The organism is Halogeometricum pallidum JCM 14848, from assembly GCF_000337095.1.
In the GTDB taxonomy this organism is placed as follows: domain Archaea; phylum Halobacteriota; class Halobacteria; order Halobacteriales; family Haloferacaceae; genus Halogeometricum; species Halogeometricum pallidum.
The window spans coordinates 114,833-161,724 of sequence record NZ_AOIV01000037.1 but is presented as its reverse complement, the minus strand read 5'-3'; the positions used below and the strand labels follow the sequence as shown (position 1 = coordinate 161,724).

General features: G+C 66.9%; 38 protein-coding genes and 1 pseudogene (1 of these 39 cut by a window edge). 22 read left to right on the top strand and 17 right to left on the bottom strand.

Annotated features, from left to right (window positions below; all coding sequences use genetic code 11):
• Positions 1-296, bottom strand: a pseudogene (locus C474_RS22400) (hypothetical protein); the annotation flags it as partial.
• A 183-nt stretch (positions 297-479) separates the two neighbouring features.
• Between C474_RS22400 and C474_RS15190 the strand changes: the two are divergent.
• The 3 genes from C474_RS15190 (at position 480) to C474_RS15180 (ending at position 4,238) form a co-directional block, all read left to right on the top strand.
• The gene (locus C474_RS15190; protein WP_008388356.1) at positions 480-1,676 is read left to right on the top strand and encodes an MFS transporter; all 1,197 of its coding nucleotides are present in this window, start codon (positions 480-482) and stop codon (positions 1,674-1,676) included.
• A 287-nt stretch (positions 1,677-1,963) separates the two neighbouring features.
• Positions 1,964-3,259 carry a tyrosine-type recombinase/integrase gene (locus C474_RS15185; RefSeq protein ID WP_008388355.1) on the top strand — a complete coding sequence of 432 codons (1,296 nt, stop codon included), beginning with the start codon at positions 1,964-1,966 and terminating at the stop codon, positions 3,257-3,259.
• A 112-nt stretch (positions 3,260-3,371) separates the two neighbouring features.
• Entirely contained in the window at positions 3,372-4,238 is an 867-nt protein-coding gene (locus tag C474_RS15180) for an NAD(P)-dependent oxidoreductase (protein WP_008388354.1), read from the top strand.
• Between the two features lie 63 nt (positions 4,239-4,301).
• Here C474_RS15180 and pdhA read toward each other — a convergent pair whose 3' ends face one another.
• The gene (gene pdhA / locus C474_RS15175; RefSeq protein ID WP_008388353.1) at positions 4,302-5,417 is read right to left on the bottom strand and encodes a pyruvate dehydrogenase (acetyl-transferring) E1 component subunit alpha; all 1,116 of its coding nucleotides are present in this window, start codon (positions 5,415-5,417) and stop codon (positions 4,302-4,304) included.
• Positions 5,418-5,665: 248 nt separating this feature from the next.
• On the opposite strand from pdhA, the gene C474_RS15170 reads away from it, so the two are divergent.
• The 4 genes from C474_RS15170 (at position 5,666) to C474_RS15155 (ending at position 11,377) form a co-directional block, all read left to right on the top strand.
• Entirely contained in the window at positions 5,666-7,390 is a 1,725-nt protein-coding gene (locus C474_RS15170; protein WP_008388352.1) for an ATP-dependent DNA ligase, read from the top strand.
• Between the two features lie 103 nt (positions 7,391-7,493).
• The gene (locus C474_RS15165) at positions 7,494-8,486 is read left to right on the top strand and encodes an MBL fold metallo-hydrolase RNA specificity domain-containing protein (protein WP_008388351.1); all 993 of its coding nucleotides are present in this window, start codon (positions 7,494-7,496) and stop codon (positions 8,484-8,486) included.
• Between the two features lie 89 nt (positions 8,487-8,575).
• Positions 8,576-10,195: a choice-of-anchor I family protein gene (locus C474_RS15160; RefSeq protein WP_008388350.1), complete on the top strand. Its 1,620-nt coding sequence runs from the start codon at positions 8,576-8,578 to the stop codon at positions 10,193-10,195.
• Positions 10,196-10,729: 534 nt separating this feature from the next.
• Positions 10,730-11,377 carry a bifunctional 4-hydroxy-2-oxoglutarate aldolase/2-dehydro-3-deoxy-phosphogluconate aldolase gene (locus tag C474_RS15155; protein WP_008388349.1) on the top strand — a complete coding sequence of 216 codons (648 nt, stop codon included), beginning with the start codon at positions 10,730-10,732 and terminating at the stop codon, positions 11,375-11,377.
• 27 nt (positions 11,378-11,404) lie between these two features.
• On the opposite strand, the gene C474_RS15150 is transcribed toward C474_RS15155, so the two are convergent.
• From C474_RS15150 to C474_RS15115, 8 genes are all read right to left on the bottom strand, one after another.
• On the bottom strand, positions 11,405-12,211 hold the full coding sequence (locus C474_RS15150) for an SDR family NAD(P)-dependent oxidoreductase (RefSeq protein WP_008388348.1): 807 nt from the start codon (positions 12,209-12,211) through the stop codon (positions 11,405-11,407).
• Positions 12,205-13,353 (bottom strand): galactonate dehydratase, encoded by a 1,149-nt coding sequence (dgoD, locus tag C474_RS15145; RefSeq protein WP_008388347.1) that lies wholly within the window; start codon positions 13,351-13,353, stop codon positions 12,205-12,207. The genes C474_RS15150 and dgoD overlap by 7 nt, the downstream gene beginning before the upstream one ends.
• Before the next feature lie 139 nt (positions 13,354-13,492).
• On the bottom strand, positions 13,493-14,356 hold the full coding sequence (locus C474_RS15140) for an SMP-30/gluconolactonase/LRE family protein (protein WP_008388346.1): 864 nt from the start codon (positions 14,354-14,356) through the stop codon (positions 13,493-13,495).
• A gap of 63 nt (positions 14,357-14,419) precedes the next feature.
• Positions 14,420-16,465, bottom strand: a complete 2,046-nt coding sequence (locus C474_RS15135; protein ID WP_008388345.1) for a beta-galactosidase — start codon at positions 16,463-16,465, stop codon at positions 14,420-14,422.
• A gap of 149 nt (positions 16,466-16,614) precedes the next feature.
• Positions 16,615-17,748: an ABC transporter ATP-binding protein gene (locus tag C474_RS15130; protein ID WP_008388344.1), complete on the bottom strand. Its 1,134-nt coding sequence runs from the start codon at positions 17,746-17,748 to the stop codon at positions 16,615-16,617.
• A gap of 10 nt (positions 17,749-17,758) precedes the next feature.
• Positions 17,759-18,595: a carbohydrate ABC transporter permease gene (locus C474_RS15125; RefSeq protein WP_008388342.1), complete on the bottom strand. Its 837-nt coding sequence runs from the start codon at positions 18,593-18,595 to the stop codon at positions 17,759-17,761.
• Positions 18,595-19,776, bottom strand: a complete 1,182-nt coding sequence (locus C474_RS15120; protein ID WP_008388340.1) for a carbohydrate ABC transporter permease — start codon at positions 19,774-19,776, stop codon at positions 18,595-18,597. Before C474_RS15120 ends, C474_RS15125 begins: the two co-directional genes overlap by 1 nt.
• Positions 19,777-19,854: 78 nt before the next feature.
• Positions 19,855-21,234, bottom strand: coding sequence for an ABC transporter substrate-binding protein (locus C474_RS15115; RefSeq protein ID WP_049917066.1), 1,380 nt, complete (start codon positions 21,232-21,234; stop codon positions 19,855-19,857).
• A gap of 228 nt (positions 21,235-21,462) precedes the next feature.
• On the opposite strand from C474_RS15115, the gene C474_RS15110 reads away from it, so the two are divergent.
• The 4 genes from C474_RS15110 to C474_RS15095 all read left to right on the top strand — a co-directional run bounded on the left by C474_RS15110 (position 21,463) and on the right by C474_RS15095 (position 28,435).
• A complete protein-coding gene (locus C474_RS15110; protein WP_049917065.1) occupies positions 21,463-24,630 on the top strand; it encodes a glycoside hydrolase family 2 TIM barrel-domain containing protein in 3,168 nt (1,055 codons plus the stop codon).
• A 148-nt stretch (positions 24,631-24,778) separates the two neighbouring features.
• The gene (locus tag C474_RS15105) at positions 24,779-25,543 is read left to right on the top strand and encodes an IclR family transcriptional regulator (RefSeq protein ID WP_008388335.1); all 765 of its coding nucleotides are present in this window, start codon (positions 24,779-24,781) and stop codon (positions 25,541-25,543) included.
• A 515-nt stretch (positions 25,544-26,058) separates the two neighbouring features.
• A complete protein-coding gene (locus tag C474_RS15100; protein ID WP_008388332.1) occupies positions 26,059-26,808 on the top strand; it encodes an IclR family transcriptional regulator in 750 nt (249 codons plus the stop codon).
• 316 nt (positions 26,809-27,124) lie between these two features.
• Positions 27,125-28,435, top strand: coding sequence for a hypothetical protein (locus tag C474_RS15095; protein WP_008388330.1), 1,311 nt, complete (start codon positions 27,125-27,127; stop codon positions 28,433-28,435).
• Positions 28,436-28,526: 91 nt separating this feature from the next.
• Here C474_RS15095 and C474_RS15090 read toward each other — a convergent pair whose 3' ends face one another.
• On the bottom strand, positions 28,527-29,276 hold the full coding sequence (locus tag C474_RS15090) for a pirin family protein (RefSeq protein ID WP_008388328.1): 750 nt from the start codon (positions 29,274-29,276) through the stop codon (positions 28,527-28,529).
• 220 nt (positions 29,277-29,496) lie between these two features.
• Between C474_RS15090 and C474_RS15085 the strand changes: the two genes are divergently transcribed.
• The 4 genes from C474_RS15085 to C474_RS15070 all read left to right on the top strand — a co-directional run bounded on the left by C474_RS15085 (position 29,497) and on the right by C474_RS15070 (position 32,992).
• Positions 29,497-29,910, top strand: a complete 414-nt coding sequence (locus C474_RS15085) for a Rieske (2Fe-2S) protein (RefSeq protein WP_008388327.1) — start codon at positions 29,497-29,499, stop codon at positions 29,908-29,910.
• Between the two features lie 50 nt (positions 29,911-29,960).
• The gene (locus C474_RS15080) at positions 29,961-30,620 is read left to right on the top strand and encodes a TetR/AcrR family transcriptional regulator (protein ID WP_008388326.1); all 660 of its coding nucleotides are present in this window, start codon (positions 29,961-29,963) and stop codon (positions 30,618-30,620) included.
• Between the two features lie 334 nt (positions 30,621-30,954).
• A complete protein-coding gene (locus C474_RS15075; protein ID WP_008388325.1) occupies positions 30,955-31,902 on the top strand; it encodes a VOC family protein in 948 nt (315 codons plus the stop codon).
• Positions 31,903-31,990: 88 nt separating this feature from the next.
• Entirely contained in the window at positions 31,991-32,992 is a 1,002-nt protein-coding gene (locus C474_RS15070; protein ID WP_008388324.1) for a TatD family hydrolase, read from the top strand.
• Positions 32,993-33,042: 50 nt separating this feature from the next.
• Here the strand turns inward: C474_RS15070 and C474_RS15065 are convergent, their stop codons facing one another.
• Both C474_RS15065 and C474_RS15060 read right to left on the bottom strand, forming a co-directional pair.
• A complete protein-coding gene (locus tag C474_RS15065) occupies positions 33,043-33,318 on the bottom strand; it encodes a PadR family transcriptional regulator (RefSeq protein ID WP_008388323.1) in 276 nt (91 codons plus the stop codon).
• 92 nt (positions 33,319-33,410) lie between these two features.
• A complete protein-coding gene (locus tag C474_RS15060) occupies positions 33,411-34,397 on the bottom strand; it encodes a LolA family protein (protein WP_008388322.1) in 987 nt (328 codons plus the stop codon).
• A 127-nt stretch (positions 34,398-34,524) separates the two neighbouring features.
• On the opposite strand from C474_RS15060, the gene C474_RS15055 reads away from it, so the two are divergent.
• The 3 genes from C474_RS15055 to C474_RS15045 all read left to right on the top strand — a co-directional run bounded on the left by C474_RS15055 (position 34,525) and on the right by C474_RS15045 (position 36,848).
• Entirely contained in the window at positions 34,525-34,851 is a 327-nt protein-coding gene (locus C474_RS15055) for a hypothetical protein (RefSeq protein ID WP_008388321.1), read from the top strand.
• 72 nt (positions 34,852-34,923) lie between these two features.
• Entirely contained in the window at positions 34,924-35,763 is an 840-nt protein-coding gene (locus C474_RS15050) for an aldo/keto reductase (protein WP_008388320.1), read from the top strand.
• 83 nt (positions 35,764-35,846) lie between these two features.
• The gene (locus C474_RS15045; protein ID WP_049917064.1) at positions 35,847-36,848 is read left to right on the top strand and encodes a zinc-binding dehydrogenase; all 1,002 of its coding nucleotides are present in this window, start codon (positions 35,847-35,849) and stop codon (positions 36,846-36,848) included.
• Positions 36,849-36,864: 16 nt separating this feature from the next.
• Here the strand turns inward: C474_RS15045 and C474_RS15040 are convergent, their stop codons facing one another.
• The gene (locus C474_RS15040) at positions 36,865-40,632 is read right to left on the bottom strand and encodes a glycoside hydrolase family 97 catalytic domain-containing protein (RefSeq protein ID WP_008388317.1); all 3,768 of its coding nucleotides are present in this window, start codon (positions 40,630-40,632) and stop codon (positions 36,865-36,867) included.
• Positions 40,633-40,789: 157 nt separating this feature from the next.
• Between C474_RS15040 and C474_RS15035 the strand changes: the two genes are divergently transcribed.
• From C474_RS15035 to C474_RS15025, 3 genes are read left to right on the top strand one after another with little or no spacing between them, the layout of a single operon-like run.
• Positions 40,790-41,581 (top strand): HpcH/HpaI aldolase family protein, encoded by a 792-nt coding sequence (locus tag C474_RS15035; RefSeq protein WP_008388315.1) that lies wholly within the window; start codon positions 40,790-40,792, stop codon positions 41,579-41,581.
• A 46-nt stretch (positions 41,582-41,627) separates the two neighbouring features.
• Entirely contained in the window at positions 41,628-42,155 is a 528-nt protein-coding gene (locus tag C474_RS15030) for a hypothetical protein (RefSeq protein ID WP_008388313.1), read from the top strand.
• 59 nt (positions 42,156-42,214) lie between these two features.
• Entirely contained in the window at positions 42,215-42,796 is a 582-nt protein-coding gene (locus tag C474_RS15025; protein WP_008388311.1) for a YIP1 family protein, read from the top strand.
• Between the two features lie 14 nt (positions 42,797-42,810).
• On the opposite strand, the gene C474_RS15020 is transcribed toward C474_RS15025, so the two are convergent.
• From C474_RS15020 to C474_RS15010, 3 genes are all read right to left on the bottom strand, one after another.
• A complete protein-coding gene (locus C474_RS15020; protein ID WP_008388309.1) occupies positions 42,811-43,539 on the bottom strand; it encodes an SDR family NAD(P)-dependent oxidoreductase in 729 nt (242 codons plus the stop codon).
• Between the two features lie 345 nt (positions 43,540-43,884).
• Positions 43,885-45,303, bottom strand: coding sequence for a flippase (locus C474_RS15015; protein ID WP_008388308.1), 1,419 nt, complete (start codon positions 45,301-45,303; stop codon positions 43,885-43,887).
• Between the two features lie 5 nt (positions 45,304-45,308).
• Positions 45,309-46,430, bottom strand: a complete 1,122-nt coding sequence (locus C474_RS15010) for a DegT/DnrJ/EryC1/StrS family aminotransferase (protein ID WP_008388306.1) — start codon at positions 46,428-46,430, stop codon at positions 45,309-45,311.
• Positions 46,431-46,887: 457 nt separating this feature from the next.
• Here C474_RS15010 and C474_RS15005 point away from each other — a divergent pair, with 457 nt between their 5' ends.
• Positions 46,888-46,892, top strand: the 5' portion of a protein-coding gene (locus C474_RS15005) for a glycoside hydrolase family 15 protein (protein WP_008388303.1). The gene runs 2,044 nt beyond the window's last position; only the first 5 of its 2,049 coding nucleotides appear in the window; its start codon is at positions 46,888-46,890; its stop codon lies off the right edge, out of view.

Genomic DNA, 46,892 nt, shown 5'->3' with positions numbered 1-46,892 from the left:
GCCATCAGAGATGTGTATAAGAGACAGTCGGAGAGGGGACCGTCGGCGTCTTCCTCCGCCGTGAACGCCGTGATGTAGGCGTTGTGCGGGTCCTCCTCCTCGACCGGCGCGCGAACGTCGCGCACGGCTATCGACTCCGCGGCGTCCGCCGGCGCGAGTTCGTCGAGTGCGGCGTACCCGTCTATCTCGTCGTTCACGCCGCGGGCGAACCGCTCCGCGTCCTCGTCCGAGAGGTCGAACCCCATCGACTCGCCGGCCTCTGCGACCCACGCCGCAGAGACTGACGAGAGAGGCATCCCCACTACGGACTCCCCCGGTCGGTCGGTGTGTCATCGAATCTCATCGTGCGTCCGCGAGTCACGGGGGAAGCCCGCATAACCGTTCGGGTGCGCGACGTGTTCGGCGGTCGCTCCCGCGTCGGCGACTGCGAGCGGATTCCGAGACGGTAAAGCGCTCGCTCGAAAAAGGGTCAACAGTCAATGGATCGGTTGTACTGGCGAACGGTTTCGCTCGTCTCCCTGTGGCAGGTCGCGGCGAGCATCTGTTATTACACGGTGTTCGCGGCGACGCCGTTCTTTCGCGACGTGTTCGGCTTATCGCGGTTTACGCTCGGATTCGTCGTGACGGCGCTCACACTCGGCTACGCGGTCTGGTTGCTACCGCTCGGTGCGCTGGTCGATCGATTCGGCGAGCGACGCACGCTCATCATCGGTCTCGTCGGTCTCTCCGCCGGGGCCGCAGCGGTCGCGGGCGCTCCGACGTACGCCCTCCTCCTCGCGGCGGCCTTTTTCCTCGGTTCGGCGTACGCGACGGCGATTCCGGGGACGAACAAAGCGGTTTACGACAACATCGCCGCAGGCCGCCAGAATCTCGCAATCGGAATCAAACAGGTTGGCGTTACAGCCGGTAGCGGAATCAGTTCGTTGCTGGTAACCGGCCTCGCGGGCGTCCTCTTCTGGCAGGCCGGATTTCTCGTTGCGGCCGGTGTCGGTCTCATCGTCGCCGTCATCTTCGCACTCTCGTATCGCGGTGCAGATAGCGGCGGACCGGCGGAGTATCCGGATTTTCGAGCTCTCTCCCGCAACCGTCCGTACCGCGTGTTACTCGCGTCGGGGTTCTTCCTCGGCGCAGCATTGTTCACGACAACGGGGTACACGATTCTCTATCTTCACGAGGCGATCGGTACGTCGATCGCTTTCGGCGGTATCGTGCTCGCGCTCGTACAACTGTTCGGCAGCGCGGGCCGCCTCGTCGGAGGGTGGTTGAGCGACAATCTGCCCGGCGAACCCCAGCGCAGAATCGGTTCGATCCTGATCGTGCAAGCCGTCGCCGGTGCTGCGCTGTTCGTCGCCGTTGCCGCGACCGATAGCATCCGGAGTGCCGTCGTCGCGTTTTCCGCGCTCGGGTTCTTCGTCCTCGGAAATACCGGCGTCTACTACTCCTACATGGCAACGCTGGTCACGTCCGACGAGATGGGCGGTGCGACCGCCGGCGGTCAACTCGCGCTCGTGGCCGGTTCGGTCGTCGCCCCGCCCGCCTTCGGCTACCTCGCAGACACGGTCGGCTACCGGGGTTCGTGGTGGCTGCTCGCCCTGGGCACCGTCACAGCGTCCGGACTGCTCGCCTACGGTATCCGACTCGAACCGCCGGTCGACGAGCCAGCGATGCGGGAGTGACCCCGACAGAGGCCCGGAGGTGAATCGGGATACGGTTCCCTGGTTACGAAACGAATCGTACCACCCAGAATTTCATATAGCGTCATAGAGTATACTCGTTGTCGCCGGTACAGGAGTGCAAATATTGGTGTTCACACAGACTGTAAGGGTCTGTGTGTCCCCAAAACTTATCTTAATTCTTATCAAACAGCGCTACCGACCGAATATGCTCGACTCAGAACTGGTGAGGGGGACGGCGGGCGTCGTACGAACCGCTCGCGACGAGGAGCGAAAATCGGGAGGCTCTCGTGGCTGAGACGGACGGTTCGGCCGAACGCGCCGCGGACGTCTCCTGGACGCTCCTCGACGTCGAGGAGTTGACCGAGGCGTACTGGACCGTCGTCGCGCCCGCGTTCGAGGCGGACGGGGGGGACCCGCGCGCGGAGAAACCGACGCATCGGTGGCTTCGAGAGCACGGCTTTCGGCCGCTCCTGTACGCGCTCAGGGAGTACCACGACCGGACGTTCGAGCAGTTCTGGCGCGACGATCTGGGTCTCGAACCGCCGGCCCAGGGGCCCAAGTGGGCGACCGGAGACGAGCGAACCGTCGACGCGCTGGAGTCGTTTCTGACGTCGCGGCGGGACCGGAAAGGGCTCGCAGACTCCTCGATCGACACCCTCCGGTACCGGCTGAACCGCTACGTCCGGGCGTACGGGGACGCGAACGGGACGGACGACCTGCTCAGCCCGGTGGCCCGCGACGGCGACGCGCCGGCGCACGAGGCCGTGGACGCCTGCTGGGCCGCGTTCGACCGCCTACACGACGAACTCGACGGCGGTCGAACGAAGCGGCGCATCCACCTCGCCGTCGAGAACTGGTACGCGCACCTGGTCCGGCGGAAGTGGGCGGCCGTGAACCCGGCGGACGGCCTCGACGAGGAGTTCGACTGGTCGACCGACTCGGGGGGCGACGCCGACGGCGACACGCCGTGTCTGACGCCGTCGCACGTCCGCTCGCTGTATCGAACCGCGGCCGATTCCGAGGGGCGACTCCTCGTGCTGGCGCTGTGCGCGTGGGGGCTCCGGCCGAACGAAGTCGCCGGCCTGTCCGCCGAGCAGTTCGTCCTCGACGTCGACGACGGGGACGTGCCGTTCATCGACTTCCGGGAGCGAAAGAACGGTCCCGGGGAGGTGTCGCTGCTGTACGGTCGGGAGGAACTCGAATCGCACCTCGCCGCCCGCGAACGAGAGGACGACTGGAACGGCTACCTGTTCCCGTCGCCGCACGCCTCGCGCGAGCACGTCTCCCGGTGGACCGTCTGGAAGCGGTTCGAGCGACTGAGCGACCGGGCCGGCCTCCCCGACGCCGTCGACGGCGTCTCCACCTCTCCGAAGTTGGGGCGGCGCTTCTGGTACGACGCGTACTCCTCCTCGCTCGACGTCGTCCTCGGGAGTTTAGACGAGATAGCCGCCGAACAGGGGAGTTCGAGCGCTGAGGTCGTCCTCCACAGCTACCTCTCGGACGCGCGCGCGAGGCAACTCCGCCGGGCGCACATGCGAGACCGGCTGGCGGCGGCGTTCGAGGGGGAAGCGTCGGAACCGTAACCGTGACCGACGGCGGCACCCCGTGACGGACGACCCGAAACGCCAAAGCATGTCGCTTCCGCGTCGGGTCGCCTCCGAGGTTTATTGGAGATAGCCCCCGACGGCACGACGCATGGACCGAATCGGACTCGTCGGCGTCGGCTATATCGGCACGGAGTTCCTCGACCGACTGCTCCCCGACCGCGAGGTGACGGTGTACGATACCGACGACGGACGGGTCGAACGCGCGGTCGACCGCGGCGCGACGGCGGCCGACTCGCCGGCGGCGGTCGCCGAGGAAACGGACGCGGTGGTGATGGCGGTGCCCGGGACGCCGGAGGTGGAGGCGACGATGGAGGGCGAGAACGGACTCGCGGGGTCGCTCTCCCGGGACCAACTCCTCGTCGACGCCACGACCACGCACCCGGACACCTCGCTCGCCTGCGAGGAACTGTGCGCCGAGGCGGGGGCGAAATTCGTCGAAGCGCCCATCACCGGCGCAGCGCCGCGAGAGGGCTACCAGATGATGATCGGCGGTACCGGGGAGAATTACGCGGCGGCGACAGCGTTGCTCGACGTCCTCTCCGACGCGCACGTCAGAGTCGGCCCGGTCCCCGACGGGACGATACTTAAAATCGGCCTCCAGATGCGCTACGCCGGGCGGAGAGCGCTCGACGCGGAGATAGTCGAGTTCGCCCGCGACAACGGCGTCGACCCGACGCTGTTCGCCGAGTTCTTCGGCATGGACGTCCCCGAGAACTACTTCACCGGCGACTTCACAAGGGACGTCGAGGGCCTCGGCGGTCGGGCCATCTGGGACAAGGACATCGGCTACGCGCGGTCGGTCGCTCACGAGGAGGGGACGGCCCTGCCGATGAACGCCGTGGTCCACGAAGCCTTCCGCGCGACTCGCCGCCTCGCGGACGACGACGAGAAGGACGCCTCGGCGCTGATTCGGTACTGGATGGCGCTCAACGGCGCCGAGGACCGGTACGAGTAGCGCCGCCACCGCCCGCGGATGCGCCGCGCACTGGTGCGGGGGAACGCGACGGCGTTGCGACGGCTACTCCCGCAAGAACGACTCGTCCCCCCGTCGGTCGCGCAGGTCGCGGAAGCGTTGGCGCTGGTCGCGCACCGCCGGCGTCGACTCCGCGTAGGCGTGGTCGAACATCGCTTCGGGGTCGGCCTCGAACGACTCCATCCGGTCGACGGCGTCCGCCAGCGTCTCGGTTATCTCCGACTCCATCTCCGCTTTCCGCGCGTCGTCCAGGTTCCCCCGGTCGCGGAGGAACGTCTCGAAACGGTCCAAGGGGTCCTTCGTTCGCCACTCCTCGACCTCCTCGTCGTCGCGATAGACGGAGGGGTCGTCGGCCGTCGTGTGCGCGCCGAAGCGGTACTGCACCGCCTCGAGGAGCGTCGGACGGGGATGCTCGCCCGCGGCGTCGAGCGCTCGTTCGCGGGCGGCCCTCGTCACGACGTACGTCGCCAACGGGTCCATCCCGTCCACCCGTACCCCGTCGAAACCGTACGCGTCGGCCTTCTGCGCGAACGTCTCGCTCGCCGTCTGCCGCGCCCGCGGCGTCGAGATGGCCCACTGGTTGTTGTTGCAGACGAAGACGGCGGGCACGTCGTACACGCCGGCGAAGTTCATCGCCTCGTGGAAATCCCCCTCGCTGGTCGCCCCGTCGCCGAAGTGCGCGACCGCCACGCGCGACTCCTCCCGTAGCTTCATCGCCATCGCCGCGCCGACGACGTGCGGGAGGTGGTCCGCGATGGCGATGTTCAGCGGGAAGATTTCGCGGTCCGCCAGCGCTTCGTTCCCCGCCTCGTGGCCCGCCCAGTAGAGGAGATACTCCCACGGGAACCCGCGGCCGACGACGGCGCCGTGCTCGCGGTACTGGTAGGAGACGAGGTCCTCGGGGGCGAGCGCGTACGTCGAGCCCATCTGCGAGCCCTCCTGCCCGGCGAGCGACGAGTACGTCCCGATGCGACCCTGCCGCTGGAGGCTTATCATCCGCTCGTCGAACCGCCGACAGAACAGCATGTCGCGGTACATCGAGACGAACGTCCCTTCGCTCAGGTCCGGCAGGAGATCCGGCGCGACGACGGTCCCGTCGGCGTCCAGCACTCGCACCGTGTCGTCCGGTTCGCGCGACAGCACGTCGTCCCTCGATACCATAGTATTCGGTCCATCACGGACGACGGATAAGAAACGTCGGGTCGGCGAACGCCGCGGTCCGAGGCGGGCGGCGTCGAGTGCCGTTCGCGTCCCACCCCCCCTCGTTTCCGACGTTCTTCGATGTCCGGTCTCGGTGGCGTGAACACCACCAGCGTCCTCCGGATTCCAGTGGTGCGGACGGCGGGAATTGCGGTGTTTCGACCGTCGGCCGCGAGAGCCTTTTGCCGCTCCCGCCCCTAGCATCGCCGATGGAGTATTCCGCCCTCGTCGACGTGTACGACCGTCTCGCGGCGACGGCCTCGAACAACGAGAAATGCGATATCGTCGCCGAGTCGTTCGCCGGCGCCGGCGACCTCCTGCCGCGACTCGCCGTCCTCGTGCGGGGGCGACTGTTCCCCGCGTACGACCGCGGCGAACTCGGCGTCTCCTCCAGTCTCACCTTGGAGGCAATCCTCGCGGCGACGGGCGCCGCCGAGAGCGAGGTGCGCGAGCGGTGGCGGGAGACCGGCGACCTCGGCGACGCGGCGGCGTGGGCGGTCGACAACGGCGGCCAGCAGACGCTGTTCTCCCGCGAGTTGACCGTCGAACGCGTCCACGACGACCTGCGCGGACTGGCCGACTTCGAGGGGGAGGGGAGCCAGGGGCGGCGCGTCGACGCCCTCGCCGGACTGGTCTCCGACGCGACGGCCGACGAGGCGCGCTACGTCGTTCGGACCGCCCTCGGACACCTGCGCGTCGGCGTCGGCGAAGGGACCATCAGAGACGCCGTCGCCGTCGCCTTCCTCGGCGACGAGGAGGGGTCGACCGAGGCGGTCGAACGCGCCTACCAGGTGACGAACGACTTCGGCGTCGTCGCGGAGACGGCGCGCGACGGCGGCGTCGACGCCCTCCGCGAACTCGACGTGGAACTGTTCAGACCGATTCAGTTGATGCTCGCCGAGAAGGCCGAGACGCTGGGCGAGGGCCTCGCCGACGCGGCGGCAGACGGCGGGGAGGCGGTCCGGTGTGAGTACAAGTACGACGGAATTCGAGTGCAGATACACGTCGACGGAGACGAGGTGCGACTGTTCACGAGGCGCCTCGAAGAGGTGACGCCGCAGTTCCCGGACGTCGTCCGCGCGGTTCGCGAGGGCGTCGCGGCCGAGCGAGCCATCTTCGACGGCGAACTCGTCGGGTACGCACCCGAAACTGTCGCCGAAGAGCGTCGCTCGCCGGTCGTCTTCCAGACGCTCTCCCGGCGGGTCAAACGCGAGTCCGACATCGAGGAGATCGTCAGAGAGATTCCCGTCGTCGTCCACCTGTTCGACTGCCTCTACGACGGCGAGACGGCGCTGGACCGCCCGGCGTCCGAACGGCTGGACCGCCTCGAAGCCGCGTTCTCGCCGGTCGCGCCGGACGCCGAGGCCGGCGTCGCCGGCCTCGAACGGGCGACTTCGGCGTCGGCGTCGCCCGACGATCCCGACCCGGCGGCGGCGCTCTACGAGGAGGCGCTGGAACGCGGTCACGAAGGGCTGATGATGAAGAACGCGGCCGCGGCGTACCAACCGGGTCGGCGCGTCGGGCGCATGCTGAAACTCAAGCCGACGATGGAACCGCTCGACCTGGTGGTGACCCGCGCGAAGTACAGCGAGGGCCGGCGGAGCGAGTGGCTGGGTCGGCTCTACCTCGCCTGCTACGACCCGGAGACGGACGAACTGCGGGAGGTCGGCCGGCTCTCCACCGGCTACACCGACGAGGAACTCGCGGCCCTCACCGAGGAACTGGAGGCGCGGGTCGTCAACCGGGACGGCCGCCTCGTCGAACTGGAACCCGAAGTGGTGTTAGCGGTTGAGTACGAGGAGATACAGTCCTCGACGGAGTACGAGTCGGGGTACGCGCTCCGCTTCCCGCGCTTTCTGAACGTCCGCGCGGACCTGGGACGAACGGACGCCGACACGTTCGACCGGGTCGAATCGCTGTACGACTCGCAGTAAACGCGACGATCTGCCGGCCGTCGCCGGATTCCGTGGTTCCATTCGGTGGTCCGGACCCGCGTCGCCCGGAACCCCCTTGCCTCTGCGAGCGCTACGGACCGACGTGACGGTCCAGTACCGCGACGGCATCGAGATAACGCTCTCCGATGGAACCCGCGTCGTCTGCGACGCGGACGACCCGCCGGGTTCGTCCGCCGACGGACCCGCCGGCGACGTGACCGTCGTCTCCCACGCGCACGGCGACCACTTCCCCGAGGGCGAGGCCACGGCGGTGTGTTCGCCCCTGACCGCCGACCTGGCGTCGGCGCGTCGCGAGATACCCCTGCACGCGACGACGGACGACCGAATCGAGTTGCTCCCGGCGGGCCACGTCGCCGGGTCGACGGCCGCCCTCGTGACCGACCCGGACGGCACGCGCTACCTCTACACGGGCGACGTCTGCACCCGGTCGCGATTCTACCTCGACGGCTTCGAACCGCCGGACGCGGACGTGCTGATAACCGAGACGACGTACGGCGAACCGGAGTACGTCTTCCCCGACCACGAGACGGTCGCCGCCGATATCGTCTCGTGGCTTCGGGAGACGGACGAACCCGTCATCCTGTTCGGCTACGCCCTCGGCCGGGCGCAGAAGCTCCAGTTGCTCGCCGAGGAGGCGGGCCGCGAGCGACTGTTCACCACGGACGCCGTCTTCCGAGTGAACGACGTGGTGGCGTCGCACCTCGACGTGTCGTTCGGCGCCGACCGGTACGAGGCCGAGACGGAACTGGGGCCGGGAGACGCCCTCGTCCTCCCGATGACGACGGCGCGAATCGACTGGATCCGGAACCTCGCCGAGGAGACGGGCGCCCTCAAGGCCGGCTTCTCGGGGTGGGCCGTCGACGACGCGTTCGAGTTCCGCGGCGAGTTCGACGAGACGTTTCCGCTGTCGGACCACTGCGACTTCGCCGAACTCCGTGACCTCGTCGACGCAGTCGACCCCGACCGGGTGTACACCCAGCACGGGTCGACGGACGCCTTCGCGGAGACGTTGACGCGGCGCGGCTACGAGGCGACGGCGCTGAAGCGGAATCAGACCGCCCTCGGCGATTTCTGAGAGGGTCGTCGAGCGTCGGTCCCGTCGAGGCCGAGCCGGTCCGCTTGCCAGAGGGACTATGCGGGTCCGGAACGACCTTCTAACGACCGATGACAGAACCTCACCCCGCCGGTATCGGTGCCCACGGGGGCATCTCGCTCGAACGGATCGGCCGCTTCGAGTCCGGACAGTTCGCCGAGGACGCGGCCGAGATAATCGCCCACAGCGAGCGCGTCGACGCCCTCTTCGTCGTCAACGCCGACATCGGCGGCGTCGACGTGCTCGACGTGTCCGACCCGAGCGACCCCGAACGCCTCGACCGACTCGTTCTCGGGGACGTCTGGGACGGGACCGGTGAGGTGACGAACGTGGCGCTTCGGGACGACGTATCGGTCGGCGGCGACCGCACCTCCGTGCTAGCCGTCGCCGCCGTCGCCGAGGAACCGGGGGACTCCGGGCGGGTCGTCTTCTACGACGCCGTCGAACGGACGCACGTGGCGAACGTCGAAGTCGGCGTGGCCCCGGACAAGGTCGGATTCACGCCCGACGGGACGCGCGTGCTCACGGCCGACTCCGGCGAACCGAGCGACGACTACTCCGTCGACCCGCCGGGGACGGTGAGCGTGATAGACGTGCGCGACGGCCTCGACGCGGCTTCCGTGGCGCGGGCCGATTTCACCGGCTACGACGGCCGGGAGGACGAACTTCGGGAGCGAGGCGTGCGAATCTTCGGACCGAACCCGAAGGCGTCGACCGACCTCGAACCCGAGTACCTCACCGTCTCGGAGGACTCCGAGACGGCGTACGTCGTCCTGCAGGTGAACAACGCCCTCGCCGTCGTCGATATCGAGTCGGCGTCCGTCGAGGAGATTCACCCGTTCGGCTACAAGGACCACCACGCGACCGGGAACGAACTCGACGCCAGCGACGTCGACCGCCTCTGCATCCGCAACTGGCCGGTGTACGGGATGTACCAACCCGACGCCATCGACCGCTACGAGGCCGCGGGGGAGACGTACCTCGTCACCGCGAACGAGGGCGCGATGCGCGATACCGAGGGGTTCAGCGAGGTGACGACCGTCTCCGAGTTGGACCTCGACCCGGAGGCGTTCGACCTCGGGGACGTCTCGAGCGTCGAGAGCGTCGAGGAGTTGCAGGAGGCCGAACACCTCGGCAACCTCCTGACGACGACCGAGTACGGCGACGTCGACGGCGACGGCCTGCACGAGGAACTGTACGCCTTCGGCGGGCGGTCGTTCGCCATCTGGACGACGGAGGGCGAACTCGTCTACGATAGCGGCGCCGACTTCGAGTTGCTCGTGGCGATGCACCACCCCGAACATTTCAACGCGGACGGTCTTCGGAACGCGCCGTTCGCGCAGAGCACGACAAAAGGTCCCGAACCGGAGGGCATCACCGTCGGCGAGGTGGACGGTCGGACGTACGCGTTCGTCGGCCTGGAACGGATCGGAAGCGTCGTCGTCTACGACGTGAGCGACCCGCACAACCCCTCGTTCGTCCAGTATCTCAACAACCGCGATTTCGACGTCGACCCGATGTCGGACGTCGAGGAGGGCGACGCGGACGCGGGCGACGCCGGCGACCTCGGACCGGAGGGCGTGACGTTCGTCTCGCGCGCCGAGGGCCCCGTCGACACCCCCCTCGTCGCCGTCGGCAACGAACTCAGCGGGACGACGACGATGTACCGGGTGCGACGACCGACCGAGTAGTCCGAGACGACGAGTCCGGCAGGTCTCCGAGAGAGCGTAAGAAACGCTCTCTCGGCGCAGTATCCCGGAATGACGAGTTATTCAAAACTGGCAAAGAAAGCAAATACGGGTTTACCATCAAAATTTCTTTGGCAGCTTTGGTAGTTTTGCCTTCCAGCGACCCTCAGACTGGGGAAAACCAGTTGGGTCCGATAACTTACATTCAAGAGAAGGACGTGACGAGGCCCTCAATCCGCTCGCGTTCGAGTCCGCGGCGGGGTCGAAATCGAAGGGGACACTTTATCGGGACGAGTATCCGTCTACTGAGGCCCGGTACCTCGATCGAACACCGATCGGTTGGCGTATCGGGACGGCGGGGTGGACCGCTTCAGTCACCGCGTCGGTGAGTGTCACTCGGAATAACCATCAGAAGTGAGTGTACAAAAATCGGCGGTGCGCGGGCGAGGGACCGAGAGGGAACGTCGATCATCGCGCCGCGGAACCGCCCGCCGTGCGAACCCTCGCGTTTAAGCGACCGCCCGACGAGTGGCGAATATGAGCGACACGACGGCGAGTCGCATCCGGGAGACGGGTATCGTCGCTATCGTCCGCGGGACCGACGCCGACACCGCCATCGAGACGGTCGACGCGATTCGGCGCGGCGGCGTTCCGACGGTCGAGATTACGGCCAACACCGAGGGCGTCCTCGACATGATTCGGGACGTCTCCTCGTCGTTCGCGGCGGACGAGGTGACCGTCGGCGCGGGGACGGTGCTCGACGCCGAGACGGCGCGCGCGACGACGCTCGCCGGCGCGGAGTTCCTCGTCACGCCGTCGTTCGACGACGGCGTGGTCCGCACCGCGAACCGCTACGGGAAGCCCTCGCTGGTCGGCGTCGCGACGCCCACCGAGGCCGTCCGCGCGTTCGAGGCGGGCGCAGACATGGTGAAGGTGTTCCCGGCGGGGACGCTGGGGCCGGGGTTCGTCTCCGCACTGGGCGGACCGCTGGGTCACATTCCGACCGTGCCGACGGGCGGCGTGAACCTCGACAACGTCCGCGACTTCTTCGAGGCGGGCGCGGCGGCCGTCGGCGTCGGCAGTTCCATCGTCGACAACGACGCCGTCGCTCGCGGCGACTTCGACGTCATCGAGGAGAACGCCCGGGACTTCGTCGCCGCCGTCGAGGACGCCCGCGCCGAGTGAGCGACGGCGGAAAGCGGACGCCGTTCGCTATTCTCTGCGCGCGCGGTAGTCGGGGAGCGTGTCGTCCTGCATGACCGCGGCGCGTCCACCGTCCGCGAGGAGGTGCGCGCCCGTGACGAACGCCGCGTCGTCGCTGGCGAGAAAGGAGACGACGCCCGCGATGTCCTCCGGCGTGCCGAGGCGACCGACCGGGTGTATCGCCTCCAGTTCGCGGCGTCGCTCGTCGGACATCCCTTCGGTCGTGCGGTCGATGTCGACCCACCCCGGATTGACCGTGTTGACGCGGACGTCCGGCCCGAAGTCCAGCGCCATCGCGCGCGTCATCCCGTTGATGCCCGCCTTTACGGCGTTGTAGGGGAATTTCCCCGGCATCGTGAGGAACGCGTGGTTCGAGGAGACGTTGACGACCGACCCCCGGTCCATCTCGGCGACTGCGCGCTTCGCGCAGAGCCAGTACGAACGGAAGTCGGTCTCCAAGACGAACTCCCAGTCGTCCATCGACGCCTCGCCGGCGCCGGTGTCCGTCTCGACGCCCGCGTTGTTCACGAGGACGTCGAGGCCGCCGAACGCCCCGACGGTCGCATCGACGAGTGCGGCGATGTCGTCGGGGTCGCGCACGTCCGCCTCGACGAACGCCGCCTCGCCGCCGTTCTCGCGGATTCGCTCGGCGACGGCCTCCCCCGCCTCGGCGGTTCGGCCGGTGACGACGACGTCCGCCCCCTCTGCGGCGAGTCGTTCCGCGATGCCCGCGCCGATGCCTCGCGTCGACCCGGTGACGAGTGCGATATCGCCCTCGAATCGACCGGGGACGGGCGTCGAGTCGCCGCCTACCATTCCGCGACGCTCCCGTCGGGGTGGCGCCACACGGGGTTGTGCCAGTCGTCGTGACCGGCGCGCTCTTCGACCATCGAGACGTCGATGTCGACGCCGAGGCCCGGCCCGTCCGGGATGTCGACGAAGCCCTCGTCGTACTCGAAGACGCTCGGGTCCGCGAGGTAGTCGAGCACGTCGCTCGTCTCGTTGTAGTGGATGTCGAGGCTCTGCTCTTGGATGAGAGCGTTCGGGGCGCAGGCGTCCACCTGCAGGCACGCCGCCAGCGCGATGGGGCCGAGCGGACAGTGCGGCGCCAGCGCCACGTCGTACGCCTCGGCCATCGCGGCTATCTTGTTCACCTCGGTGATGCCGCCCGCGTGGCTCACGTCGGGTTGGATGATGTCGACGACGCCCTGTTCGAACACCTCCTTGAAGTCCCACCGGGAGAACATCCGTTCGCCCGTGGCGATGGGCGTCGAGGTGTGGGCGGCGATTTCGGGCAGCGCGTCGTTGTGCTCCGGTAGCACCGGTTCCTCCAAGAAGAAGGGGTCGTGGTCGGAGAGCGCCTCCGCGAGGCGCTTGGCCATCGGCTTCGTCACGCGGCCGTGGAAGTCGACGCCGATGTCCACCTCGTCGCCCACCGCCTCGCGGACGGCGCCGAGTCGGTCGACGGCGCGCGAGACGGCCTTCGGCGAGTCGATGCGCCGGAGTTCGGACGTGGCGTTCATCTTCAACGCGGTGAAGCCGGCATCGACTTTCTCTCGGGCGGCGTCGGCGACGCCGTCGGGTCGGTCGCCGCCGATCCACTGGTAGACGCGGATTCTGTCTCGGGCCTTCCCGCCGAGCAACTCGTGGACGGGCGCGTCGTGGTGTTTTCCCTTGATGTCCCAGAGCGCCTGGTCGACGCCCGCGATGGCGCTCATGAGGACGGGGCCGCCGCGGTAGAAGCCGCCGCGGTACATCGTCTGCCAGTGGTCCTCGATGCGGAGCGGGTCGCTCCCGAGGAGGTAGGTGTCCATCAACTCTTCGACGGCGGTTCTGACGGTTCGCGCGCGGCCCTCGACGACGGGTTCTCCCCACCCGACGAGACCGGTGTCGGTCTCGACGCGGAGAAACAGCCATCGGGGCGGTACGGCGTAGAGGTCGTAATCGACTATCTTCATGGTGTATCGGTGATCGGTGTCTGCGTCGGTCGTCCGCGGTTCGATTCGGCGTCTCGGCGAGCGTTCGCGTGTGTGTTCATAGCGTGCGGTGGCTTATTTTCTCGCACGGTCGTCCGGTGGTCGCTCTCTTCTCGCCCCCTCAGTCGAGTCCGACGCGGGAGCGGAACGCGGGCGTCCCCGACGCGTCGGGGTCGTACCGGAACAGCGACCCGGCCAGTTCCCCCTCGTCGGGGCGGCCGTCGCCGCCGGCCGTCGTGACGTAGAGGTCGTCCAGCGACCGACCGCCGAACGCCGCGCTCGACACCTTGCGGGCCGGGAACTCGATTCGCTCCCGTTCCTCGCCCGCGGGCGAGTACCGGACGAGGACGCCGCCGTTCCATCGGGCCGACCAAACGTCGCCCGCCGCGTCGACGGTCAGTCCGTCGGGAACGCCCGCCTCGCCGCCCGTGTCGACGAACACCGAGCGGTTCGACAGGCCGCCCGTCTCGACGTCGTAGTCGAACGCGTATATCGTCTCCTCCTCGGAGACCGTGAAGTAGAACGTCTCCCAGTCGGGCGAAAATCCCATCCCGTTCGGGATGTCCGCCTCGTCGACGACGCGGGTGAACCCCGCGTCGCGGTCCAGACGGTAGAGCGCCCCGAGGCGGTCCTCGGTGGGCATCGTCCCGCAGAAGACGCGGCCCTCGGGGTCGGCGATGACGTCGTTGAAGCGCGTGTCGGCCGCCTCGCCGAGGGTGGCGACCCGCGTCGCCGTCTCGCTCTCCGCCTCCCAGCGGTCGACGGCGCCGCCCGCGCCGAACAGCAGCAGCGATCCGTCGGCCTGCACGGTCACGCCGCCGACCGGGTTCCCCTCGCGGACGAGTCCGTGCTCGTCGGTCTCGGGGTCGTACCGGTACAGCAGTCCGTTCGGGATGTCGACCCAGTACAGCGCTTCCTCGTCGACGTGCCAGACCGGACCCTCGCCCGTCTCGCACGGGTAGTCGGCCACGAGTTCGAGTGCCATGGGTCTCCCTCTCGGGCGAGCGACTACTGTCTTTTGGGTTCGAGCGGAACGCCCCCACGCGAGTCACGGTCGCTCCTCCGCCGAGAGGTCGGACGGGGCCGCGTCCGTGACCGCGACGTCGTACGGAGCAACCGTCGGACCGCCGACGACCCACTCGGCGTCCCCGGGCGCGTCGACGGCGAACGGGTCCGCGCCGAAGTTCGCCACCCACGTCAGTCCGCCGCGGTTCGCGATGCGGACCTGCGGCGGGAGGGGGTCCGTCGTCGGGACGCCCGCGCGGTCCAACAGGTCGCCGACGACGGCGCCCGCGAGGTCAGCGTCCGGCCACGTCCCGACGTACGTCGCGGACCCGTCGCCGACGGCGTTCCGAACGACGGCCGGTGTCCCGTCCGCCCGTCCGCCCTCGTAGCGCCCCTCGACCGACGCGCCCCCGTCGGCGGGTGCGAGCCACTCGTTCCAGACGCGGGCCTCGTAGCGGTCGCCCCCGCAGACGACGTCGCTCGCGAGCGATTCGGGGACGCTCTCGTGTTGGTCGACGTCGGCGCCGACGAGTCCGCGGAGCGGACCGGGACGCGGCGCGCCGTGGAGCGTATCGTACGGGTCTTTCACGCCCGAGCGCATCGTCACGAGGAGTTCGCCGCCGTCGGCGACGTACTCCTCCAGTCGCGCCGCGAGTTCGTCGTCCGCGAGGTACAGCGTCGGCGCGACGACGGCGTCGTAGGCCGTCAGGTCGGCGGACGACGGAACGACGTCGACGCCGACGGACCGGGCCCGGAGCGCCGCGTAGTACGTCTCCGCGTGGTCCCAGTAGTCGAACTCCGGCGTCATCGGCTCTATCTCCAACGCCCAGAGGTTGTCGTAGTCGTGGAGGAGCGCCACGTCGCCGGTCGGTGCCGACGCCCCCTCTCCGACCTCGTCGCCCTCGTCCGATTCCGCGGCCTCGCGGAGCGTTTCGAGGTCAGAGGCGGCGTTCGCGGCGTCGCGGTACCCGGCGTCGGGCGTCCCGTCCGCCGCGAGCAGTCCGCTGTGGTACTGCTCCTGTCCCGTTCGGCACCGCCGCCACCGGAAGTACGAGACGACGCCCGCGCCGTGGGCCGTCGCGTAGTGCGCCCACAGGCGCATCGCCCCCTCGGCGGGTTGCGGGGAGTACGGTGGCCAGTTGATGTCGCCCGGTTGCTGTTCCATCACCCAGTGAGCGCCGTCGGCCGCGCACCGGTACAGGTCGTGGTCGAGGCCGAGGTTGTCCGGGTCGCCCGCGCGGAACTGTTCTTCCGTGACGGGGCCGCGCCGTTCCTGCACGTGTCCGGTCGGGTAGGAGTCCCACGAGGCGAAATCGAGGTCCTCGGCCACGTCGTAGGCGTTCAGCCCGTCGTGCGACATGAAGTTGTGCGTGACGAACCAGTCGTCGTTCGCCTCGCGGAGCGTCTCGGTCTGCAGGCGGTTGTACGCGACGACGCCGTCGCTGCTGAAGCGCCGGTAATCGAGCAGGCGCGAAGGATGGTGGTCGGCCGCGGCGTGCCGCGGCGGGTCCACCTGCGAGAGGTCGTTCAGGTCCTGACTCCAGAAGGCGTTGCCCCACCGCTCGTTGAGCGTCTCCGCGTCGCCGTACTTCTCGCGGAGCCACGTCCGGAACGCGCTGGCGCAGTCGTCGCAGTAGCAGCGGAGCGTGCCGTGACAGCCGTACTCGTTGTCGGTCTGCCATCCCGCCACCGCCGGGTGGTCGGCGTAGCGCTCTGCGAGCGTCCCGACGATGCGGCGGGTCTCCCGCCGGAAGACCTCCGAGTTGTAACAGTAGTGCCGACGGCCGCCGTAGTGGCGCGTCGTCCCGTCGGCCTCCTCCTGCAGTATCTCCGGATGCTCGTCGACTAACCACTTCGGCGGCGCGGCCGTCGGCGTACAGAGGACCGCCTTCATGCCGTAGTCGTCCACGAGTTCGACGGCGCGGTCCAGCCACCCGAACTCGTACTCGCCGGGTTCGGGTTCCAGTTTCGACCACGCGAACTCGCCCATCCGGACGTACCGCAGGCCGGCCTCGGCCATCCGTTCGACGTCGGTCTCCATTCGGTCCGCCGGCCAGTGCTCCGGGAAGTAGCAGACTCCGATTCGCATACGTGTCGATTCACATCGACCGTGATAAAATCGCCTGCATCCGGCACGAAACGCCCGTTTTTCGGGGGCTGGCGGCCCGTCGGCTCTCGGCCGCGCGGCGGTCGTAGCGGGCGGGGCGGGCGTCGCGGAGGAGTCCGCGGCGGCGCGGGTCAGACGCTGTTGTGGACGTACTGCTCGTAGCCGACGTCCGTCTCGCCCGTCTTCGTCTTGACGGACTCCTGCGTGTCGACGTCGAACAGGTAGAGGTCCTCCTCGTCGAAGTCGAACCGGACGCGCGACCCCTCGGGCGGGCGCATCTTGCTCGGGACGCGGGCGGTGAGGTCCACTTCGCCCATCCGCGCGTAGAGGAAGTTCTCGTTGCCCATGTGCTCGACGACGGTGACTTCGCTCGGCATGCTCCCGGCGCCGTCCTCGACGAGGTGCATGTCCTCCGGGCGGACGCCGACGCGGACTCGACTCCGTCCGTCGACCCACGACACGTCGTCGAGCACGTACTCGAAATTACCGGGGCCGACGAGCGTGTCGCCGTCGACTTCGGCGGTCACCAGGTTGATGCTCGGAGAACCGATGAACCCCGCGACGAACTCGTTGGTCGGCGAACGGTACACCTCGTTCGCGTCGCCGACCTGCTGGAGTCGTCCCTCGTTGAGGATAGCGATACGGTCGCCCATCGCCATCGCCTCGACCTGGTCGTGCGTGACGTAGGCGGTGGTGACGTCGAGTTCCTGCTGAAGCTCCTGTAGTTCCGTCCGCATCACCGAGCGGAGCTTCGCGTCCAGATTGGAGAGCGGTTCGTCCATCAGGAACACCTCCGGGTCGCGGATGATAGCGCGGCCGAGGGCGACGCGCTGTTGCTGCCCGCCCGAGAGTTCCTTCGGCTTGTCGTCAAGTAGGCTCTCGATGCCGAGTAGGGTCGCGATCTCCTCGACGCGTTCGTCTATCTCGTCGCTGGACTGTTTCGTCGACAGTCGGAGCGGGAAGCCGATGTTCTTTCGGACGGTCATGTGCGGATACAGCGCGTAGTTTTGGAACACCATCGCGACGTTCCGTTCCCGCGCGCGTTGGTCGGTGACGTCGACGCCGTCGAACTCGATGCTCCCGCTGGAGACGTCTTCGAGGCCCGCGACGCACCGCAGCGTCGTCGTCTTGCCGCAGCCGGAGGGGCCGACGAACACCATGAACTCACCGTCCTCGATGGTGAGATCCAGGTCCTCGACCGCGACTATCTGTTCGCCCTCGTCGCCGAACTCCTTGCGAAGTTTCGTGATATCGATTGTTGCCATTGTTGTAACCTTACTGTTTGACCGAGCCGGAGAGGATGCCTTTGATGAAGTACTGCTGGAGGAAGATGAACATCAGGAAGATGGGGATTATCGCCAGCGAGGTGGCGACCATCACCTGATCGAAGTTCACCCGCTGTTGCCCGACGAGTTGGGCGAGCGCGATGGGGATGGTGAACATCTTCTCCTCCTGGAGGACGATGAGCGGGTAGAGGAACGCCTGCCACTGGTTCAAGAAGAGAATGATGGCGAGCGCCGACAGCGACGGGATCATCGTCGGGAGCGCTATCTTGTAGTACAGTTGGAACTCCGTCGCGCCGTCCATCCGCGCCGACTCCAACAGCGCGTCGGGTATCGCTTTCATGTTCTGCCGCATCAGGAAGATACCCAGCGGGTTCGCCGCCCACGGCAGGATGACCGCGAGGTAGGAGTTGGTCCAGCCGATCTGGGTGATGAGCAGGAACAGCGGGATGATGAGCAGTTGGATGGGGAGCACGAGCGTCGCCAGAATGGCGTAGAACAGCGGCTCCTTGAATCTGAACTCGTACTTGGCGAACGCGAATCCCGCCATCGAGCAGAGCACGAGCGACAGCGCCGTGTACGAAACGGCGATGATGAGGCTGTTGCCGATGCTCCGGATGAAGTCGACGCTCTCCTGCAGCGCTTGGAAGTTCTGCAGGTAGTGCAGGCCCGGAAGGAGCCGCGGCGGCCACGAGAAGAACTCCGACTGCGGAATCGTCGCGGCGACCAACATCCAGTAGATGGGGATGAGCACCAGCGCCGTGATGGTGAGCAGGAAGATGTAACTCCCGAACTTCCACAGCGCATCGTTCCGCGTCTCTCGGCGCATTACTCAGCCCCTCCGTACCGAATCTGTATGATCGACATGATGCTCACGAGTATCACGAGCGCCACCGAGACGGCGCTGGCGTACCCGAGGTTGAGTTGCAGGAACGCCTGGTTGTAGATGTACTGAACGATGGTTATCGTGGCGTTCGACGGACCGCCACCGGTGATGACGTACGGTTCGGCGAATATCTGGAACGTCCCGATGGTCGAGGAGACGACGACGAACAGCAGCACAGGCCGGAGTTGCGGCAGCGTGACGAACCGGAACTTCTGCCAGCGCGAGGCGCCGTCGACCTCCGCGGCCTCGTATAACTGCTCGGGAACCGTCTGGAGGCCCGCGAGCAGGATGATCATGTTGTACCCGAGCCAGCGCCACGTCACCGCGATGACGAGGGTGATTCGCGCCCACCACGCGTCGCTGAGCCACGGCACCCTTCCGAGACCGATGGTCTCCAAGGCGTAGTTGATGACGCCCACGTCGCCGTTGAACAGCAGCAGGAATATCGTGGAGTAGGCGACCAGCCCCGTGGCGACGGGGAGGGCGATGAGCGTCCGGAAGACGCTCTTCGCGCGGATGAACTTCGCGTCGAGCACCAAGGCGGTGGCGAGACCGAGAACCACCATCAGCGGCACCTGCACGAGGAAGATGAACGAGGTGTTGAACAGCGCCTGGTGGAACAGCGAGTCCTGGAACAGGAGCCGCGTGTAGTGGTCGAGTCCGACGAACTGCAGGTTCGCTATCTGCGGGATCGTCAGTTGGAAGACGACGAAGTCGACGGTCAGCAGAACCTCGTTCGAGGCCCCGAGGTAGTTGAAGAACGAGAGATACAGCGTGTACACCGTCGGGAACAGGAGGAAGACGGCGAACAGGACGAAGAACGGCGAGATGTACAGGTAGGGGAGCGCCGGAATCTTCGGGACGGTCCCGGAGACGTCCTGCCGGCGGTAACGAACCTGGTCCGCGATCGCGCGGTACGCCGGCGAGGTGCGGACGCGCGACTGAATCGTGTTCAGGATCACCGCTCGCTCGCCCTCCCCTCTCGGCGTCGAACCGGCGTCGGTGGTCGTCCGCGCGATACCCGGCTTCCGCCGCTCCGGCGGCCGGTCGCATCGGACGGGGAACCGACCGAGCGACGAGGCCTCTCGGAACCGCGATCCGCCACCCGAGTGAGTTGGTGCCACATACTCGTACTCTCGTTTGCGTGTATCATACCGTATTATTTTATAAAGATTACGTCGCCGCCTCGAGGGAGACGGGGGTTACGCCACTTCGCGGTCGGTCCGGTCGGCGACGGTCTGTGCGGCCGCCTGCGCGGCTTTCTCGGGCGACTTCTTCCCGTCGAGCATCCGCCCGATCTCGGTGTTCATCGCGTCCTGAACCTCCGGCGTGTCCGTCGTGTAGCGGTAGGGGGTGATGTCCTCTGCGACCTCCGCGAACAGTCGGAAGATGGGCTGCCCGCCGTAGAAGTCGAGTTCCTGGTCGTAGATGTCCGCGTCGTACGCCGTGGTCAGCGACGGGAAGAGACCGAACTCCTCGAGCATGGTGTTCTGCACCTCCGGCGTCGTCATGGCGTACTCGATGTAGTCCCACGCGCGGTTGACGGTCGCCTGGTCGTCGATCTGCGAGGGAATCGCCATGTTCGAACCGCCCCGGTTCGAGGCGCGGTTGCCGCCCTTCTCGAAGGCCGGCAGCTTGTAGACGCCCCAGTTACCCGCCGTGTCGGGGAGTTCCGCGCGGAGTGTCCCGTCCATCCACGCCGCCGTGGCCACCGACGCGAGCGTCCCCTCCGAGAACGAGGTGAACCAGCCGCCGGACCACGTCTCGATGCGACGGGTGATACCGGCGTCCTTCATGTCTTTGATGAGTTGCAGGGCGCGGACGCTCTCCTCGCTGTTGATGCTCACGGCGCCGTCCTCGGTGAACGGTTGGCCGCCGAGTTGCCGGAACAGCATCCGCCACAGTTGCGGGGAGTCCTGCGCGGGGATGTTTATCATCGCCACGTCGTCCGGGAGCTGTTTGCCGGCCTCGATGAAGTCGTCCCACGTCTCCAGAGAGTTGGGGTCGATACCGGCCTCCTCGTACCGGTCGCGCTTGTAGAAGACGCCCGTCGGTCCGATGTCCCACGGCAGCGCGTAATCCTTCCCGTCGACGCTGACCGTCTGCCACTTCCCCTCGACGATGTCCTCGCGGACGCCCGCCTCGTCGATTCGGCTGGTGAGGTCCATCAGCCCGTTCTTGCTCCCGAACGCCGTCACGTCGTAGTTCTGGACGACCGAGAAGTCGGGCGCGCCGCTGCCGCTCGTGATGGCCGTCTGGAACCGCTGTTCCCACGTGTTCCCGCCCATCTCTTTGACGGAGACGTCGCTGCCCTTCTCCTGGTTGTACGTTTCCGCGGCGCCTTGAAGGGCGCGAGCGGCGATGTTCCAACCCCACCCTTGAGCCGAGCCCGCCATCTCGGATCCGGAATCGCCCCCGGTTCCCGTGCCGCTCCCCCCGTCGCCGCTTTCGCCGTCGCCACCGCTCTCACCGCCGGTACTACCACCGGTGCTGATGCATCCCGCCAGACCGCCTGCCCCGACGACGCCGAGCGCCGTGAGGAATCGACGGCGGCGTACGCTGGGGTCCGAAGAATCTTTCATGTTTAACTCATCGAGAAATGGGAGACGGTGTATATTAAAGTTTCGGGGATCGAGCGACAAGTTCACAAGACTCATTTTTCGTTCGTGACTGGCTTCGTTTGGGCTGCGTTCACACATCCACCGTTCGTCCCCGCCGTTTCGCCGGGACCACTCCGCCATCGTCTATCGAAATAGTTCGTGAGGGTCACCGAAAGAATCTTCTCGGCCGGTTCTGTTGTGACCGACACGATGTCCGAAGACTGGCGAGAGCTAGGCGTAACCGGCCGAAATCGACTCGCCCCGCACGCCGACCTGCTTCCGTACGACGACGCCGAGAGCGCGGCCGATGGGTCCCGAGGTCGGTCCCCGTGGGTCGCCTCGCTGAACGGACGGTGGTCGTTCGAACTGTCGGAGACGCCCGCCGACGCGCCGTCGGGCTTTCAGGACCCGTCGTTCGATGCGAGCGGGTGGGACGGTATCGACGTGCCGTCGAACTGGCAGACTGAGGGGTACGGGCGACCCCACTACACGAACGTCGTCTACCCGTTCCCGCTGGACCCGCCGAACGTCCCGACGGAGAACCCGACCGCGTCCTACCGGCGGACGTTCGAGGTTCCCGAGTCGTGGGACGGCCGGCGACTCCGCCTCCACTTCGAGGGAGTCGACTCCGCGTTCCACCTCTGGGTGAACGGCGAGGAGGTGGGATACAGCGAGGGCGCTCGCCTACCCGCGGAGTTCGACGTGAGCGACGAACTGACCCCCGGCGAGAACACCCTCGCCGTCCGAGTGTACAAGTGGTCGAACGGAAGCTACCTCGAAGACCAGGACATGTGGTGGCTGAGCGGCATCTTCCGGGAAGTGTACGCCTACGCGCTTCCCGCCGTCCACGCCGCGGACGTGGACGTGCGGACGGAACTCGACGACGAGTACGAGGACGCGCGCCTCACCGCCGCCGTCGACGTCCGCAACGCCGGCGAGTCGCCCGCTACCGCCGACGTGAGCGCGGAACTGGTCGACCCGGACGGCGAATCCGTCCTCGAACTGGCCGACTCGGTCGAGGTCGGTGCGGACGAGTCGGCGACCGTCGACCTCGAAGCGGACGTGTCGGACCCCGCGAAGTGGACCGCCGAGACGCCGAACTGCTACCGCCTCGTTCTCTCGGTCGGGGCGGACGGCGAGTCGGCCGTCGCCGCGCAGACGGTCGGATTCCGCGAGGTGGAGATTGCGGACGGACGACTGCTGGTGAACGGCGAGGCGGTGACGATTCGTGGGGTCAACCGCCACGACTTCCACCCCGACCGGGGCCGCGCGGTGCCGGTCGAGACGATGCGCGAGGACGTCGAGATGATGAAGCGGCACAACCTCAACGCCGTCCGCACGGCGCACTACCCCAACGACAGCCGGTTTTACGACCTCTGCGACGAGTACGGCCTGTACGTCCTGGACGAGACGGATATCGAGTGTCACGGGATGGAGTTCGCCGAGTCGTCCTACCACATCAGCGACGACCCCGAGTGGGAGGACGCCTACGTCGAGCGGATGGTGCGGATGCTCGAACGCGACAAGAACCACCCGAGCGTCGTCATCTGGTCGCTGGGCAACGAGTCCGGGTTCGGCGAGCACCACCGAACCATGGCCGAAATCACCCGCGAACGCGACCCGACGCGACCGATTCACTACGAGGAGGACTTCGAGCAGGAGGTCGTCGACACGGTCGGTCCGATGTACCCGACGCTCGACGAACTGGCGGCGTGGGCCGAGGAGGAAGACCCGGAACACCCGGTCATCCCCTGCGAGTACGCCCACGCGATGGGCAACGGTCCGGGAAGCCTGCGCGACTACTGGGACCTCTTCTACGAACACGACCGCCTGCAGGGCGGATTCGTCTGGGACTGGATCGACCAGGGGCTACGACGAGTCGACGAGAACGGGGAGGAGTGGTTCGCCTACGGCGGCGACTTCGGCGACGAACCGAACGACGCGAACTTCAACATCAACGGTCTGGTGTTCCCCGACAGGGAGCCCTCTCCCGGACTGGTCGAGTACAAGAAGGTCGTCGAACCGGCCGTCTTCGGGGAGTACGACGCCGACCGAGGGGAGGTGACCGTCGAGAACCGCTACGACTTCCGGTCGCTGGACCACCTCGACGCGGGGTGGCGCCTCGCCGCCGACGGTGCCGTCGTCGACAGCGGGTCGCTCGAACTCCCCTCCGTCGAACCGGGCGACAGCGCGTCGGTCCGGGTCCCCGTCGACGTCGATTCGAGCGACGCCGACGGCGAACTCGTCCTCACGCTAGTCGCTTCCCTCGCCGCGGAGACGCTGTGGGCCGAACGCGGCCACGTGGTCTCGACGGGCGAGTTCGAACTAAGCGGGGGGGGCTCGTCGGACGGACGAGACGCCGCCCCGTCGCTGCCCGTTCCCGAGGCGGCGTCGCCGCTGACGTGTGAGGAGACCGAGGAGGGACTCGTCGTCTCGAACGCGCGGTTCGAACTCGTCTTCGACGAGACGCACGGCGTCGTCGACTCGTTCGTTTACCGCGGCCGCGAACTCCTCGAAGACGGTCCGCGCGTCGGGATGTGGCGCGCGCCGACCGACAACGACCGCGGCCTCCCCCTCTCCCGGACGTTCCTCACGACGATGGTGAGGCGTCACGAGGCGGGGGCAACGCTCGACGCGAACGACGTCCGGACCGTCGGCTTCGCGCAACTGTGGCGCGAACACGGCCTCGACAGCCTCCGGTTCCGAACCGACGGCGTCGAGTACGAGGCGAGCGACGACCGCGTGACCGTCTCCGTCGAGGGCCGACTCGCGCCGCCGATATTCGAGCACGGCTTCGGTGTCGACCAGGAGTACGCGATAGAGAGCAACGGCACGGTCACCGTCGAGACGCGCCTCGACCCCGAGGGCGACCTCTCTTCGCTCCCGTCGCTTCCGCGCCTCGGGGTGGATCTGACGCTCGGCGACGAGTTCGACCGCGCGGCGTGGTACGGTCGCGGTCCGGGGGAGTCCTACGCCGACAGCAAGGAAGCCGCGCTTCTCGGCCGGTACGCGGCGTCCGTCGACGACCTCCACACCCCGTACGTCGCTCCGCAGGAGAACGGCAACCGAACCGACACCCGTTGGGTCACGTTCGCCGACGACGGCGGCGTCGGTCTCCAAGTCGCCGGCGGCGAGTCGTTCGATTTCTCCGCGCACCGCTACGACACCGCGGATCTCGAGGCGGCCACCCACCGGAACGAACTCCCTCGTCGAGACGCCGTCCACGTGACGCTCAACGCCGCCCACTGCGGTCTCGGGTCCGGCAGTTGCGGTCCGGCGACGCTCGAACGCTACCGCGTCGAACCGGAACCGGCGGCGTTCACGTTCGCGTTCCGACCGTTCTCCACCGACGGCGCGTCGATCCGGAGGCGGTACTGACCCGAACTCCCGAAGCCGACCGTTAACTATCGGAGAACGAAGACGGTCGGCCGCGATTCTATCTTCTCGCCCGAGAGTTTCCGGTGGGTTGCTGTCGGTCACCGTCGGCGAACGACTTTTGACCACCCCCTTCGTCGGGTGAGATGCCGTGGCACGAACCGAGATCAAATCGACAACGACCTGTTTCGCCATCATCGAGGCCGTTCGGAGGAACGGAGACGCCGGTATCAGCGAACTGGCCCGTGACGTAGGCATCTCGAAGAGCGGCGTCTACAAACACGTTCAGACGCTCTCCCGACTCGGCTATCTCGTCCGTCGAGGGGACCGATACCATCTGAGCCTCCGCTTTCTGACGCTCGGGACGCGGGCGCGCGAACGTCTCCCGTACGACATCGTCGAACCGGTCGTCGCTCGACTGGCGGAGACGACGGGACACGCCGCTTACTTCTCCGTCCGGGAGAACGACCGGGCCGTCTACGCCTGTCGGGCCGACCCATCCGAGTCGGCCCCCGCGAAGCGGACCGAAGGGGAGATCGTCCCCCTACACGCGACGTCGGACGGGAAGGCCATACTCGCTAATCTCGACGGGGCGACGCGCGAAGAGATACTCGACCGGACGGGACTACCGGCGTGCACCGACAAGACCATCACCGACCGGTCGGCGCTCGACCGAGAACTGCAATCGATACGTGACAAGCGCGCATCCTTCGACCGCGAGGAGTACGTTCGCGGGTGCCAGTCCGTGGCATCTCCCGTTCTGCGCGACGACGGGACGCCCGTCGGAGCGGTGAGCGTGACGGGCACCGTCCAGCGCATGTCCGGGAAACGGTTAGAAGAAGACGTCGTAGGACTGACCATCTCCGCGGCGAAGCGCATCGAGAAGGAGACGCGACGGTCCCCGACCGTTTCCTAATGGGAAACGACCGGTGGCCGCCTCTCCGTTCGGCGTTCCGGCATCTATAGCGAACGTTTAGGAAGTTCAGCGCTTTACCGTGGTCCTCGTGGGCGGAGCAATCGCTCAGCATCCCGCGCCGCGTTCACCGATGGTTAACGATGAGTACGGCCACCTATCTCGATCAGCGCGTGTCCGAAACTCCGCTTCAAACTCGATGAAACCACAGCGAAACTCGGAAACGAAGATGTACGTTACAAATCTATCTCTGTAATGTTTCGTGGCCGATATCCGTACCGTACCCGAGTAGCGGCGCCGGAGAGAGAAAGACTCGTCACATCGGTGTGAAGAGAGTTCCTCAAGGGGCGAACTCGGCGTACAGAGGCGTTGCGCGTCCGCGGACGCCCCCTCAGCCGAAAGCTATAACATCGATTGGGCGTGATTCGAGGTATGTTCACTCATAGAGAACGGCAGCCGAAACGACCTGATGGGACCACCGAAACCGCCAAAAACGATGGCAGCGGGGAGGCGAGTCTGTGAACGACGAGTACCCGGTGAAGGCGACGCACACGAGCGTTCGGGTGCTGCGGGCGGTGATGGGAGCGCGCGGCGTCGGCGTCTCCGAACTCGCGCGCCGGTTGGACCTCTCGAAGAGCGCCGTCCACAAGCACCTGCAGACGCTCACCGCGCTCGGACTTCTCGCGCGGGAAGGAGACGACTACTACCTCGGGTTGGGGCTCTTGAAGTTCGCAGTCGCGGCGCGCGAGCGCTTCCGCGTCTACGAGGTGGCGCTGCCGGCCGTCGAGCAACTCGCGGACGTGTCGGGGTGCGTAGCGTCGCTCCTCGTCTACGAGTCGGGTCGCGGCGTCGTCGTCGCGCAGACTCGTGGAGACGACGCGCTTACCCCGCCGCTGAGCGAGGGCGACGCCGTTCCGTTGCACGCGAACGCGGCCGGCAAGACGATACTCGCCTACCGTCCCGCCGAGGAGGTCGACCGAGTGGTCGCCGCCGGCCTCGAAGCCGTCACCGAGAACACCATCACCGACGGCGAACGCCTGCGCCGAGAACTCGGGTCGATTCGAGACCGACGGGTGGCGTTCGACCGCGAGGAGAGCGCGACGGGGTGGCGGAGCGTCGCTTCACCGGTCACCGACAGTCGACAGCGCGCCGTCGCCGCCGTGAGCGTCTCCGGCCCGACCGACCGGATGTCCGGGAAGACGCTCGAAGAGGACATCACCGGCCTCGTCGTCAGCACCGCGAAATCGGTCGAAAACGACCTCCTGTGACCTTTTCAAATATCTTTTTCGATTTCAGACACTCGTACCTCATGGACAGACTTATTTGCACCTATGCCGGTCTATATTTGTAGGATATGGATGTGTACTCGGAATTATATTCGCCAGTTTCGGAATTCAATTCTGTATATCGAATAGACAAATACTTTCTATGCACATTTCGAAATACTAATGAGGGAAAAGTGTTCGAGGTGGAAATCGAGAGTCGGACGCCGTCATCCAACGACCGTCTAAACGGCCCGAACAACTACGGGAGGGGCGAGTCTCTCGGAGACGTGAACCGCAGAACGCCGGACCCGGAGGGGACATGACGCGCCACAGCATCAGCTTCGAGCGCACCGTCGACGCCGTCGCAGACCTCGGATTGGATCCCGACGAGGGAACCGTCGTCGACGACGCGTTGGCGGCGGTCGACCCCGGAACCCGCGTCGAGTTCCCGACGGGCCGGTATCTCATCGACTCCTGCTGGATTCGGTCCGACAACGTCGGCCTCGTCGCCGCCGACGGCGCCAACCCGGTGTTCGTCCCGGCCGAACCCACCGCCGACTCGGAGGACTGGACGCTGCTGTTGAAGACCGGCGGCGACCACGTCGTCTCGGGGTTCGAGTTCGACTTCACCCAGGAGGGGTACGGCGGATCGCTTCGGGTCATGCCCCCCGACGGCGACTTCCACATCCAGGACGTCCGCGTCCGGGGCATCGCCCCCGACTCGGTGGACGGGTTGGCCGTCGCCGTCGATGACCCCGACGGCGTCGGGACGGTAGAGCGGTTCTACGCCCGCGACGGGAGCGGCTACGACTCGTCGTCGCACGGCATCTTCGTCGCCGACTCTCACACCGGCCGCCTGAACGTGGTCGACTGCGAGGTGTGGAACTGGTCGGACAACGGCCTCTACGCGTCCTCTCCCGGCTACGTCGGCTCCTACAATGGAACGGAGACGAACGACCGCGGCGACGGCGAGGTGCACGTTCTCGGCGGCGTCTACAAGAACAACAACATCGCCAACGTGCGCATCGGGACGACGGGGTCCTCGGTGAAGGAGGTCACTATCGTCAACGAACGCAACCCGTCGGGGGATACGTGGGACTCCCGCGGGTATGACATCATGCCGCGGTCGGGCAGCGAACCCGACCCCGTCGTCAACGCCCGCGGCATCTGGCTGACCAACCGGACGGGACTACTGGTCGAGGACTGCGACATCAACATGGAGGCGGGGCGCGCCTCCGGGGCCGTCGTGGTGGGGAACAGCGTCGGCGCCGCCGTCGTCAGAGACACGCGGATCCGCGTCACCTCGTCGGACGTCGGTCAGGTCATCAGCGTCGGATCGCCGGACATCCAGTGGGACGACACCCACATCACGTTCTCGAACGTCTCGGTTACGGGTTACGGCGGGTCCAGGGGCGCGGCGGTCCGCGTCCGCGGTCGCGGCGGGACGGTGTTCGACGCCTGCTGTCTGAAGTTGGACGCCGACGGACAGCACGGCGTCGTGTTCGAAGACGGCGCCGGGCGGTTCGAGGACACGAGGATCAGTTGTTCGGGCGAACCCGTCGTCGGCGCCGACGCGACGAACGTGACGGCGGCCGACTCCTGTCCCCTACCCGACACCGGCGGTCGCTGAGACCCGACCGCTGTTCACGTCGTGAATCGTTGTTCATCGGTAGAGAGGTGTTCGAGCGGGTCGAGGTCGAGTGAGCGCGAGGGCCGGCCGGTCAGAGCACGAACGGGCCGCGCTGTCGGATCGGTTCACCGTGCGGTCGGCCGGAGACGACGACGACGCGGAGGGCCTCCTCGCTCCGGAGTTCGACCGGTCGCGTCTCGGTCATCGGGAACACGTCGCCCTCGCCGAACGCCTCGCCGTCGACCGTTCCCGTCCCGGAGATGCCGTAGACGAACCCCGTCCGGCCGTCGGGTCCGTCCCACGTCCACGCGTCGTCGACGCGGACGTCGAGGTACTCCATCGGCGTCTCGAGGGACAGCGGCGACCCCTCGCCGACGACCGTCGTGACCGTCGCCCCGTCCCGGTCGGCCGTCGGGAGTTCGTCGGCCGCGGCGTCCGCGTACGTCGCGTCCGCATCCTTCTTCTCGCGCGGGAGGTTCACCCAGAGTTGGAGACCGCTGCACCCCGCGTCGTCGGCCGGGAGTTCGGCGTGTTCGATGCCCGACCCGGCGACGATGTGCATCGCGCTTCCCTCCCGGGCGGTGTGGGAGACGCCGAGGGAATCCTCGTGCGCCATGCCGCCGTCGAGCATGTAGGAGACGATTTCGAACCCGCGATGCGGATGCATGGGAAACCCCGTCTCGGGGTCGACGTAGAACCGCTCGAACAGGACGAACGGGTCGAGGTTCGAGGGGTAGTTGTCGGTCGGGAATGCGCGGTTCGAGTTCACGCCCGTTCCGTGTCGGACCGTCTGTCCGGCGACGCGTCCCGCGGCCCCGTCATCGGCCTCGCGTCGGTTCATGTTCGAGCGAATGTCGCCGTCGGTGATAACGGTCCCGCAAGCGGAAGCGCGGTACTGGCAGATGCCGTATCAGTGGAGCAATGAGAGGCGTATTATCGCCAGATGGCCGTCTCCGACCGCGTTTCTCAGCTCCAGAGTGCTACGCAGAAATCCGGTTCGGCGAACCTTCGACGGTCGCGCGGCGACGACTACTTGCCCGTCTGTCGAGTACGTGGCGTCGATGGACGGAACGCGAATCGCGGGCGTCGACGACGTCCCCGAAGTCGGATCGTACCTGTTCACCGCGGAGGACGCCTTCACCAACGAATGGGAGGTCATCCTCGTGCGGTGCGAGGAGGACCCGGGCGTCGAGGCGTGGGTGAACAACTGCACGCACGAGGACCAACGGCTGGACCGGGGGTCCGGGGCCGCCATGCGGGACGGGCAGATAATCTGCCCGCGGCACGGGTCGATGTTCGACGCCTGCTCGGGCGCGTGCGACAACGGGGAAGCCGCCGGGACGACGCTCCCCGACGTCGATATCGCGGTCGAAGGCGGGAGCGTCTACCTCGTCGACGACAACTATACCTACCTGCACGAGGGCGGCATCGGCGGGGGCGACGGACCCAGTTCATCCTCTCACATCGGATTCTGAGCGGCGAGCGAGTCCGCGAGTATAAGACCTCCGCCGTCGAACGTGGACGCATGGACTCGTCGGTCGGAACCGGTTCTTCTGCGGAGACGAGAGAGGCCATCATGGAGGCGACGTTTCGAGCGCTCAGCAAGCACGGATACAACGACCTCCGGATGCGGGACATCGGCGAGGAGTTTGAGATGAGTCGAACGCTCATCCACTACCACTACGACGGAAAGCACGACCTCATCTCGGCGTTTCTGGAGTACGTGATCGAACAGTACGAGGGGAGCGTGAGCGTCGACGAGGACGCCGACCCGCTGACGGAACTGAACGCGCGAATCGACCAGTGCCTGTTCGGCCCCGAGTTCGACAGCGACTTCGGACACTGGGAGCGGATGAAGGTGTACCACGAACTATTCTCGCAGGCGCAGCACAACGAACGGCACCGCGAGGTGTTCAACGACCACTACGCCGCCATCCGCGACAGCATCACGCGGGTGATCGAACGCGGCATCGAGGAGAACGCCTTCCGACCGGTCGACGCCGAGGAGACGGCGCAGTTCATCACCGACAGCATCCACGCCGCCCGCGCGCGGCGAATCTCGCTCGGTCACGAGGACGCCCCCAAGCAGGCGCGACGGAGCGTCCACCAGTTCGTTCTCGCGTCGCTGCTCGAACCGGAGTTCGTCGTCTCCTCGCGACGGAAGACCGGCGAGTCGAACGAATAGGCGCGGAAAACGCCCGTTTCTCGCGTCGGTGACGCCTTCGTTCTCCTGCCGAATCTCTCCGGACCCGTCGGTTGACCGGACGGTAAATCGGCTCGATTTACGGACCCCTTCACGCCGGCCGGACGATCGGACGAACGAACGGACCCCGTTCGACGCCTCCATCTGCGGTGCGCGTGCGCTCCTCCGTCGGACACTGACGATGCGCCTCGCGCGCAGTGTGCGCCAATCAGAGCGTGCCGACAACACCGCGCCTCATTCCACAGGGAAAACCGTCAACAATCTCCGGTAGCAGTAGCGACTTGATAGTTTACCGCTTGGTCAAAAACGAACTATCATGGGAGAGATTGACGGTATCCATCACGTGACGGCGTTCGCGAGCGACGCACAGGAGAATCTGGACTTCTTCAGGGAGGTACTCGGGCTACGGTTCGTCAAACGGACCGTCCGCTTCGACATTCCGGAGAAGATATACCACCTCTACTACGGGGACGAGGAGGGCTCTGCGGGGTCGATTGTCACGTTCTTCCCCATCGAGGACATGGAGGAGGGCTCCATCGGCAAGGGCGGACTCAGCGGGTGCGGGCTGGTCATCCCCGAGGAGTCGGTCGACTACTGGACGGACCGGTTCGAGGACCACGGCATCGAACACGCCGTCACCGAGCGGTTCGACGAGACGGCCATCGAGTTCACCGACCGGGACGGCACTCCCTTCGAGCTCGTCACCGGCGAGTCGGACATCGAACCCTGGGACGGGAGCGACGTCCCGACCGAACACGCGATTCGCGGCCTGCACAGCGTGACGGTCCACTCGAACGACCCCGCCGGCACGTTCCGCGCGTTGGAGACGATGGACTGGACGCGCGTCGGACGGCAGGACTACCCGCAGGCGGGCGACCGAGTTCGATACCAGGCGCCCGGCGAGGGGAGGAGCGCGGAGTTCGTCGACGTGCTCATCCGGCCGAACGCCCCGCAGGGCGTCATGGGGACCGGCACGTTCCTCCACGTCGCCTTCGACGCCGGCGAGAAGTGGGAGCAAAAGGAGTGGAGCAACCGATTCCGCGAGGAGGGGCTGATAACGACCTCTCGGAAGGACCGCGATTACTTCTGGTCGATGTACTTCACCGAACCCGGCGGAGCGGTGTTCGAGTTCGCGACCACCGGGCCGGGCGTGACGCTCGACGAGGACGTCGACGAACTGGGGCAGAACCTCCGGGTTCCCGATTGGCTCGACGTCGACATCGACTACATCGACGAGCAACTCCCCGACATCACGCTCGACTGACGGGGCCGTCCCCCGTCGACCCCTTCGCAGCGCCCCCGACTGCCACCGATTCCGACGCGAGTCCCGACACCCCGATACGAGACAGACGATGGACACCCACTACCCGACGAAGCGACCGACCGACGCAGAGTTCCTGACCGGGGAGGCCCCCGAACCGTTCCCGCCGGAGTTGACGAACGTCCCGTGGATAGATATCCACAACCACGCGCACACGCTCTCGTGGAACGAGCGGGAGCAGTTCGCGCTGAGCGGCTGTCAGGGGATGGTGATGATGGCGGCGGCGTACTACTGGACCCCCTACAAGCCGGTGGCGCCCGAGGACGTGCGGTATCTGTGGGACGACGCGCTCAATCGCCTCCCGCAGATACGGCGCTCGCACGTGTTCGACGCGAAACTCGGCGTCGGCATCCACACCGGGGCGCGCGTCGAGAACTACGAGGAACTGCTGGACGTGCTGCCCGACTACTGCGCGCTGGACGAAGTCGCCGCAGTCGGCGAAATCGGTATCACCGCCTCCCAGCACGTCTCGGCGTGGCCGCTCGAAGACCAAAAGGAGGTCATGCGCCGGCAGATGGAGGTGGCCGCGGACCACGGTTTGCCCGCCGTCGTCCACACGCCGCCGGACCTCGAAAACGTGGACATTCCGTACCGGAAGCGGGGGACCATCCCGGGCTACGAACTCGACATGAGCCTCCAGCAGGACCCGGTCCTCGAAGCGGAGGACGTCAAGCGGGCGGCGACGGAACTCGACGTCGAACTGGCCGAGGAGGCCGGCCTCGACGACGACAAACTGGTGTTATCGCACGCCGACCGGGGAATCGCGCCCTACGTGCTGGAGAACACCGACTGCTATCTGAGTTTCACCGTGAGCTATCCGTGGCTGCTCGGGGTGACGCCCCGCGACGTCGCCGAAGTCGTCCACGAGTACGGACCGGAGCGCATCCTCGTAGAGACGGACAGCGCCGGCATCCTCCGCAGCGACGTCTTCTCGTTCAAGCGGACGATATTCGAGCTGTATCGGATGGGACTTGATGTCGACACCATCCGGCAGGTCGTCTACGAGAACCCCCGGCAGGTGCTGGGAGCGTAACGGCCTCGTCGAGACCGGAAGCGCGTCGGAGGGACCGCGGCGGGCGGACGCTACTCGCTCAGGTACCGCCCCTCCCACTCCTGTCGAGCGTCGAGTTCGCGCCGCCCGCGCCGCGTGGTGGTGTAGGAGTTCGTCCGCCGGTCGACCGTCCCCTTCTCGACTAACCCTTTCTCGACCAACGTGTCGAGGTTCGGATAGAGTCGGCCGTGGTGGATCTTCTTCTCGTAGTACGATTCGAGTTCGTCTTTGATGGCGAGTCCGTGCGGTTCGTCGAGGCCGGCGACGACGACGAGCAGGTCGCGCTGAAAGCCAGTGAGATCGTGCACGTTCGAAGTATATACGGTTATCTAACATAACTCTATCCAAGAAAGTTTTGTATAGCAGACATTATTGTCGGAGAGTTTTCTCCTCGGCTCGTTCACGCCCGCTCGTCGGTCACGTTCTCGACGTCCGCACCCGCGGGAATCTTCGGGCCGAAGGCGTCGTCGGGGACGTCGACGCTCACGTTCGTGTACGTGGTCGTTATGGTCTTGTCGCCGAAATACACGGTGTTCGGGCCGTCGTCGGAGTCGTTGAACGGACTGTTCTCCTCCGGGTTCCGGACGTCGCTCACCGAGACGTTCGGCATCGAGTCGAGGTGCGGTTTCTGCGCCGTCTGTCGCAGCACCAACCCGGTGTCGATGTCGACCCAGAGCGTCTGGGCGTCGTAGTACGCGCGGTTGCCGCCGTTGGGGTTGCCGTCGAGGTGAATCACGTACGCCTCCTCTCCGCCGACCGTCTCGGTGCCCTCGTAGGAGACGGCGTTCTCCGCTCTGATGACCGATGCCGGCGCCTCGTAGAGGTTGTATTCGTCGCCGTCGGAGCGGAGGTGCGGGTGGAGGTTGACGGGTTCGTCGGCGTCGGCGGCACCGCCGTTCCGGTCGATCAGGTACTCGTCCTGCGCGGGGTCGTAGGTGACGCTCGCCGTCCGATTTCGGACGTACGCCCGTCGCTCCCCAGACGGGTCGTCCCGCCGCGGCGTCTCGACGCGCGCGAGGACGCCCTCGTCGGTGTACTTCACCCAGACGTACCACGTCCGTTCGCGGGTGAGTTCGCTCCCGTTCGACAGTTGCGTCACCGTCCGTTCGGTCACCGTCGCCCGATAGCTCTCGATGTCGGCCTGGGTCCGCCGTATCTCTTCGAGCACTTCCTCGGTCCGGTCGTTCGGCGTCGGAATCTCCCCCATCGTCGGGGTTCCGTCGGACGGTCCACCCGTCGTCCGCGTCGACGATGGGGTCGGCGCGCCCGTCTCCGCGTCGGTGCTCGCGGTGGCACCCTGTCCCGGCGTCCCGCCGCCGCCGAGGCAACCGCCGAGGACGACTAAGAGAACCAATCCGAGAACGCCAGCGCCCCGTTGGAGGGACATATCTTCGTCTCCCTCGTGTTAGTGTAATATATTGTCCTATTTCGGAGACAGGAACGGGCGGTCGAAACCCGGCGGGTCGTATCTGCCGTAGCTTCTTTTCCGGCGGCGGACGGAGGGGAGGGTGACTATGGCATCCGACGATAGCGAGAACGGCGCCGACCCGAACACGGCCGAATCGGACGTCGAGCACACGGACGACCCGTGGACGGCCCAGAGCGTCGTCGAGGGCCGCGGCGGCTACCCGGGCCACGCGGCGCAGTCCGAATCGGAGGGCGCAGGACTCCTGCGAATCGGCTTCCGCGACGACGACGAGGAGATGAAGGACATCTCGTGGGAGGAGTTCCGGGAGGAGTTCGAAGAGCGGGAACTCGCGCTGGTGTACTCGACGGATGGGACGCCCATCGACGGCGAGAAGACCGTCACGCTCCAAGAACGCGACGACGTCGACGCCTGAACGGCGAGGGTAACCCCCCGCGGGTCGCTGTGAACCGAACTGCTTTGGGGCGACACCGAGAACGACGGGTCGATGACACCACCGACGACGACGCTCCCGAGCGGTGACGAACTGCCGATGGTCGGCATCGGCACGTGGGACATCGACGGCGACACCGTGCGCGACTCCGTCCGGGCGGGACTGGACGCCGGGTACGGTCACGTCGACACCGCCGAGGGGTACCGTAACGAATCGGAGATCGGCGACGCCCTCGCCGACTACGACCGCGAGGACGTATTTCTCACCTCGAAGGTACTGGCGAAGAACCTCGACTACGAGTCGGTGCTGGACTCCTGCCGGCAGTCGCTCGAACGGTTGGGTACCGACTACCTCGACCTCTACTTGATCCACTGGCCCAACCCGGCTATCTCGCTCCGCGAGACGCTGAACGCGATGGCGACGCTCCACGAGGAGGGGAAGGTGAAGAACGTCGGCGTCTCGAACTTCAGCGCCTACCAACTCAGTTGCGCCCAGCACGTCTCCGATGTGCCCATCGCGGTCAACCAGATAGAGTACCACCCGTGGAACACGCAGGACGACGTGGTGGAACACTGTCGCGAGACGGACACCGTCGTCGAGGCCGCCGCCCCCCTCGGACGGACGGAGGTGTTCGAAGACGAGACGGTCCAGGAGATAGCCGAGGACTACGAGAAGTCACCCCCGCAGATAATCCTGAAGTGGGCCGTCGAGAACGACGTGGTCGTCCTGCCGAAGTCCTCCTCGCCCGACCACGTCCGGTCGAATCTGGACCTGTTCGAGTGGTCGCTGGACGAGGAGGATAAAGAGCGCATCGGCGCCATCGAACGCGAGAAGGTCGTCTACGACTTCCCCGCGCGCGATTGGTCCGGCGACACCTACGGAATCTCCGAGTAACGGGCGTCGGCCGTCGTTTCCCTTTTCGTCACGGCTTCCGGGGCCGCCGCATATTCCCGTCCGGCGACCGAACCGAACAGTCCATGCCTGCGGAGATGACTGCGTACGTTATCGAGGAGTACGGCGACCCGGACGTGTTCCAGCGAACCACCGTCGAGGTTCCCGAACCCGGCCCCGAGGAGATTCGCGTCGACGTGGCCGCCTCCAGCGTCAACCCCGTCGACTACAAGATCCGACAGGGTGCCATCCCCGATTTCACCCCGGAGTTCCCGGCGACCCTGCACTGCGACGTGTCGGGCGTCGTCGACGCCGTCGGCGAGGACGTCGACCGGTTCGAGGAGGGCGACGAGGTGTACGGGATGCCCGGCGGCGCGGGTCGGCAGGGGTCGCTCGCGGACTACACCGTCGGCCACGCCGAGACGTTCGCCGACGCACCCGAGTCGATTCCGCTCGAAGAGGCCGCCGCCCTCCCCGTCGTGTCCCTCACGGCGTTCGAGATGCTCACGGACAAGACGGACGTCGGCGAGGGGGAGAGCCTGCTCCTCTACGGCGCCAGCGGCGGCGTCGGCCACATCGGCGTCCAACTCGCGGACCACCTCGGCGCCACCGTGACCGCGACGGCCTCCTCCGAGGAGAAACGCGAGTTCGCCGAGGAACTCGGCGCGGACGCCACCGTCGACTACACCAACACGGACGTGGAAGCGTACGTCGAGGAGTACGCCGACGGAGAGGGGTTCGACACCGTGTTCGACCCCGTCGGCGACGACCACCTCCAGACCGCCTTCGAGGCGGTTCGGCCGTTCGGCACCGTCCTCTCCACGGAGTCGAGTTCGACGCAGGACCTCTCGGCGATGCACCAGAAGTCCCTGGAACTCGGCGTCGTCCTCGTCATCCTCCCCGTCCTGCTCGGAAAGCATCAAGAGCGCGTCGGCGAGGAGTTAGAACAGATCGCTTCGCTCGTGGACGAAGGAGCGATACGGCCCGTCACCTCCGTGCGCTTCGCGTTCAGCGACGTCATCGACGCGCACGTGACGGCCGAGGAGGACGACCTCCGCGGCAAGGTGCTGCTCGTCAACGACGCGTAACGCCGTCCGCTCGCGCTCAGTCGCTTCCGCCGAGCGAGACGAACGGCAGCGTCGCCGACTCCTCGACCGAGTACGATAGCGCCGTCGACTGGTCGACTCCCTCGCCGGTCACGAGGTCCATCACGAGCGGTGCCTGCTCGACGGCGCCGGCCTTCGCGCCGCCGAAGACGTACGCCTCCGTCGTCTCCGCGACCGGCCGGAGCGATCCCCTATCCTCCGATTGAACCATCGGAACGACCGCCAACTCGGCCGCGTCGACGTCGCCGAAGGCGTCCTCGTCAAGGGTGAGCGTCACCGTCCCCTCCTCTGCGTCGACGCTCTCGGCCAGCGTCACGGCGCCCCCGTCATCGGTCGTCAGGGGCGACCCGGAGGCGTCGACGACGCTCTTCGTGAAGCCGCTCACCTCCAGTCGGTAGTGCCACGGCGCCTCGAACGCGACGTTCGCCCCGAGGTCGTCGAGGCTGTCGGTTCGCCCGCCGTCGGCGCTCGGGTCGCGGACCCACAGCACGAACATGTGCGGGGAGAACCCGCGCGAACTCCCGAAGGCGTCGTACAGGTTCGCCACCTCGAACTCGAACTCGTAGACGTCCGACGTCTGCGAGACGGCGAACGACCGGAGGTCGAACGCCCCCTCCTCGAACGCCTCGTTGGTGGGGTAAGTGTAGACCCCGGGGCCGGCGTCGTCGCCGGCGGGGTCATCGAAGGCGGCCACCTCGACGGGCGGTTTCACCGTCACCGTCCGACGCGCGAGCACGTCCCCGTCGAGGGTCCGGACCGCCACGTCGTACGTGCCCGGGTTGTCGACGGTGAACGAGAACGTGTACGACTGTTCCGAGGAGTTCGGCGGGAAGCGGACGTTCGCGGTGGAGGCCACCTCGCCGTCGACGACCACCTCCGCCGTCGTCCCGCCGACGTAGTCGCCCGAGTTCGAACCGGTGGCGGTGACGAACGTCGACTTGACGAACGTCTCCGAGGCGATGGCGACGTTCACGTCCTGCTCGGGTCGCTCGTACCTCGGCAGGTCGTCGGCCTCGCTGCCCTCCGGCGGCCGCAGGCGAATCGCCGTCCCGCCCGACTCGACCATCGACGCGAGCACTGTCGCGCTCGGGTCCACGAGGAACTCGTCGACGCGGACGGCCGCGAGGTTCGACTCGTAGGCGGCGTCCGCGGCGTCGGAGTACATCTCCGCGACGTACATCGGGCCGCGCGGCGTGTCGTTCGATTTTCCGTTCTCGTCGCTTTTGCCCGGCGCGTCTTCGCTCTTCCCCGAGGAATCACCGCTCTTTCCGGGCGCGTCCCCGCCCTTACCCGGTGAGTCACCGCTCTCGCCGGGCGCGAGGAACTCCAGCGGCACGTCCAGCGCACGTCCGTCGGCGCCGGTCATCGCGCCGACGTACCACTCCTCGCCCTTTCGCCGGGCGGTGAGCGTGTACTCGCCGATTTCGGCGTCGAGGACGTTCGTGTCGTCCCACCCGGCGGCGGGCACGTCCTCGACGAACTCGAACTCGGACACCGTCGGACCGAGCGTCGGGTCCTCCTCGGGCGTCGGCGTCGGCGCCCCCGTCTCGGTGACGGCGACGGCGTCGAGGTTGAATCCGCCCGTGTCGTCCTCGGCGAGCGTCACGGAGAGGTCGTTCTCCCCCTCGGCGAACGGGAGCGTCGCCGTCGTCGTCGCCCACTCGTCCCAGTACCCCGTGGGCGGGAGCGTCACTCGGGTCGAAGAGTCGCCGACGGCGACGGTGGCCGTTCGCGGCGTATCGGCGGCGACGGCGTTCTCCTCGGCGTCGCTGGCGTACCGGAGGTGCACGTCGTACTCGCCCGCCGCGGGCACGTCCTCGACGGTCCACGACAGACTCGCCCCCGAGTCGACCGTGTTCGGGTCGAACGGGACGTAGCGGCCGCCCTGCGCGTTCGCCCATCGCGCGGCGCGCGAGAGGCCGTCGCGTTCGCCGAACTCCGCCTGCGCCACGTCGCCGACATCGAGCCTCGAATTCTGCTCGGCCAGATAGGAACTCGGCAGGTCCGCGACCATCTGCAGGCCGCTGAAGTACGTCGGGTACATCGCCAGTTGCTTCGCGCGCGTCGTCTCGATGCCGCCGGACCCCGAGTTCATGTCGAAGATGCCGGGCGTGTACTCGACGGGGCCGCCGAGCATCCGCGTGAACGGGAACGTGACGTGGTGGTCGGGGCTGACGTAGCCGAACGAGTCGTACTCCTGTCCGAGCACCCCCTCGCGGGTCATCACGTTCGGGTACGTTCGTCGCTCTCCGGTCGGTTTGATGGGTTCGTGCACCTCCAGCATCTGTCGGTGCTCGGCCGCCTCGCGGTAGACGAGGTGGTGGTGATTCACCAACGGCTGGCAGTGGTGATTGTACGTCTCCCCGTCGATGGTGACGCCGGAGTCAGCGACGTAGCCGGTCTTTATCGACCGAATTCCCCTCTTCTCGTAGTCGGCGAACGGATTCGGGGAGTTGTCCAACTGCGACTCGTAGTTGGAGACGTTCCCGGCCGTCTCGTTGTGCGCGGTCATCTCAACCGGCGGGTCGAGGTTCAGGCCGTACTCCGTCACCCCCTCCCAGTCGAAGTCGGGGTACGGGTCGTCGAAGTCCATCGTGTCCCCTTCACCGGGATAGCTGTCCCACCCCTCGTTCCACCCCTCGACGAGGACGCTCCGAATCCCGTGCTCGCTGGCGAAATCCATGTACCGCTTCATCCGGCCGGTCTGCGCGCCGTGATTGCCCGTCTCCGGACCCAGGTACTCCCAGTCCGCGCGGCCCGTTATCATCAGCCACCAGATGCCGACGAACTTCCCCGGTTCTATCCAGTCGGTCCCCTCCGGGAACGACTCGGGGTCGAACGGTTCGTTCAGGTTGAGAACGAGGTTCGATTCCACGAGTTCGCCCGGCCGCGTGGCGAGTTGCACCGTCCGCCAGGGCGTCCGGTGCGGCGCGGACGCGGTCACCTTCGTCCCGTCGGGAAGCGGAGCGAGGACGGACTCGAACGTCGTCCCGCCGCCGTCTTCGGTCGGTTCGACGGCCATCGCCGCGTAGTCGACGAGGTTCGCCTCGTGAACGCTGAGATAGAGGTCCTCGGCCGCCTTCATCGTCAGGGGCGTGTGCGCCCCGCCGAACGAACTCAGTTCGCCGATGTCGCTCAGCGGCGTCTCCTCGTAGGCGTACTCGTAGCTGTTGAAGTCGTTCTCTACCCACCAGGAGTTGTAGTCGTCCGCGAAGGCGAACGCCGTGTTCTCGGAGGCGACGACGAAGTCGCCGAACCCGCTCTCGGCGGGGAACACGTACCGGAGACCCACCCCGTCGTCGAACGCGCGCAGTTCGAGCGTCAGCGACCGGTTCGGTTCCGCCGTCTCCCGGAGGCCGACCCGGAGTTCCTCGTATCGCTCCGGTATCTCGTCGTACTGGTCCCACACCGGCGTCCATCGCTCGTCGACGCTGGAGCGTTCCGTCCCGGTCACCTCGATACCGTCCCCGAACGGCGCCTGATTCTCGAACTCGAATCCGAGCGACGACTCTTCGATGACCGTCGTCCCCTCGCGCGACACCGAGTAACTCGGCGCGCCGTCCGTCACGTCCACCGACACCTCGACGGCCCCGTCGGGCGACGTCAGCGTCTGACCGGGTTCGTCGGCCCCGGCTGTCACCTGCGCCGCGGCCGACTCGGAGACGCCCACCGAGAACGCGGAGGCCGCCGCCAGCGACGTGATGCCGCCGACGAACTCGCGTCTGCGCAGCTCCGATGACGAGCGATTATTTAATTCATCAAACATCGTGGAGTCTCTCGAGGACGATGGTGAAAAACCTGGCGGCAGTTTGACCATTCTGACCGGCAGAAAACGACCCGAAACCGGGAGACGTCTCTCGAATCGCGGACAGTCACTCCGTCCGGCAACTACCCTTAAGCTAGCGAGGCGTCAACCGAGAGGCATGAGTGGCGAACAACCGACCAACGGACTGCGAGAACGCTTCGAAAACGGGACCGTCGCGCTCGGCGTCCTCGACAACGCGTACAGCCCGACCCTGGTGGAGTTCTACGGCGAACTCGGGGCGGACTTCGTCTGGATCGACTTCGAGCACGGCGGGCCGTCGCCCGACCACGGCCCGGCGGTCGAAGACCTGCTCCGGGCGGCCGAACGGACCGACACCGAACTGCTCGTCCGCCTGTCGGACTCCGAACCCACCTCGGTTCGGAAGGCCCTCGACCTCGGCGTCCGCAACGTGTTCGTCCCGCGCGTCGAGGAGGCCGAGACGGTGCGCGCGGCGGTGCGGTCCTCCCGGTACGAGTACGACGGCGAACCGGGCCACCGCGGACTGGCCGCGCCCCGCGCCCGTCGGTGGGGACTCGCGGACGACTACGTCGACACCGAGGACCGCGAGACGCTGGTGGGGGCGACCATCGAGACGAAATCCGCCGTCGAGAATATCGAGGAAATCCTGGACGTGCCGGAGTTGGGCTTCGTGTTCGTCGGCCCCCTCGACCTCTCCGTCTCGTACGGTCACCCCGGCGAAGTCGACCACTCCGACGTGGAGGAGGCCGTCGAGACGGTCCGCTCGGCCGCCGTCGACGCCGGCGTCCCCCTCGGCGGACTCGGGTTCGGGATGGACGACGTGAACCAGAAGGCCGAGGACGGTTACCAACTGCTCCACCTCGGGAGCACGACCGGCGCGCTCGAAGAGATGGTCTCCGGATGGCTGGACGACTTCGAGGGGGAACGATAGCCGTCGTCAGCGAGGGATAAGTAGCTGCGCGTTCTGGGGTCGGACGATGAACGGAATCGTCGCCCCGGCGCTCGGTCCGGTGGCCACGCGGGTCGCACAGGTCGGTACGGACGTGAACGTCGATATCGGCCCCGCGTTCGGCGTCGTCGGGGGAGCGGTCGGCGCGTTCCTGACGACGCTTATCGTCGGTGCCATCCTCGTCGCCGCCGCCCCCGGGTACGTCGAGCGGACGATGGCGACGGTGCTGGAGGAACCCGTCGAGTCGTTCCTCTACGGACTGCTCTGTCTCGTCGCGGTGGTAATCGTCACGATACTGCTGGTTATCACCCTCGTCGGCATCCTCCTCGCCATCCCCCTCGGTCTGGTCGCCTACGTCGTCTGGGCCGTCGGCGCGGCCATCGCCTTCCTGGCCATCGCGGCCCGACTCGTCGGCCGCGAGGACGGTTGGACCAAGCCGCTCTTGGTCGCGGCCGGTCTCAACGGTGCGCTGGCGCTGACCGGCGTCGGCGGCATCGTCTCGTTCGGCATCGGCGCGGCCGGGTTCGGCGCGGTCCTGCGGAACTGGCTCGCCTGACTCGCCTGTCCCGCAGATCGTGTAAGTTCAGAAACATTATCCGGCCGTCGCGTCGGACGATGCCCTCCACCCCGCTGTTCGACCCGGAACGATTCTTCGTCGAACGGACGCCGTCGTTCCTCGGCGCCGCCGGTATCGTGTACGCTATCGGCGTCGTCTCCGTCGCGAGCGGCGTCCCGCTGTTCGAGCAGGCCGTCGGGAGCGAGCTTTCCCCGGTGTCGATAGTCGCCGCCGTCCTCCTCGGCGGCGCGGTGGGCGCAGTCGGGATATGGGCGGTGTTCACGGCGGTCGTCTACGTTCTGAGCGGCCTGCTCGGCGGATCCGGGTCGCTCGCCCGAACGGCGGCGAACGTCGGATGGGGGCAGCTCCCCGGCTTACTCGCGAGCGCGTGCACGACGGGAGGGGTGTGGCTTCTCTACCTGACCGGCGGTCTACCGACCCTCACCCCGACGCACGCGCAGTTGCCGCTCTGGCTCGTGCTCTTTCAAGTGACGACGAACGCCGTCGGCTACCTCTGGATCGGCTACCTGTTCGCGTACGGAATCCGCGAAGCGCGGAATCTCCCGCTACGCCGCGCCGCCGCCGTCGCGGGCATCGTTTCCGTCGGTGCCGTCGCGTTCTCGCTGGGGTCGCTGCTATGAGGGGGCGAGACGCGTCAGTGGGCCGTCCACCCGCCGTCGACGGGGATGTTCGCGCCCGTGATGTAGGACGCCTCCTCGGAGGCGAGAAAGGCCGCGATTCCCGAAATCTCCTCGGGTTGGGCCACCCGGCCGAGGGGCGTCTCGCCGCGGACGAACTCGTAGAACTGGTCCTGTTCGAGATAGTCGTCGGTCATCGGCGTCTCGACGAACCCCGGGCAGATGCAGTTGGCGCGGACGTTCGCCGACGCGTAGTCGACGGCTATCTCGCGCGTGAGGTTCACCACGCCGCCCTTCGCCGCCGAGTAGGCGGGCGCACCGGGGCCCGCGACGAGACCGTAGATGGAGGCGACGTTGACGATGGATCCCTCCGTCTCCTTGAGGTGGGGCAGCGCCGCCCGAGAACCGTACATCACGCCGTCGAGGTTGACTCGGAGCACCCGCTGCCAGTCCTCGATGGACATCTCCTCGAGAGAGGCGGCGTGGCCGATACCGGCGTTGTTGACGATGGTGTCGAGGCGGCCGAACTCCTCGACGGTGGCCTCGATTAACGTCTCCACTTGGTCGTACTCGGAGACGTCGCACTGCACGTACTCACAGCCGAGTTCCTCCGCCGTCTCCCGGCCCGATTCCTCCGTGCGATTCGAGACGACGACGTCGGCGCCGTGCTCCAGATACTTCTCCGCGATGGCCTTCCCGATACCGGTCGAACCGCCGGTGACGATAGCTACGGTGTCGTCGAGCATAGTGGTCGGAACATCGTCGGGTCACACGAAAAATGTAGGGTCCGGTTCCGACTCCGGTCGTGGAAGAGGACCGTGACGCTGAAACCGTCTGCCGCGTACTCGGTACACCGTTCTTCGCCTGTGAGGGACGAGGAGGGGTGCGGGGCGGGATGTTCGGCGTCACCAAGCCGTCCTTGGATTCCGACCATGCTTCCGCCCTCACGGGGTGTATAGAAAACTAAGAAGCTGATAATAAGATAACACTATGGAAAAGACGCGACGAGGAGAACTACCACTTGATGTTTCTATTCTGTTATGTGAATATTTTATCGAGAGTTGTTTTGCCAGTGAACAGTCATCTCGGGGTCAGAGAGGCGAGAAACGTCGGGCTAACCCCACCGCTCGGGTTCGAAACCGACCGAACAGGAGGAGTACCGAACCGTAGACCACCGCCGCGAGGAGCACCACCCCGAAGAGTCTCGGCAGGGTGTCGGCGGGGAACGCGGAGGTGACGCCGACGACGACGGCGTACATTCCGACCGCGGCGACGACGCACCACCCGACCTCGCGGTACGGAATCCGGAGGTCCATGAGCGCCGAGAGATATTTCGCGCGGAGGAGCAATCCGACGGTGAACGAGGCCGTCGTCGCGACTGCGGCACCCACGAGGCCGAACTGGACGACCAAGACGGCGTTCAACACGAGGTTGAGCGCGATGGTCCAGACGGTCGCCCGCGCGACGAGGTTCGGTTTGTCCATCCCGAGCAGACACCGCCCGACGAGCAGTTGGATGGCCTCGGGCACCTTCCCGGCGACGAGGACGACGAGCGCCAGCGACGCGACGGTGAACTCCGGGCCGAACAGCAGTCCGAGGATGTTCGGCGCGAGGGCGACGGCGCCGAAGAACGCCGGAACGACGAGGAGGACGCTGGGCGTGATGGCCGACGAGAGCAGTCGTTCGATGCGGTCCAGTTTCTCCCCCGAGTCCCACGCGCTCGTCTGCGGGAGGACCGTCGCGCTGACCGACGTGGCGAGGATGGTCGTGATGGTCGATACCTTCCAGGCGGTCTCGTAGGCGCCGACGGCCGACTGCGAGAGGAAGTAACCGATGACCAGCACGTCCATCCAGTTGTGGACCTGCAGACCCAGCGAGGGGACGAAGTTGTACTTGGCGAACCCGAGCAGCGACCGCAGGCGGTCGAGAGACGGTCGGGTGAACGAGGTGTCTATCTTCGCGATGATCCAGACGAAACCGACCGCGGACCCGAAGATGGTGCCGTACACGAGGCTCTCGACGCCGAACCCGAGAGCGAGGAGGGTCGCCCCGACGAGGACCCACCCCACCCGGTCGACCAGCATCGGACCGGCTATCTCGCCGACACGGAGTTCGCCCTTGAGCGTGGTGTTGACGAGGCGCTTGAACTGCTTGGCGCAGACGGCCACCGCGAGCAGCGCCGCGACCTCTATTCCGACGTATCGGTCGATGCTCGACGAGAAGAGAAGGATGCCGCAGACGACGACGCCGACGGTGACCGCGTAGAAGACCACCGCGGTCGAGAACGTCTCCTCTCGGTCGGACGCGCCGCTCAGTTGCTTCTCGACGCCGGTGCCGACGCCGAGGTCGGTGCCGACGATACAGACGGTGAGAAGCGCCTGAAAGAGGAAGAAGGCGCCGAGCAGTTCGGGTCCGAGGACGCGGGCGAAGTAGACGTGCCCGAGGAACCCCGCGGCGGTCGTCCCGACCGAGGCGAGGAAGACGAGGGTACTGGAGCGCGAGACGTCCATACGACTCAGTCGTCCGTCGCCCCAATGAGTCGTCGGGCGTGTGCCTCGTCCGACGGGCGGCGAAGCGGCAGGCAGACGACCGACCGCGCGAGTCGGTTCGCGGTCGGGAAGGCCGCGTCGCCGGCCACCGGGTCGGGGAGTCCGGGCCACCGGAAAGCGCCCGCAACCCGTGATTCGAGCCGCACGGCCCGCCGTTCGCCGGACTCGACCGCGAGCGGGAACATCCACGGACAGGCGCCCGCCGGGAGTTCCTCGAAGAGGGGGGTGACGCCCCCGCAGTCGGCCGCGGCCGACGCCCAGACGCGGTACGCGTCCCGACGTTCCCGCCGCACCTCGTCGGGGTGTATGCGCCGCAGTTCCCGTCGCGTCGCCCACGACATCTCGCCGCGCCACGCCGCCTCGTCCGTTCGACGGCCGTCGGTCGGGCGTCGCGAACCGGTCGCGTCCGACTCTCTATCGGAGCCCGAACCACCGGCTTTCGCTCCCGCTCTCGTGGTCGCGCCGGTGGCGGCCGCGCGGAGCGGTTCGCGCAACGCCGGGATTCGCTCCCAGAGTTCGGCGCCCGCCGAAGCGGCGTAGTACCGAAGGTCCTCGTGACCCGGATGGGGACCGGCGGTTCCGACCCGCCGGGTCCGTTCGACGCTGGCGGACCTCCGTCCGACGGCCGGCGAGGCGCCGTCGACGTAGAGAACGGCGCCGTCGGGCACGTTCAGGGGCTTGTGAAAGCTGGCGGACCCCACGTCGCCGGAGGCCCCGAGCGCTCGGCCGTCGACCGACCCGAGGGGTCCGTGCGAGGCGTCGTCGACGAGGGCGGCCCCGTGTTCTCTCGCCACCTGTCGCAGGTCGCCCAACCGGGCCTGCGGGAAGCCGAAGTACTGGACGGCGACGAGCGCCATCGTCGACTCGGAAGCGGCGTCTTCGACCGACGCCAGGCCGGGTTCGTGCGGAGACTCGACTCGGTAGAAGCGCGGCGACGCCCCCGCCGCGCGTACGGCGTCCGCGACGCCGACCGGCGCGTAACTCGGGACGAGCACCTCGTCGCCCGACCGGTCGAGCAGTGATAGACCGACGCGCAGCGCCTCCTTCCCGGAGGCGTGGTAGCTCGCCGTTCTGGGTTGTGCGCGCACGAACTCGTGAACGCTGCGGGCGCGACGCCGAGTGGAGGGCGGCGCTCGTCTCGCTCCTCTCATCGCTAGCCGGCAGGCGACCCCGGCGGATAGTTACAGGTGACTTACCGCACCGCCCGTCGCCGCCGTCGGGCGCTTCCGTTCGGCGTCTGCACCCCCGGTCCGCGAAGGTCCGGACCGCCCGACCGGAACGAGGCGAAGTCGTGCGGGTTTCGCACCTCGAAGAGAGGACTCGAATTCGCCCGAAGAGCGGCGGAACGGACGAGAGGCAGAGAACATTACTCACGGAGAGCGGACCGGATACGTCACTAAAGTATTTTTTACTGATACGTTATCGCCCGGCGGCGTTAACTGATAAGCGACGCGACTGTTTCACCGGTCGGACCGAAGAGGCGAAGCGGTCGAGGATCCGGCCGGCAACTGTTTTCACCTCTCTCAACAGATAGCCGCGTGACCGATGCA

Coding starts and splice junctions, on each gene's coding strand:
- C474_RS15190 (WP_008388356.1), top strand. CDS start 480: ATGGATCGGTTGTACTGGCGAACGGTTTCGCTCGTCTCCCTGTGGCAG.
- C474_RS15150 (WP_008388348.1), bottom strand. CDS start 12,211: ATGGTAGGCGGCGACTCGACGCCCGTCCCCGGTCGATTCGAGGGCGAT.
- C474_RS15050 (WP_008388320.1), top strand. CDS start 34,924: ATGACACCACCGACGACGACGCTCCCGAGCGGTGACGAACTGCCGATG.
- C474_RS15140 (WP_008388346.1), bottom strand. CDS start 14,356: ATGGCACTCGAACTCGTGGCCGACTACCCGTGCGAGACGGGCGAGGGT.
- C474_RS15075 (WP_008388325.1), top strand. CDS start 30,955: ATGGGAGAGATTGACGGTATCCATCACGTGACGGCGTTCGCGAGCGAC.
- C474_RS15135 (WP_008388345.1), bottom strand. CDS start 16,465: ATGCGAATCGGAGTCTGCTACTTCCCGGAGCACTGGCCGGCGGACCGA.
- dgoD (WP_008388347.1), bottom strand. CDS start 13,353: ATGAAGATAGTCGATTACGACCTCTACGCCGTACCGCCCCGATGGCTG.
- C474_RS15085 (WP_008388327.1), top strand. CDS start 29,497: ATGGACGGAACGCGAATCGCGGGCGTCGACGACGTCCCCGAAGTCGGA.
- C474_RS15180 (WP_008388354.1), top strand. CDS start 3,372: ATGGACCGAATCGGACTCGTCGGCGTCGGCTATATCGGCACGGAGTTC.
- C474_RS15125 (WP_008388342.1), bottom strand. CDS start 18,595: ATGCGCCGAGAGACGCGGAACGATGCGCTGTGGAAGTTCGGGAGTTAC.
- C474_RS15070 (WP_008388324.1), top strand. CDS start 31,991: ATGGACACCCACTACCCGACGAAGCGACCGACCGACGCAGAGTTCCTG.
- C474_RS15095 (WP_008388330.1), top strand. CDS start 27,125: ATGACGCGCCACAGCATCAGCTTCGAGCGCACCGTCGACGCCGTCGCA.
- C474_RS15015 (WP_008388308.1), bottom strand. CDS start 45,303: ATGGACGTCTCGCGCTCCAGTACCCTCGTCTTCCTCGCCTCGGTCGGG.
- C474_RS15060 (WP_008388322.1), bottom strand. CDS start 34,397: ATGTCCCTCCAACGGGGCGCTGGCGTTCTCGGATTGGTTCTCTTAGTC.
- C474_RS15110 (WP_049917065.1), top strand. CDS start 21,463: ATGTCCGAAGACTGGCGAGAGCTAGGCGTAACCGGCCGAAATCGACTC.
- pdhA (WP_008388353.1), bottom strand. CDS start 5,417: ATGGTATCGAGGGACGACGTGCTGTCGCGCGAACCGGACGACACGGTG.
- C474_RS15155 (WP_008388349.1), top strand. CDS start 10,730: ATGAGCGACACGACGGCGAGTCGCATCCGGGAGACGGGTATCGTCGCT.
- C474_RS15080 (WP_008388326.1), top strand. CDS start 29,961: ATGGACTCGTCGGTCGGAACCGGTTCTTCTGCGGAGACGAGAGAGGCC.
- C474_RS15160 (WP_008388350.1), top strand. CDS start 8,576: ATGACAGAACCTCACCCCGCCGGTATCGGTGCCCACGGGGGCATCTCG.
- C474_RS15030 (WP_008388313.1), top strand. CDS start 41,628: ATGAACGGAATCGTCGCCCCGGCGCTCGGTCCGGTGGCCACGCGGGTC.
- C474_RS15035 (WP_008388315.1), top strand. CDS start 40,790: ATGAGTGGCGAACAACCGACCAACGGACTGCGAGAACGCTTCGAAAAC.
- C474_RS15020 (WP_008388309.1), bottom strand. CDS start 43,539: ATGCTCGACGACACCGTAGCTATCGTCACCGGCGGTTCGACCGGTATC.
- C474_RS15130 (WP_008388344.1), bottom strand. CDS start 17,748: ATGGCAACAATCGATATCACGAAACTTCGCAAGGAGTTCGGCGACGAG.
- C474_RS15055 (WP_008388321.1), top strand. CDS start 34,525: ATGGCATCCGACGATAGCGAGAACGGCGCCGACCCGAACACGGCCGAA.
- C474_RS15115 (WP_049917066.1), bottom strand. CDS start 21,234: ATGAAAGATTCTTCGGACCCCAGCGTACGCCGCCGTCGATTCCTCACG.
- C474_RS15025 (WP_008388311.1), top strand. CDS start 42,215: ATGCCCTCCACCCCGCTGTTCGACCCGGAACGATTCTTCGTCGAACGG.
- C474_RS15045 (WP_049917064.1), top strand. CDS start 35,847: ATGCCTGCGGAGATGACTGCGTACGTTATCGAGGAGTACGGCGACCCG.
- C474_RS15170 (WP_008388352.1), top strand. CDS start 5,666: ATGGAGTATTCCGCCCTCGTCGACGTGTACGACCGTCTCGCGGCGACG.
- C474_RS15090 (WP_008388328.1), bottom strand. CDS start 29,276: ATGAACCGACGCGAGGCCGATGACGGGGCCGCGGGACGCGTCGCCGGA.
- C474_RS15040 (WP_008388317.1), bottom strand. CDS start 40,632: ATGTTTGATGAATTAAATAATCGCTCGTCATCGGAGCTGCGCAGACGC.